52 protein-coding genes, 1 tRNA gene and 1 pseudogene (1 of these 54 cut by a window edge) are annotated in these 56,428 nt (G+C 63.8%); 19 read left to right on the top strand and 35 right to left on the bottom strand.

Annotated elements, in window-relative coordinates; translation table 11 throughout:
- From pqqC to IAE34_RS16220, 7 genes are all read right to left on the bottom strand, one after another.
- A protein-coding gene (gene pqqC, locus IAE34_RS16250) for a pyrroloquinoline-quinone synthase PqqC (protein WP_200139980.1) crosses the window boundary here: on the bottom strand, positions 1–459 show its 5' portion. It extends 297 nt beyond the left edge of the window; only the first 459 of its 756 coding nucleotides appear in the window; its start codon is at positions 457–459; its stop codon lies beyond the left edge, outside the window.
- Between the two features lie 9 nt (positions 460–468).
- Positions 469–1,380, bottom strand: a complete 912-nt coding sequence (gene pqqB / locus IAE34_RS16245) for a pyrroloquinoline quinone biosynthesis protein PqqB (RefSeq protein WP_200139979.1) — start codon at positions 1,378–1,380, stop codon at positions 469–471.
- A 78-nt stretch (positions 1,381–1,458) separates the two neighbouring features.
- Positions 1,459–1,536 carry a pyrroloquinoline quinone precursor peptide PqqA gene (gene pqqA / locus IAE34_RS16240; protein ID WP_080754815.1) on the bottom strand — a complete coding sequence of 26 codons (78 nt, stop codon included), beginning with the start codon at positions 1,534–1,536 and terminating at the stop codon, positions 1,459–1,461.
- Positions 1,537–1,694: 158 nt separating this feature from the next.
- Positions 1,695–4,031 (bottom strand): pyrroloquinoline quinone biosynthesis protein PqqF, encoded by a 2,337-nt coding sequence (pqqF, locus tag IAE34_RS16235; protein ID WP_200139978.1) that lies wholly within the window; start codon positions 4,029–4,031, stop codon positions 1,695–1,697.
- Between the two features lie 42 nt (positions 4,032–4,073).
- A complete protein-coding gene (locus IAE34_RS16230; RefSeq protein WP_200139977.1) occupies positions 4,074–4,868 on the bottom strand; it encodes a carbon-nitrogen hydrolase family protein in 795 nt (264 codons plus the stop codon).
- Between the two features lie 18 nt (positions 4,869–4,886).
- Positions 4,887–6,569 carry a flavin monoamine oxidase family protein gene (locus IAE34_RS16225; protein ID WP_200139976.1) on the bottom strand — a complete coding sequence of 561 codons (1,683 nt, stop codon included), beginning with the start codon at positions 6,567–6,569 and terminating at the stop codon, positions 4,887–4,889.
- Positions 6,570–6,733: 164 nt separating this feature from the next.
- A complete protein-coding gene (locus IAE34_RS16220; RefSeq protein WP_200140066.1) occupies positions 6,734–7,189 on the bottom strand; it encodes an Lrp/AsnC family transcriptional regulator in 456 nt (151 codons plus the stop codon).
- 154 nt (positions 7,190–7,343) lie between these two features.
- On the opposite strand from IAE34_RS16220, the gene vapB reads away from it, so the two are divergent.
- Positions 7,344–7,574: a type II toxin-antitoxin system VapB family antitoxin gene (gene vapB / locus IAE34_RS16215; RefSeq protein WP_200139975.1), complete on the top strand. Its 231-nt coding sequence runs from the start codon at positions 7,344–7,346 to the stop codon at positions 7,572–7,574.
- Positions 7,561–7,974, top strand: a complete 414-nt coding sequence (vapC, locus tag IAE34_RS16210) for a tRNA(fMet)-specific endonuclease VapC (RefSeq protein ID WP_442793203.1) — start codon at positions 7,561–7,563, stop codon at positions 7,972–7,974. The genes vapB and vapC overlap by 14 nt, the downstream gene beginning before the upstream one ends.
- Positions 7,975–8,229: 255 nt before the next feature.
- Here vapC and IAE34_RS16205 read toward each other — a convergent pair.
- From IAE34_RS16205 to rpsU, 5 genes and pseudogenes are all read right to left on the bottom strand, one after another.
- Positions 8,230–8,306, bottom strand: a tRNA-Ile gene (locus IAE34_RS16205).
- A gap of 16 nt (positions 8,307–8,322) precedes the next feature.
- Positions 8,323–10,887: pseudogene (locus IAE34_RS16200) on the bottom strand (sensor domain-containing protein); the annotation flags it as partial.
- 363 nt (positions 10,888–11,250) lie between these two features.
- A complete protein-coding gene (gene rpoD / locus IAE34_RS16195; RefSeq protein WP_200139974.1) occupies positions 11,251–13,101 on the bottom strand; it encodes an RNA polymerase sigma factor RpoD in 1,851 nt (616 codons plus the stop codon).
- 67 nt (positions 13,102–13,168) lie between these two features.
- Positions 13,169–15,151 (bottom strand): DNA primase, encoded by a 1,983-nt coding sequence (dnaG, locus tag IAE34_RS16190; protein WP_200139973.1) that lies wholly within the window; start codon positions 15,149–15,151, stop codon positions 13,169–13,171.
- Between the two features lie 220 nt (positions 15,152–15,371).
- Positions 15,372–15,587, bottom strand: coding sequence for a 30S ribosomal protein S21 (rpsU, locus tag IAE34_RS16185; RefSeq protein WP_003255575.1), 216 nt, complete (start codon positions 15,585–15,587; stop codon positions 15,372–15,374).
- Between the two features lie 204 nt (positions 15,588–15,791).
- On the opposite strand from rpsU, the gene tsaD reads away from it, so the two are divergent.
- Positions 15,792–16,817, top strand: a complete 1,026-nt coding sequence (gene tsaD, locus IAE34_RS16180) for a tRNA (adenosine(37)-N6)-threonylcarbamoyltransferase complex transferase subunit TsaD (RefSeq protein ID WP_200139972.1) — start codon at positions 15,792–15,794, stop codon at positions 16,815–16,817.
- 22 nt (positions 16,818–16,839) lie between these two features.
- Here tsaD and plsY read toward each other — a convergent pair whose 3' ends face one another.
- Positions 16,840–17,409 (bottom strand): glycerol-3-phosphate 1-O-acyltransferase PlsY, encoded by a 570-nt coding sequence (plsY, locus tag IAE34_RS16175; RefSeq protein WP_200139971.1) that lies wholly within the window; start codon positions 17,407–17,409, stop codon positions 16,840–16,842.
- 74 nt (positions 17,410–17,483) lie between these two features.
- Here plsY and folB point away from each other — a divergent pair, with 74 nt between their 5' ends.
- A complete protein-coding gene (gene folB, locus IAE34_RS16170) occupies positions 17,484–17,840 on the top strand; it encodes a dihydroneopterin aldolase (RefSeq protein ID WP_200139970.1) in 357 nt (118 codons plus the stop codon).
- A complete protein-coding gene (gene folK, locus IAE34_RS16165; RefSeq protein WP_200139969.1) occupies positions 17,831–18,343 on the top strand; it encodes a 2-amino-4-hydroxy-6-hydroxymethyldihydropteridine diphosphokinase in 513 nt (170 codons plus the stop codon). Before folB ends, folK begins: the two co-directional genes overlap by 10 nt.
- A 40-nt stretch (positions 18,344–18,383) precedes the next feature.
- Here folK and IAE34_RS16160 read toward each other — a convergent pair whose 3' ends face one another.
- The 11 genes from IAE34_RS16160 to IAE34_RS16110 form a co-directional block, all read right to left on the bottom strand.
- Entirely contained in the window at positions 18,384–19,490 is a 1,107-nt protein-coding gene (locus IAE34_RS16160; protein ID WP_200139968.1) for a multifunctional CCA tRNA nucleotidyl transferase/2'3'-cyclic phosphodiesterase/2'nucleotidase/phosphatase, read from the bottom strand.
- A 51-nt stretch (positions 19,491–19,541) separates the two neighbouring features.
- Positions 19,542–21,110, bottom strand: coding sequence for a SpoVR family protein (locus IAE34_RS16155; RefSeq protein WP_200139967.1), 1,569 nt, complete (start codon positions 21,108–21,110; stop codon positions 19,542–19,544).
- Entirely contained in the window at positions 21,107–22,381 is a 1,275-nt protein-coding gene (locus IAE34_RS16150; RefSeq protein WP_200139966.1) for a YeaH/YhbH family protein, read from the bottom strand. Before IAE34_RS16150 ends, IAE34_RS16155 begins: the two co-directional genes overlap by 4 nt.
- A gap of 139 nt (positions 22,382–22,520) precedes the next feature.
- Entirely contained in the window at positions 22,521–24,443 is a 1,923-nt protein-coding gene (locus IAE34_RS16145; protein ID WP_200139965.1) for a PrkA family serine protein kinase, read from the bottom strand.
- Between the two features lie 283 nt (positions 24,444–24,726).
- A complete protein-coding gene (gene glpE, locus IAE34_RS16140; protein ID WP_200139964.1) occupies positions 24,727–25,056 on the bottom strand; it encodes a thiosulfate sulfurtransferase GlpE in 330 nt (109 codons plus the stop codon).
- Positions 25,057–25,070: 14 nt separating this feature from the next.
- Positions 25,071–25,937, bottom strand: coding sequence for a symmetrical bis(5'-nucleosyl)-tetraphosphatase (locus tag IAE34_RS16135; protein ID WP_200139963.1), 867 nt, complete (start codon positions 25,935–25,937; stop codon positions 25,071–25,073).
- On the bottom strand, positions 25,937–26,317 hold the full coding sequence (gene apaG, locus IAE34_RS16130) for a Co2+/Mg2+ efflux protein ApaG (protein WP_200139962.1): 381 nt from the start codon (positions 26,315–26,317) through the stop codon (positions 25,937–25,939). The genes IAE34_RS16135 and apaG overlap by 1 nt, the downstream gene beginning before the upstream one ends.
- Before the next feature lie 147 nt (positions 26,318–26,464).
- Entirely contained in the window at positions 26,465–27,265 is an 801-nt protein-coding gene (gene rsmA / locus IAE34_RS16125) for a 16S rRNA (adenine(1518)-N(6)/adenine(1519)-N(6))-dimethyltransferase RsmA (protein WP_200139961.1), read from the bottom strand.
- The gene (gene pdxA / locus IAE34_RS16120) at positions 27,262–28,251 is read right to left on the bottom strand and encodes a 4-hydroxythreonine-4-phosphate dehydrogenase PdxA (protein ID WP_200139960.1); all 990 of its coding nucleotides are present in this window, start codon (positions 28,249–28,251) and stop codon (positions 27,262–27,264) included. Before pdxA ends, rsmA begins: the two co-directional genes overlap by 4 nt.
- Positions 28,248–29,567 (bottom strand): peptidylprolyl isomerase SurA, encoded by a 1,320-nt coding sequence (gene surA, locus IAE34_RS16115; protein ID WP_200139959.1) that lies wholly within the window; start codon positions 29,565–29,567, stop codon positions 28,248–28,250. Before surA ends, pdxA begins: the two co-directional genes overlap by 4 nt.
- Positions 29,548–32,382, bottom strand: coding sequence for an LPS-assembly protein LptD (locus tag IAE34_RS16110; RefSeq protein ID WP_200139958.1), 2,835 nt, complete (start codon positions 32,380–32,382; stop codon positions 29,548–29,550). Before IAE34_RS16110 ends, surA begins: the two co-directional genes overlap by 20 nt.
- Before the next feature lie 132 nt (positions 32,383–32,514).
- Here IAE34_RS16110 and IAE34_RS16105 point away from each other — a divergent pair, with 132 nt between their 5' ends.
- Genes IAE34_RS16105 through IAE34_RS16095 form a run of 3 tightly spaced genes read left to right on the top strand, consistent with a single transcriptional unit; the run spans position 32,515 to position 34,968 of the window.
- Entirely contained in the window at positions 32,515–33,534 is a 1,020-nt protein-coding gene (locus IAE34_RS16105; protein WP_200139957.1) for an aminoglycoside phosphotransferase family protein, read from the top strand.
- Entirely contained in the window at positions 33,531–34,202 is a 672-nt protein-coding gene (gene murU / locus IAE34_RS16100; protein ID WP_200139956.1) for an N-acetylmuramate alpha-1-phosphate uridylyltransferase MurU, read from the top strand. Before IAE34_RS16105 ends, murU begins: the two co-directional genes overlap by 4 nt.
- A gap of 1 nt (position 34,203) precedes the next feature.
- Positions 34,204–34,968 carry a TerB family tellurite resistance protein gene (locus tag IAE34_RS16095; RefSeq protein ID WP_200139955.1) on the top strand — a complete coding sequence of 255 codons (765 nt, stop codon included), beginning with the start codon at positions 34,204–34,206 and terminating at the stop codon, positions 34,966–34,968.
- 16 nt (positions 34,969–34,984) lie between these two features.
- Here the strand turns inward: IAE34_RS16095 and IAE34_RS16090 are convergent, their stop codons facing one another.
- Complete coding sequence (locus IAE34_RS16090; RefSeq protein ID WP_200139954.1) at positions 34,985–35,980, bottom strand: alpha/beta hydrolase family protein; 996 nt, start codon at positions 35,978–35,980, stop codon at positions 34,985–34,987.
- A gap of 249 nt (positions 35,981–36,229) precedes the next feature.
- Between IAE34_RS16090 and rpe the strand changes: the two genes are divergently transcribed.
- The 3 genes from rpe (at position 36,230) to trpE (ending at position 39,270) form a co-directional block, all read left to right on the top strand.
- Positions 36,230–36,904: a ribulose-phosphate 3-epimerase gene (gene rpe, locus IAE34_RS16085; protein ID WP_200139953.1), complete on the top strand. Its 675-nt coding sequence runs from the start codon at positions 36,230–36,232 to the stop codon at positions 36,902–36,904.
- Positions 36,901–37,719, top strand: a complete 819-nt coding sequence (locus IAE34_RS16080) for a phosphoglycolate phosphatase (RefSeq protein ID WP_200139952.1) — start codon at positions 36,901–36,903, stop codon at positions 37,717–37,719. The genes rpe and IAE34_RS16080 overlap by 4 nt, the downstream gene beginning before the upstream one ends.
- A 69-nt stretch (positions 37,720–37,788) precedes the next feature.
- Positions 37,789–39,270 carry an anthranilate synthase component I gene (trpE, locus tag IAE34_RS16075; protein WP_200139951.1) on the top strand — a complete coding sequence of 494 codons (1,482 nt, stop codon included), beginning with the start codon at positions 37,789–37,791 and terminating at the stop codon, positions 39,268–39,270.
- 111 nt (positions 39,271–39,381) lie between these two features.
- Here the strand turns inward: trpE and estP are convergent, their stop codons facing one another.
- A complete protein-coding gene (estP, locus tag IAE34_RS16070; protein WP_200139950.1) occupies positions 39,382–41,283 on the bottom strand; it encodes an esterase EstP in 1,902 nt (633 codons plus the stop codon).
- Between the two features lie 381 nt (positions 41,284–41,664).
- Between estP and IAE34_RS16065 the strand changes: the two genes are divergently transcribed.
- From IAE34_RS16065 to IAE34_RS16050, 4 genes are all read left to right on the top strand, one after another.
- A complete protein-coding gene (locus IAE34_RS16065) occupies positions 41,665–42,258 on the top strand; it encodes an aminodeoxychorismate/anthranilate synthase component II (RefSeq protein ID WP_200139949.1) in 594 nt (197 codons plus the stop codon).
- A gap of 8 nt (positions 42,259–42,266) precedes the next feature.
- Positions 42,267–43,316, top strand: a complete 1,050-nt coding sequence (trpD, locus tag IAE34_RS16060) for an anthranilate phosphoribosyltransferase (RefSeq protein WP_200139948.1) — start codon at positions 42,267–42,269, stop codon at positions 43,314–43,316.
- The gene (gene trpC / locus IAE34_RS16055; RefSeq protein ID WP_200139947.1) at positions 43,313–44,146 is read left to right on the top strand and encodes an indole-3-glycerol phosphate synthase TrpC; all 834 of its coding nucleotides are present in this window, start codon (positions 43,313–43,315) and stop codon (positions 44,144–44,146) included. Before trpD ends, trpC begins: the two co-directional genes overlap by 4 nt.
- A 79-nt stretch (positions 44,147–44,225) precedes the next feature.
- Positions 44,226–44,930, top strand: a complete 705-nt coding sequence (locus IAE34_RS16050; RefSeq protein ID WP_200139946.1) for a lipoate--protein ligase family protein — start codon at positions 44,226–44,228, stop codon at positions 44,928–44,930.
- Here IAE34_RS16050 and crp read toward each other — a convergent pair.
- On the bottom strand, positions 44,927–45,571 hold the full coding sequence (crp, locus tag IAE34_RS16045; RefSeq protein ID WP_200139945.1) for a cAMP-activated global transcriptional regulator CRP: 645 nt from the start codon (positions 45,569–45,571) through the stop codon (positions 44,927–44,929). The two genes, IAE34_RS16050 and crp, sit on opposite strands and share 4 nt — an antisense overlap.
- Positions 45,572–45,757: 186 nt before the next feature.
- Between crp and IAE34_RS16040 the strand changes: the two genes are divergently transcribed.
- On the top strand, positions 45,758–46,180 hold the full coding sequence (locus tag IAE34_RS16040; RefSeq protein WP_119137772.1) for an OsmC family protein: 423 nt from the start codon (positions 45,758–45,760) through the stop codon (positions 46,178–46,180).
- A 32-nt stretch (positions 46,181–46,212) separates the two neighbouring features.
- Here the strand turns inward: IAE34_RS16040 and IAE34_RS16035 are convergent, their stop codons facing one another.
- From IAE34_RS16035 to hemJ, 6 genes are all read right to left on the bottom strand, one after another.
- Complete coding sequence (locus IAE34_RS16035; protein ID WP_200139944.1) at positions 46,213–47,253, bottom strand: DUF2157 domain-containing protein; 1,041 nt, start codon at positions 47,251–47,253, stop codon at positions 46,213–46,215.
- Positions 47,254–47,261: 8 nt separating this feature from the next.
- A complete protein-coding gene (coq7, locus tag IAE34_RS16030; protein WP_200139943.1) occupies positions 47,262–47,909 on the bottom strand; it encodes a 2-polyprenyl-3-methyl-6-methoxy-1,4-benzoquinone monooxygenase in 648 nt (215 codons plus the stop codon).
- A 66-nt stretch (positions 47,910–47,975) separates the two neighbouring features.
- Positions 47,976–48,314 (bottom strand): histidine triad nucleotide-binding protein, encoded by a 339-nt coding sequence (locus IAE34_RS16025; protein ID WP_200139942.1) that lies wholly within the window; start codon positions 48,312–48,314, stop codon positions 47,976–47,978.
- A gap of 63 nt (positions 48,315–48,377) precedes the next feature.
- A complete protein-coding gene (locus IAE34_RS16020) occupies positions 48,378–49,160 on the bottom strand; it encodes an SDR family NAD(P)-dependent oxidoreductase (protein ID WP_200139941.1) in 783 nt (260 codons plus the stop codon).
- 75 nt (positions 49,161–49,235) lie between these two features.
- Positions 49,236–50,183: an NAD(P)H-dependent flavin oxidoreductase gene (locus IAE34_RS16015; protein WP_200139940.1), complete on the bottom strand. Its 948-nt coding sequence runs from the start codon at positions 50,181–50,183 to the stop codon at positions 49,236–49,238.
- Between the two features lie 24 nt (positions 50,184–50,207).
- Entirely contained in the window at positions 50,208–50,633 is a 426-nt protein-coding gene (gene hemJ, locus IAE34_RS16010) for a protoporphyrinogen oxidase HemJ (protein WP_200139939.1), read from the bottom strand.
- Between the two features lie 142 nt (positions 50,634–50,775).
- On the opposite strand from hemJ, the gene argC reads away from it, so the two are divergent.
- Positions 50,776–51,810: an N-acetyl-gamma-glutamyl-phosphate reductase gene (argC, locus tag IAE34_RS16005; protein WP_200139938.1), complete on the top strand. Its 1,035-nt coding sequence runs from the start codon at positions 50,776–50,778 to the stop codon at positions 51,808–51,810.
- Between the two features lie 145 nt (positions 51,811–51,955).
- Positions 51,956–52,306 (top strand): iron-sulfur cluster insertion protein ErpA, encoded by a 351-nt coding sequence (gene erpA / locus IAE34_RS16000; RefSeq protein ID WP_029615063.1) that lies wholly within the window; start codon positions 51,956–51,958, stop codon positions 52,304–52,306.
- 55 nt (positions 52,307–52,361) lie between these two features.
- Here erpA and IAE34_RS15995 read toward each other — a convergent pair whose 3' ends face one another.
- Both IAE34_RS15995 and IAE34_RS15990 read right to left on the bottom strand, forming a co-directional pair.
- Entirely contained in the window at positions 52,362–53,453 is a 1,092-nt protein-coding gene (locus IAE34_RS15995; protein WP_200139937.1) for an anhydro-N-acetylmuramic acid kinase, read from the bottom strand.
- A gap of 1 nt (position 53,454) precedes the next feature.
- On the bottom strand, positions 53,455–54,876 hold the full coding sequence (locus IAE34_RS15990; protein ID WP_200139936.1) for a peptidoglycan DD-metalloendopeptidase family protein: 1,422 nt from the start codon (positions 54,874–54,876) through the stop codon (positions 53,455–53,457).
- 249 nt (positions 54,877–55,125) lie between these two features.
- Here IAE34_RS15990 and tyrS point away from each other — a divergent pair, with 249 nt between their 5' ends.
- Complete coding sequence (gene tyrS, locus IAE34_RS15985; protein ID WP_200139935.1) at positions 55,126–56,325, top strand: tyrosine--tRNA ligase; 1,200 nt, start codon at positions 55,126–55,128, stop codon at positions 56,323–56,325.
- Positions 56,326–56,428: the final 103 nt, after the last annotated feature.

The raw sequence follows: 56,428 nt of genomic DNA, 5'->3' as shown, positions 1-56,428 counted from the left end.
GATCTGCGGCGCGAACAGCTCGGTCAGGGAACTGCTGGCCGCCTCCTGCCAGCTGGCGCGGCGCGCGAAGTTGACGTAGGCGTCGACGGCGAAGCGCACGCCGGGCAGCACCAGTTCCTGCGAGCGCAGTTGCTCCGGGTCCAGCCCCACCGCCTGCCCCAGCCGCAGCCAGGCCTCGATGCCGCCATCCTCGCCCGGTGCTCCGTCGTGGTCGAGCAGACGCTGAACCCATTCCCGGCGAATTTCGCGGTCCGGGCAGTTGGCCAGGATGGCCGCGTCCTTCATCGGAATGTTGACCTGGTAGTAGAAGCGGTTGGCTACCCAGCCCTGGATCTGCTCACGGGTAGCGCGGCCTTCGTACATCGCCACGTGGTAAGGGTGATGGATGTGGTAATAGGCGCCCTTGGCGCGCAGGGCCTGCTCGAACTCGGCAGGTGACATCGGCAGTGCGTCGCTCATGGGGCCTCCTTACAGTTCGATGCTCATGCCATCGTAGGCGACTTCCACACCCCGACGCACCACCTCGGCACGTTCCGGCGAATCTTCATCGAGGATGGGGTTGGTGTTGTTGATGTGGATGAGCACCTTGCGCTGGCGCGCGAAGCCGTCGAGCACTTCGAGCATGCCACCGGCCCCGTTCTGCGCCAGGTGGCCCATCTCGCGGCCGGTGCGGGTGCCAACGCCACGGCGCTGCATCTCGTCGTCTTCCCACAATGTCCCGTCGACCAGCAGGCAGTCGGCGCCGTGCATCATCTCCAGCAGCGCGGCGTCCACCTGGCCAAGGCCGGGCGCATAGAACAGCTTGCCGCCGGTGCAGGTGTCCTCGACCAGCAGGCCGAGATTGTCGCCGGGGTGCGGATCGAAGCGATGCGGCGAGTAGGGTGGTGCGGCGCTGCGCAAGGGGAAGGGCGTGAAGCGCAGGTTCGGGCAGGCCGGGATCACGAAGCTGCCTTGCAACTCGATGCGATTCCATTGCAAGCCGCCGTTCCAGTGGCTGAGCATGGTGAACAGCGGGAAGCCGGTGCTCAGGTCCTGATGGACCATGTCGGTGCACCAGACCTGGTGCGGGCAGCCTTCGCGCAGGCTCAGCAAGCCCGTGGTGTGGTCGATCTGGCTGTCGAGCAGTACGATCGCGTCGATACCGGTATCGCGCAGCGCGCGGGCCGGCTGCATCGGCGCGAAGGCCTGCAACTGGGCGCGGATGTCAGGCGAGGCGTTGCACAGGATCCAGTGCTCGCCGTCGTCCGACAAGGCGATGGACGATTGCGTGCGGGCCGTCGCGCGCAGGCTGCCCTCGCGAAAACCCTTGCAGTTGACGCAGTTGCAGTTCCACTGGGGGAAACCGCCACCGGCGGCGGAACCGAGAATCTGGATATACATGGCTACTCTCTTGCCGGACGACCCTGTCCATGAAACGAAAACGCCCCGGCGGGCCGAGGCGTTGCACTGCAGCGCTGCTTAGCGGTTGGCGAAGTACATGGTGACTTCGAAGCCGATGCGCAGGTCGGTGTAGGCCGGTTTGGTCCAGGTGGTCATGGTCGCACTCCTTCGGAATGAAGTTGGGGTATCTACTTGGGCGCCGGCTGACACGAGAGGTTCAATCGGCTGGGGTGGCGCTATCTTACAAGAAATAAAATGTACGCAATGGTTAATTCTGGGAAAAGCGCCATTGCACCATAGGTAACAATTCGCGCTCAGGCGTGCCGGTCATCGACCTGCCAGCCGTCGCTCGGTGCCTCGCTGGTGGCCAGGCATAGCCAGCCGTGCTCCGCATTGAGCAGGCTTTTCAGCAATCGTTCGAGCATGAACTGATCCGTTTCGAGAATAGACTGACGCAGGTAGGAAAGGTCGGATGGCTCTGTAGCCAGATATGTCTGCCAAGCCCACTCAGCCACTTCGGCGTTGGGCATCGCCGGCTCGGTGAATCGTGCCGCCAGTCGGTCCCGTTCCTGCGCATCGAGCACTACCCCCTCTTCCAGCAAAGCCATCAGGTGCTCGAGAATCCTTGCCGGTGAGGTGTCGGGAGACTGCACGCCGACCAGCAGCCCGCCCAGTCCTTCGACCTGGTGAAAGGCGCTGAACACCGCATACCCCAGTTGCAACTCTACCCGCAGACGCTGATAGACACGCCCCTGCAACGCCTGGGCAAGCAGGCGCCCGGCGCCCTGTGCGCAGGCGGGCACCGGGCAGAACAGCAGCAGGGCATGTTCGCTGCCTGATGTCGGACAATGCAGCCAGCGCCGACCGAAACCGTGGGCATGAGGCGACGCAATCGCTGAAGGTCGGCCAGGTGCCTGCATCAACATGGCGCTCAGCGCCGCGTGTCCCTGGGTATCGAAACCCAGCGCCAGGCCAGTGCGGGTCGTACCGCTCCAGAGCAGGTCGAGCCTGGCCTGATCCCAGCCATTTTTCATCGCGGGTGACTCTGCTCGCGCGAGCAGTGCATCCGGCAGCGCCTTGAGCAGTGCACGAATTGGCATCTGTGGCGGATCGTCCTGTAACGGCGAGTCGAACAGCGCTGCTGGCGGCCGTCGAAGGATGTCCAGTGCCAGCGCCGTGCCGCGAATCACCGCTGCCGGCATGCCGGCGCAACGCAGTTGCCAGTGCCCGGCGCTGCGGCTGAAATCCAGTTGCAGCGACGCACGCTGCGCCCGCTCGACCACCGGCAACAAGGCCTGTGAGAGCACTTGGTAGAACGGCTCGCCCAGCGGCGTGTCTGCCTGCCACCGCAGGTAGAGCGTGGCGAAGTCGCGTGTGCTGGGCAAGGCATCGCTGCGACACACCTCGGTCCCACCCACGTCCCGAGCCTCCGGCAATCGGGGGTCGAGCAGGGGCTCGTCGAGCGGGGCGCATCGGGCGCCGGGGGCGCCCGCCGGTAGCGATTCGAGCAGCGCCTGCAGCGCGATCAGCCCATGATCATCGAGCGCCGCGAACGGCATGCCGGCACTGTCTCGCCGCGCCAGCTCCAAGGCGCTCGCCGCGCGTTCTCGGCTGCGTTGCAATTGGCCGAACTGTCGATTGAGGGCCTGAAGGTCAGCCTGGCGCAAGCCGGCCAGCCAATCGTGCAGCGAGGCCTTGAGTTCATCCAGCGGGACCTGGTCATGCACGCGCAAGCGCAGGTGCCACAGCAGCTGTCCGGCGTAGGCGTACAGCTTCTCAGTGTGAAAGCCGCGGACCCAGCCGCGCCCGCGCACGTGGTCCAGCCAACCGCCGGGACGGCTGTCGCTCAGGCATGACCACAGCAACTCCAGCGCAGGTTCCGCGCCGGGCGGCAGCCGCTCATGGGCGAACAGCAGGTCCAGGCGCCCCCCCGCAGCCGTAGGCTCGAGCAAGGCACGCTGCAGCAGTGCAGGCGGCGCGACGCGTACCTGTGTTTCGCCGCCAGGCAGGCACTGCGCAAATCGCCGAGCCACTGTCTCCAGTGCGTCGAGCGATTGCGGCCCGCAGAGGCTGAGGCTGATCTGTCCACCGTGGTAGAAGCGCGTGTGAAAATCCTCCAATGCGCGCTGAAAGGCGGGGTCGGCCAGGGTCAGGCTGTAGCGATTGCCGGCATGAAAGCCGCTCAGGGGGTGTCGCGGCGACACGCTTTGCAGCAAGCGATACTGGTGCTGCGCATCGGCATCGCGCGACCAGGCGATGAATTCGGCGTGGATCACCTCGCGCTCGCGCCGTTGGCGTTCCAGCCCCAGGTCCGGCTCGGCGAGCATCTGGCACAGGCGCTCGAGCGCCGAGTCGAGCGCGGTCGTCGGCACTTCGAAGAAGAAGTCGGTGGTGCGTTCGCGGGTGCTGGCGTTGACGTGTCCGCCGACGCTCTGCACATACCGCATCAACCCGTCTTCGAGCGGGAAGCGCGCCGTGCCGAGAAAGAACAGGTGTTCGAGAAAGTGCGCGAGCCCCGGCCATTTGGGCGGCGCGTCGTGGCTGCCGGCATGGACGCGCAGCGCCGCAGCACTGCGCTTGAGACGTGGCGCGTGACGCAGGGTCAAGTGCACGCCGTTGTCCAGGGTGAGGGTGCGCAGAAGGTCGGTCATGACGCCATGCTAGCGCATTTGCCTGGCCGCAGCCTGCGCCTGTCAGTCACGAACGCCGTGAAGGTCCTGGCGAAGGTCGTCCAGATAGGGAAATGCCTCGCGCCCCGTCTGCACCTGCGCGTGCTCGATGTCGGCCAGCAACAGGCAGGGCGCGTCACCGCCCAGGGCGAGCAGGCTGCCATCCGGCGCCACGATGCTGCTCTGCCCGCAGTAGCGGAGTTCGCCTTCGCTCCCGCAATAGTTGGCATACACCAGGTAGCACTGGTTTTCCTGGGCGCGTGAACGCACCGTGACCTGGCAGACGAAATCATACGGCGCCATGTTGGCCGTCGGCACCAGGATCAATTGCGCGCCCGCCAGTGCGAGACGCCGGGCGTTCTCGGGGAATTCGATGTCGTAGCAGATCAGCAGGCCGACCTGCCAGCCATCGAGCTCCACCACCGGGCAAAGCTGCTCGCCAGCGCTGAACTGGGAGCGGTCCAGCTCGCCGAACAGATGCGTCTTGCGGTAGTTGCACAGGCTGCGGCCCTGGGCATCGATCAACTGCACACTGTTGAAGATCGCACCGTCTTCGCTGCGCTCCGGGTAGCCGTAGACGATCGCAAGGCCCTGCTCGCGGGCGATGGCCTTCACCGCATCGGCCGAAGGCCCCGCCACCGGCTCGGCCAGGCGCTGCACGGCCTGCGCGCCCAGGTTGTAGCCGGTCAGGAACATCTCCGGGCACACCAGCAGCCGCGCGCCCTGGACGGCGGCATGCCGCGCCCGAGCGTGCAGGCGCTGAAGATTGCCGAGTACATCCAATGGGCCTGGGAGGTCCTGGCACAGGGCGATGCGCATGGGCAATTCCTCCAGCGGTCAGTCGGGCAGGGCAATGGGGCCGATCTCGGCGAATACGTCGCCAGGGCCTGGGTTATCCGCGTGGGTCTTGCCCCCGAAGTGGTTCATGATACCCCACACCGCATTCAGCGAAGTCTGCACCGCGCCTTCCACCCAGGCCGGTGTCCAGGACACGTCGTCGCCCGCGATGAAGATGCCCCGTTGCTCGGTCGGCAGGTCCTGCTGCATGAAATGCGCGTACATGCGCTGGTTGTAGCGATAGTGACCCGGCAGCGCACCCTTGAAGGCACCGAGGAAATAGGGGTCGGCTTCCCAGGAAATGGTGATCGGGTCACCGATGATATGCCCGGCGATGTCGGTTTTCGGGTAGATCTTCTTCAGTGCTTCGAGTGCCAGTTGCACGCGTTTTTCGGTAGGGTGCGGCAGCATCTTCAGCGCATCGCTCATCCAGGCGTACGACAGGCAGATCACTCCCGGCTTGTCGTCGCCGTTGTCGAACAGGTAGGTGCCGCGGGTCAGGCGATCGGTGAGGGTCATGCTCAGCAGGTCGCGCCCGGTTTCCGGGTCCTTGTCCTTCCAGAACGGACGGTCGACCATGACGAAGGTCTTCGACGACTGCATGTAGCGCGTACGGTCCAGGGCCATCCACATCTTCTGCGAGAACAGCGATTCCTCGCAGTCGATCTGCGTCGTCAGCAGCCAGCTCTGGCAGGTGGTTAGCACTGCCGCGTAATGCCGGCAATCGCCATAGGTGTCGGTCACCGCCAGGCGCCCGTCGCTGGCGCGGGCGATACGCTTGACCCCGGCACGCGGCGCGCCACCGTGCAGTGATTTCAGGCTGGTGCCCGCCGGCCAGTGCGCCGCGCGTGCCGGCGCGTGCCGCCAGATGCCCTGGGGCACCTGCTCCACGCCGCCGACGACCAGGTGCTGGTGATCGTCGCAGTTGGTCATCACCACCCGGAAGATCTCCAGCATCGAGTTGGGAAAATCCGAATCCCAGCCACCGGTGCCGAAGCCGACCTGGCCGAATACCTCACGATGCTGGAAGCTCAGCTTGGCGAAGGCCTTGGAGGTGGCGACGAAGTCGTAGAAGGTGCGGTCGTCCCACAGGGGCACCAGCTTGTCCCACAAGGCTTTCAGGCGCGGCACGTCACGCTCGCGAATCGCCTGCTGGATTTCACCGAAGCGCGCGCCATCCTCCAGCGCGTCGGCCCAGGCATCGGCCACCTCATGGAACATCGCTGGCAGATCGGCAGGCGTCTCGGCGTAGTAGGTCTGGCCTTCCAGATCGATCACCGTACTCGGTGAAGCCGGCGTCAACGGGTTGGGGAACGGCCGTGTTTCCAGGCCGAGCTTGTCGACATAGTGATAGAAGGCCGTGGACGACACCGGAAAGCGCATGCCACCCAGTTCGGCGACGATGGCATCGGTGCCGTTGAACGCCTGCGAGCGCAGCCGCCCGCCGAGCTTGGACGCCTCGTAGACCACCGGCTTGAGTCCCAGCTTCATCAGCTCGTAGGCCGCCACCAGGCCAGCGATGCCTGCGCCGACGATGGCCACCTCTTCACCGTGTCGCTCGCTCGGAATGCTGCCCAATCCGGCCGGGTGTTCCAGCCAGTCATCGAAGGCGAACGGAAAATCTGGCCCGAAGATGGTGATCGGCGGCTTGCCGTCGGCGGGGTGGCGGTTCTTCTTGTTCATCGGATGACCTTGCCAGAGCGGCTGCGCAGAGATGCGGAGCCTGAGTTAGGAAGTGACTGGCGGTCATTTTAAACGCAAGCGACGCTCGCTATTAAGATCAATACCGTCGTCGTAATAGCTTGATTCTCGTCTTAATGACGGGTTCCCTGCGCAAAATGACCGATTCACACCGCGCCGCGGCGATCGACCTTGCTGCTGAGAATGATCGAGGTTGTGGTCTTCTCGACGCCTTCCAGGCTGCCGATCTGGTCCAGCAACTGGTCGAGCTGCTCCGACGAGTCGCTGAGCAGCCAGGCGACGTAATCGAATTCCCCGCTCACCGCACACAACTGCTGTACCTGCCCCATGCCCGACAGCCGCCGTACCACCTCGCGCCCGGCGCGCGGCTGCACCTTGATCCCCACATAGGCCTGCAACCCTCCGCCGGTCAGGCGCTGGCCCAGACGCACCCCGTAGCCGGTGATCACCTTGTGCTTCTCCAGCCGCGCCAGGCGGGAGGTGACCGTGGTCCGCGCGATGCCCAACTGACGAGCGAGCGTCGCCACGCTCTCGCGGGCGTTGATTTGCAGGAGCGCGATGAGCTGACGGTCGATGTTGTCCAGGGGGAGGCTGTTGGGCATGGGGTAGGCGTCGGAGATGGATGGCATTGATTATCCCGAGGGTTTCTGGGGTGATCAATCGCTGTGGAGCGGCTTGGCAGCGACTTCTCCGCTGTAACCCCTTAGCCTATCCTTTGGCGGGTATCACCGTGCTCCATAATCTGGGGAGAAAGTCATGGACCAAGGTTCGATTTTTCAGAGTAAGCGTAGTAACGCCGCCAGACTTCCCAAGGCCGTCGCGCTACGTAACGACGTCAAACGAGTAGACACCTTCGTATTGGGGCAGGCCAGAATCATCACGCCTGCTGGTGAATCGTGGGATAGCGGTTTCGATAGCGAAGGTGTGACCGAAGATTTCATGACCAAGCGAGGTCAGCCTTCGAAGCAGGAGCGTGAGTCTTTCTGAGGCTCAGGTTCATGTCTGCTACCCATGCACCTTCACGATCAGGAACTGCCTTCGACATGCTGGGAGGGCTTCATTCGAGATCACGGTGCTGATGTGCATCAGCCTGCTGGCTTTGATGGGGCTTATTTCCCAGGCGGAAAAGTCATCCAACCCGGAGCGCAACCTGACCAATGTCGAGGCGTTCGCCGCGCGCCTGGACGTACTCGATTATGACTCCGCTGCCGCCGCGCACACCGGCCAGCTTCGCGCCGAGCTTGCCAAAGCGGGCAGGCAAATTGGCCCATACGATCAGATGATCGCAGGGCACGCTCGGTCCAGAGGTCTGATCATCGTTACCAACAACCGCCGGGAGTTCGAACGCGTAACCGGCTTGAGGGTCGTGGATTGGGTAGGTGAGTGAAATGCAGGCGATTGAGGGATCTGACGGCGCGCCGGACATGAGAAGGTAGGAAGCAGACTACGCTTTTCGCTAGGCGAGGAGAGCCATTGAGCCGAATAGCACCCATTATTCGGCTCATTTGGTGAGCCGAATAATGGGTGCTATTCGGCTCACGACCCGTGACGGCGCGAGCTTCCGGGAAACGAGCGACTTTGACGGTGGACTCGGACGTGCATCTCCAAAACGCAAAAGCCGCGCAATGCGCGGCTTTCGAATTGGTGGGCCCACACGGACTCGAACCGTGGACCAAAGGATTATGAGTCCTCTGCTCTAACCAACTGAGCTATAGGCCCCAGAGGTCGGCCAGGATTATAACGAGGGTTGGCCATCGGTGCCATCCGAAAGATCCGTTGGTGCTATACACAGGAAGCGCTCGGCGAACCGGTCTGGCGGCAACGGCAAGCTGACGATGTAGCCTTGGATCTGTTCGCAGCCTTCCCCCGCCAGGAATCGCTCCTGAGCCTCTGTCTCCACCCCTTCGGCGATCACCGTCAGCTGCATGCTGCGTCCCAGCGCGATGATGGCCCGGGCGATGGCGGCGTCGTGCGGGTCGTCGGGCAGGCCGCGGATGAAGGACTGATCGATCTTGAGGATGTCCAGCGGCAGCCGCTTGAGGTAGCTCAGCGACGAATAGCCGGTGCCGAAGTCGTCGATCGCCAGCTGCACGCCCAGCGCCTTGAGCTGATGCAGGACGGTCAGCGCTTCCTCGGCCTGGCTCATGATGAAGTTCTCGGTGATCTCCAGTTGCAGGTCGCCTGCGTGAAGTCGATAGGTCTGCAGCAACTGCCGGATGCGCTGCGCCAGGTTCGGTTGGCGCAACTGAGCACCGGCCAGATTGATCGACAGGGGCCCGAAGGGAGCATAGGCCTGTTTCCAGTGATGCATTTGCCGGCAGGCTTGCTCCAGCACCCAGTCGCCCAGTTGCAGAATGCTGCCGTTTTCCTCCGCCAGCTGGATGAACTGCTCCGGCGGCACTTCGCCAAAGGTCGGGTGATTCCAGCGCACCAGCGCTTCGGCGCCCACCAGTGCCTGGGTCCTGAGGCTGAACTTGGGCTGGTAATACAGCGACAGCTCGTCACGCTCCAGCGCACGGCGCAGTTCGTGTTCCAGCAGGATCCGTTCGCTGGCCTGGGCGGTCAGGTCCAGGGTGTAGCTCTCGACCCGGTTGCGACCCTTGGCCTTGGAGCGGTACATGGCCGCATCGGCGTTACGGATCAAGGTGGCGACGTCGCTGCCATCCTGCGGGTAAAGACTGATGCCGATGCTGGCGCTGGTGAAGAATTCGTGTTCGCCGGCCTGCACCGGCGCGTGGAAACAGGCCAGCAGCTTGCAGGCGATCGCACTGGCATCGCACGGCCGATGCAGGCCGGGCAGCAGGATGATGAACTCATCGCCGCCCAGGCGCGCCACGGTGTCGACGTCGCGTACCTGCTCCTTGAGCCGCTGGGCGATGCCCTTGAGCAGCAGGTCGCCCACTGGATGGCCCAGGCTGTCGTTGATGTGCTTGAAACGGTCGAGGTCGAGAAACAGCACGGCGCCCTGCCGATTGGGCGACTGACCACTGGTCAGCGCCGCCTGTAGACGACTTTCGAACAGCGACCGGTTGGGCAGGCCTGTCAGCGGGTCATGATGGGCCTGGTAGTCGAGCTCGGCCTGGGCATGCTTGAGGCTGGAGATGTCGGCGAACACCGCGACGAAGTGGCTGATCGCCCGGTCGCGATTGCGTACCGCACTGATGGTGAGCCAGCTGGGATACAGCTCGCCATTCTTGCGTCGATTGCAGATCTCTCCCTGCCAGTGGCCCTCGGCGGTGAGCTGATGCCACAGCGCGGCGTAGAACGCGCTGTCGTGCTGGCCGGACGCGAGCAGCCGGGGCGTCTGGCCCAGGGCCTCCAGTTCGCTGTAGCCGGTAATTTCACTGAAGGCCCGGTTGACCGCGCTGATACGCTGCTCGGGGTCGGTGATCAGCACGCCCTCGGCGGTGTTTTCGAACACCGTGGCCGCCAGTTGCAGTTTCTCCTGCATCAGGTGGCGCTCGGTGATGTCCCGGGTGATCGTCAGCATGCAGTCGGTATCGCCGATGGGCAGCGGACGGGCGGACACCTCGCACAGACGGATCTGACCATCCTGGCGGCGTATGTGGCAGCTGAAGTCGCGCACGAAGCCGTCGCGGCCGAGCCGCTCGACCAGCCGCGCACGTTCGTCCAGGTCGGCCCAGATGCCCAGGTCCAGGCTGGTCTGATCGAGGCTGGGATCGATGTCGTAGCCGGTGAGGCGCCGGAAGCCCTCGTTCACCTCCAGCAACAGGCCGTCGCGCTGACGCGAAAGCAGCAAGCCATCGGGCGAGGCATGGAAGGCCTTGGCGAACTTCTGCTCGGACAGGCGCAACGCTTCCTCGGTGCGCTTGGTTTCGCTGATGTCGATCATCAGGCCGCGCACCAGGGGCCTGGGGCCGTGGCCGATGATGCTGACGATGTTGCGTACCCACAACGGCTGTCCGTCGGCTCGTATCACCCGATAATCCAGGCTGTGGTCGCGCCCGGCCGCTGTTTCTTCGTCACAGTGGCGCTGCACCCAGGGCGCATCGTCAGGGTGCAGAATGCTGCGCCAGAAGCCCGGCCTCAACCAATCACGCTGCGCATAGCCCAGCAGGTCTTCGGCGTGGGGCGAGACATAGCTGTAGGTGAAATCGCTGGCGTCAGCCTCCCAGGCCACCGCCGACAGGCTTTCGATCAGGCCGCGGTAATGGTACTCGCTGCTGCGCAGTTCCTGCTCGAGGCCGATACGTCGGGAAATTTCCGAGCTGAGCCGGCGGTTGATTCGCAGCATGGCGAAGAGAATGGCCAGGACGATGGTCAGCGCTGGCAAACCATACGTCAACGAACTACGCCAGGCGGGCGGGTCCCCATGGCCCGCATCTCCCTCCCTCGATGAAGGCTCGACTAGCAGTGCGGATTGGCCCTGGCCTGCATCCGCAGTGGGCGCTTGCGCGCCATTGACGGTAGTGGGGTCGGGAGCGGCGGCGGTCTCGGGGGCGGGTAGGGCGCTGGCAGACGTATTGCAGATCAGCAGAAGCGGCAGCACAAGTGCCGGCAGCAAGGGCATGGCGAACTCTCGATCCAGGGGACTGATTCGAGTGTAGACCTGCCGGGCTAGAGGGCGCCGACGAATGTGACAGTTCGCCTGTCGCTTTCTTCTGCGCCAAGAAAAACCCCGGCCTGGGCCGGGGGTTGGTCATCACTCGTCGAGGAAGGAGCGCAGATGCTCGCTGCGCGTCGGGTGACGCAATTTGCGCAGGGCCTTGGCTTCAATCTGACGAATCCGCTCGCGGGTCACGTCGAACTGCTTACCGACCTCCTCGAGGGTGTGGTCGGTGTTCATGTCGATGCCGAAACGCATGCGCAACACTTTCGCTTCGCGGGCGGTAAGACCCGACAGCACGTCACGCGTGGCTTCCTTGAGGCTTTCGACCGTGGCCACGTCGATCGGGGACTGCATGGTCGAGTCCTCGATGAAGTCGCCCAGGTGCGAATCTTCGTCGTCGCCGATCGGCGTCTCCATGGAGATCGGCTCTTTGGCGATCTTCAGCACCTTGCGGATCTTGTCCTCAGGCATTTCCATGCGCTCACCCAGCTCTTCCGGAGTAGGTTCGCGACCCATTTCCTGCAACATCTGGCGGGAGATACGGTTGAGCTTGTTAATCGTCTCGATCATGTGCACCGGAATACGGATGGTGCGCGCCTGGTCGGCGATCGAGCGGGTGATCGCCTGGCGAATCCACCAGGTGGCGTAGGTCGAGAACTTGTAGCCACGACGGTATTCGAACTTGTCCACCGCCTTCATCAGGCCAATGTTGCCTTCCTGGATCAGGTCGAGGAATTGCAGGCCCCGGTTGGTGTACTTCTTGGCGATGGAGATCACCAGGCGCAGGTTCGCCTCGACCATTTCCTTCTTGGCGCGACGGGCTTTCGCCTCGCCAATGGACATGCGGCGGTTGATTTCCTTGATCTCGGCGACGGTCAGGCCCGTCTCGGTCTCGAGGTCGATCAGCTTCTGCTGGCAAGCGACGATCGCGGCGTCCTTCTCACCCAGGGCAGCAGCCCACTTGGTGCTGCGCTTGGCGAGGTCACCGCTCCAGGTCTGGTCGGTCTCGTTGCTCGGGAACAGACGAAGGAAGTCGGCACGCGGCATGCGTGCGTCACGCACGCACAGTTGCATGATGGCGCGTTCCTGCTGGCGCAGACGATCCAGGGCACCGCGCACACGCTCGACGAGCCCGTCGAACTGCTTGGGCACCAGCTTGATCGGCATGAACAGATCAGCCAGGGCTTGCAGTGCCTGAACGCTCTCCTTGCCGCCACGACCATGCTTCTTCACGACCTTGTTGGTGGCCTGCAACTGGTCGGAGACCGCACCGAAACGCTGGGCGGCGACGACGGGGTCCGGACCGCTCTCGGTCTCTTCCTCTTCGTCGCCCTCGGCGTTTTCTTCTTCCTCTTCGTCGGACTCTTCCTTCGCGGCAGCGGCCTTGGCGCCAGGAACTGGCACTTCCTCGGTCGGTGCGGCGATATTGTCGTCAGGATCGATGTAGCCGCTGAGTACGTCCGACAGACGGCCACCCTCGGTGGTCACGCGGTCGTATTCGCCGAGGATGTGATCGACGGTGCCCGGGAAGTGGGCGATGGCGCCCATGACTTCACGGATGCCTTCCTCGATACGCTTGGCGATTTCGATCTCGCCTTCACGGGTCAGCAGCTCGACCGTACCCATTTCACGCATGTACATGCGCACAGGGTCGGTCGTGCGGCCGATATCGGTCTCGACTGCGGCCAACGCGGCTGCGGCTTCTTCGGCCGCCGCTTCGTCGGTGTCGGCTTCCGCCAACAGCAGGGCATCCGCATCCGGAGCACTCTCGAATACGTTGATCCCCATGTCGTTGATCATGCGGATGATGTCTTCCACCTGCTCCGGATCTGAAATATCCTCGGGCAGGTGGTCGTTGACCTCCGCGTAAGTCAGGTAGCCCTGCTCACGACCGCGGGTGATCAACTCTTTGATACGAGATTGCTGTTGCGCTTTTCCGGACATAACACCCTATCCACTGAAGGTCTTGGCGGGCAAAAAACAAGCCGAGGATTATACCAAAGCATGGACCTCACGCGCCAGATGAGGTCGGGGTTTGTGCGGGAACATTCCTGCTCAACAAGACGAGCAGCTGGGATTTTTCCTCGGTGCTCAGCTCGCTTTGACGGGCTTTTCGCAGCAGATGTTCCAAGCTTCGCTCGCGCTGACGAGCGGACAAGCTAGTAATGGTGTCGAAAAACTGTTGTTCAAGGTTGTCGGCATCGATGAGCCATTCCTTCTCCGCCAGGGCTCGCAGCAGCCGGCCCTGTTCCGTACCGTGCCAACGCGCGATCAGCTGCATGGAGCTTAGACCAGGATTTTTCTGTACGGCTTCGATCAAGGCCACCAGCAACTGGCTGTAGAGGTGTTCCTCGGCGGCGAAATGGCTGGCATCCTCGACCTTGCCGGCCAGCAGCGGATGGTGCAGCAGGGTGCGCAACGCCGCGAGCGCCGGGGGCTCCACGGGCGCCGGGGTACGTGGCGGGGCCTCGTCGCGCTGCCAGCCGCGACCGCCCTTGCGCTGCTTGTCCCACGGCTTGCCCTTGCCATCCCAGGGCTTCTTGGTGCCGCCCTTGGTGGGCGTCCAGGGCCGCTGTTCGTGATGCGTCTGGCCGTAGTCGTGATGCTGTTCGCTGTAGTCGGGGGTGTAGCTGGCCATGGCATCGTAGTCATAGCCTGGGTCGTAGTCGGGCACGCTGGGGGGCGGTGTCTGCTGCGCCAGCTGTTCCATCTGCTGCACGTCGAGCCCGGTAATTTCCTTCAGCCTGTTACGCATCAGCTGACGCAGATTGACGCCCGGAATTTTTTCGATCAACGGTGCGGCCAAGGTCGCCATATGCGCCTTGCCTTCCAGTGAGCGCGGATCGGCCTCGTTGCTCAACTGCTCGAAGAAGTAGTCCGCCAGCGGTTGCGCGTGCTGGTGGATGCGGGCCTGGAACGCATCGGTGCCCTCGGCGCGCACCAGGGTGTCCGGATCCTCGCCCTCGGGCAGGAACAGGAAACGCGCACGACGGCCATCCTGCAGTGTCGGCAGGGCGGCCTCCAATGCCCGCCAGGCGGCCTTGCGGCCGGCCTGGTCGCCATCGAAGCAGAACAGTACGTTGGGCACCACCCGGAACAGACGCTTGAGGTGCTCCTCGCTGGTCGCCGTGCCGAGGGTGGCCACGGCATTGCGCAGGCCTTGCTGGGCCAGGGCGATGACGTCCATGTAGCCCTCGACGACGATGATCTCGTCCAGGTTGCGGTTGTGCTTGCGCGCTTCGAACAGCCCGTACAGCTCCTGGCCCTTGTGGAACACCGGGGTCTCCGGCGAGTTCAGGTACTTGGGCTTGTCATCGCCCAGCACCCGACCGCCGAAGGCGATCACCCGGCCGCGGCTGTCGCGGATGGGGAACATCACCCGGTCGCGGAAGCGGTCGTAACGCTTGCCGCTGTCGGCATTCTCGATCAGCAGGCCGGCGTCGATCATCACCTTCTGTTGCAGGGTATCGGCGCCCAGGTGCTTGAACAGGTTGTCCCAGCCCGGTGGGGCGAACCCCAGGCCGAAGTCGCGGGCGATCTCGCCGGACAGGCCGCGGCCCTTCAGATAGTCGACCGCGGCCTTGCGCGTCGGATGATTGCGCAGCGCCTGGCGGTAGAACTCGGCCGCCGCTTCGAGCAGCGGGTACAGCGGGGAATCGGTGGGCTGGCGGGGTTTCTGGCCACGCCGGCCTTCTTCGCGCGGCACTTCCATGCCGGCGGCGCGGGCCAGTTCCTCGACCGCCTGGGGAAACTCCAGGTTGTCGTGGTCCATGATGAAGCCCAGGGCGTTGCCCCCGGCGCCGCAACCGAAGCAGTAGTAGAACTGCTTGTCAGGGCTGACGGTGAAGGACGGGGTTTTTTCCTTGTGGAACGGGCAACAGGCCGAATGGTTCTTGCCGGTCTTTTTCAGCTGGATGCGCGAACTCACCACATCGACGATGTCGGTACGGTTGAGCAGGTCATCGATGAAGCTTTGAGGAATCAGCCCGGCCATGGCAGTCTCGTTATCTGGCTACTGGCAAGTCTAATCGCGTAATGGCGGATGCGTGTGTGGTTCACCTGCCGCATCGGGCGTGTAGTGGTGAAGCCTGGAGTGCGTGCCCGTTGGCGCTAGCCGGGGCTTCCGAGGCGCTTGGCCTGGGATTGGGATCTACAACTGCCATTAGCCCGGCACGAGGCCGGGCTGGGCAGAAGCTTTGCGTAGAACGTCTGTATCAGTACAGGCGAACGGCGCGGCGCTGTTCGCGCTGGACTTTCTTGGCGTGACGCTTGACGGCAGCAGCCGCTTTACGCTTGCGCTCGGCAGTCGGCTTCTCGTAAAACTCGCGGCTACGAACTTCAGCCAGTACACCGGCTTTTTCGCAGGAGCGCTTGAAACGACGCAGAGCTACGTCGAAGGGTTCGTTCTCTTTAACTTTGACGGCTGGCATCCAGGGCTACCTTAATTCATTACCGGGGTGGACGTGCTCCTGGCAAAACAAAGGTGTGCTGGAGAACGTCAGTTTTCAAGGGTTGCGGATGTTAACCCTTAGTAGAGCGGAATGCAAAGCCTCTGATCGAAAACCGCTGGTCGGCACCCGGCACGGCGACTAGAATGCGCGGCTTCGCATTCAGCCTCCACAAGGCACGGACCCATGCTAGTACTGGGATTGGAAACATCCTGCGACGAAACTGGAGTCGCATTATACGACAGCGAGCGCGGCCTGTTGGCCGACGCGCTGTTCAGCCAGATCGATCTGCACCGGGTGTACGGCGGGGTCGTGCCCGAGCTCGCCTCGCGCGATCACGTCAAGCGCATGCTGCCGCTGATCCGCGAAGTGCTCGCCGAATCCGGCCATGTCGCCGCCGATATCGGTGCCATCGCCTACACCGCCGGCCCCGGATTGGTCGGCGCGCTGCTGGTCGGCGCTTCCTGTGCCCAGGCACTGGCCTTCGCCTGGGGTGTTCCGGCGATTGGCGTGCACCATATGGAGGGCCATCTGCTGGCGCCCATGCTCGAAGCGCAGCCGCCGCAGTTCCCTTTCGTCGCCCTGCTGGTCTCCGGCGGTCACACTCAGCTGGTGCGGGTCGATGCCATCGGCCAGTACGAACTGCTCGGTGAAAGCCTCGACGACGCGGCGGGCGAGGCGTTCGACAAGACCGCCAAGCTGATCGGCCTGAATTATCCTGGCGGTCCCGAGATCGCCCGTCTGGCCGAGCAGGGTACGCCTGGGCGTTTCGTGTTCCCGCGCCCGATGACCGATCGTCCCGGCTTGGAATTCAGCTTCAGTGGCCTGAAGACCTTCGCGCTCAACACCTGGCAGCAATGCCGCGCGGCCGGAGACGACAGCGAGCAGACCCGTTGCGACCTGTCGCTGGCGTTCCAGCAGGCAGTGGTGGAGACGCTCACCATCAAGTGCAAGCGCGCGCTCAAGCAGACCGGCCTCAAGCGTCTGGTCATCGCCGGCGGCGTGAGCGCCAACAAGGCGCTGCGCGCTTCGCTCGAAAGCATGCTCGAGGGGCTGGGTGGCAACGTCTATTACGCGCGCCCGCAGTTCTGCACCGACAACGGCGCAATGATCGCCTACGCGGGTTGCCAGCGCCTGCTGGCAGGTCAGCGCCAGGACCTGGCCATCAGCGTGCAGGCACGGTGGCCGATGGAGCAACTGCCGCCCTTGTGAACGTCAGTACCGCGGGTCATGTTCAGAAGTGACGTTCGCGTCCGGCGAACAGGTCGCGCAGATTGCTGCGATGGCGCCAGACGATCAGTGCGGTGAGGACGCTCATCGGCAGCAATGCCGCAGGCTCGCGCCAGGCCAGCAGAGGCAGGGTCAAGGGCGTGGCGATGAGCGCGGCCAGGGAGCTGGTACGGGTCAGGTAGAACGTCAGTGCCCAGGTGGCCATGGCCAGCAGCGCGGCAGGAAAGTACAGTCCCATGAGCATCCCGGCGGCAGTGGCGACGCCTTTGCCGCCCTTGAAGCGAAAGTACACCGGGAACAGGTGCCCAAGCACTGCACACAGGCCGATCCAGGCCTGGTCCTGCAGGTCCAGGCCCGCCAGGCTGGCGAGCAGCACGGGCAGCAAACCCTTGCACAGGTCGCCGAGCAGGGTGAGGATGGCCAGCTTGCGCCCTGCCAGACGCAACATGTTGGTCGCGCCGGCATTGCCAGATCCACTGAAGCGCGGATCGGGCAGGCCGCCGAGGCGGCTCAGGACGATGGCGAAGGATAGCGAGCCGAGCAGGTAGGCGAGCAGTGCCAATAACCAAAACATGCTAACTATTCCGGGCGGGGACGCCTTGATTCTAACGGCGCTGGTCGCCCTTGTCGTGTTGTGGAGAAAAGTGCTTGGACAGAGTGTTCATCGAAGGGCTGGAGGTCGATACCGTGATCGGCGCCTACGACTGGGAGCGCGACATCCGCCAGTGCCTGCGCCTCGACCTGAGTTTCGCCTGGGACAATCGCCCGGCGGCCGCCGGTGACGACTTGAGCCTGGCCCTGGACTACGCCAGTGTTTCGGCCCGCGTCCAGGCCTTTGCCGAGCAGTCGCGGTTCGAGCTGGTGGAAACCTTCGCGGAGCGTCTGGCCGAAACTTTGATGAGCGAGTTCGGCATCGTCTGGATGCGGCTGAAACTGACCAAGCCGGGTGCCGTACCGGCTGCCCGGGGTGGGGTCGGGGTGGAGATCGAGCGCGGATGCCTCTGAACACGGTTTACCTGGGCCTGGGTAGCAACATCGACCGCGAGCGCCACCTGTGCGCCGGCCTCGATGCCTTGGCCGATCTGCTGCGCGACATGCAGTGCTCGGCCGTCTTCGAGAGCCAGGCCGTGGGCATCAAGAGCGGGCCGTTCTTCAATCTGGTGGTGTGCGGTCTGACCGACATGCCGCTGCTGGAACTGGACCGCCGGCTGAAGTTCATCGAGGCGGACAACGGTCGTTATGCCCCCGATCGCCAGGGCCTGCCGCTGGACATCGATGTCTTGATGTTCGATGACCTGCATGGCACGTTCGACGGTCTGGTGCTGCCGCGTGCCGAGATACTCAAGAATGCCTTCGTGCTCTGGCCGTTGTCCCTGCTGGCGCCTGAACTGGTGCACCCGGCCCAGGGCAAGTGCATGGCGCAGTTGTGGGCCGAGGCGGATATCCAGCAGGTGCTCACACCCGTGCCCTTCCACTGGCGGGGGCGGCAACTGACCACGCTTGCCTGAGCGACCCGCAGGCCAAGGCTCGCCCACCTCTGGCCGAGCGTCAGCCTTCGAGTCCGCAGAGTGCCTGTAGACGCTCGGCCTTGAGCGCTTCCCCGAGTGCCAGGCCTGTCAGCCCCTTGGCCACCAGTGGCCTGGCCTCGACGGCCCGCGCCGTGGCCGCAGCGCGGCGTAGACGATCGGCCTGCGGATAGGTCGCCGAGCCGCTGGCCAAGGCGGCCATCGTGCAGGCCACGATGAAATCCTCGAAGCGCTGTGGCCGGCGGTACACGTCGAACTTTTGCAGAAGCTCCAGCAGTTCGGCGGGCGCCAGTTGCAGGGCGCGATGCGCCGAGGGCAGGTGTTCAGCGACCAGCATGGCCAGCTCCTGGCACTCACGCGGGGCCTTGAAGCGCTGGTTCAGGGCCGTGATCTGTGTGGCATCTTGGATGGCGAGCAACAGGCAAGCCCAACGTATGGGCAACGGTTGCTGATACTCGGCGGCTCGACGTAGCGGGGCAAGGCTCTGCGCGTTCGCCTCCAGCTCCGGCATCAGCTGCGCCAAGGCGCCACAGTCGCGCAGCACCTCGATGAACACCTGAGGCTGGTCTTCCATCAGCGCTCGCTCTATTTCCTTCCAGGCGCGTTCGGCCGTCAGGGCCTGCAATTCTCCACTGTCGCTGATCTGGCGCATCAGGGCCAGGGTGTCCTCGGCCACGGCAAACCCCAGCGGCGCATAGCGCGCTGCAAAGCGGGCCACGCGCAGCACGCGCAGGGGATCCTCGGCGAACGCCGGGGACACATGGCGAAGGATGCGCCTGTCCAGGTCATGCTTGCCGCCATAGGGATCGAGCAGCTTTCCTTCGCCGTCCTCGGCCATGGCATTGATGGTCAGGTCGCGACGGATGAGATCTTCCTCGAGCGTCACCTCGGGACTGGCGTGAAAGGTGAATCCCCCATAGCCACGACCGCTTTTGCGTTCGGTACGCGCCAAGGCGTACTCCTCGCCGGTGGTGGGATGGATGAATACCGGAAAATCCGCGCCCACCGGGCGAAAGCCCTGGGCCTGCATTTGCTCGACCGTGGCGCCGACCACCAGCCAGTCGATGTCGCTTACCGGACGCCCGAGCAGGCGATCGCGCACGGCGCCGCCAACTTTGTAGATGTGCATGTGCAGCCTCCATTACTGCCGACAGGATACCCTGTCGGCGGCAATGCGGGGCTAGAGGTGATGGATCACGGACATGTCCGAGCGGGTGTAGTCGCTCGCTTCGCCATGCTCGCCCCGAGGCGGCATGTGGTGGCTCTTGACCACCTTGTCACCTTGCACGGTATCGAGGTGGATATCGAAGCCCCACAGCCGATGCAGGTGCCTGAGCACCTCGTCGGTAGAGTCCCCCAACGGCTTGCGGTTGTGTTGCTGGTGGCGAAGCGTGAGCGAGCGGTCGCCGCGGCGGTCGATGCTCCAGATCTGCACGTTGGGCTCACGGTTGCCCAGGTTGTACTGCGCAGCCAGCTGTTCGCGGATCAGCCGGTAGCCCGCTTCGTCATGGATGGCGGGGACCGTCAGGTCGTCACGCTGGTCGTCGTCGAGGATGCTGAACAGCTTCAGGTCGCGAATGACCTTGGGCGAGAGATACTGAAGGATGAAGCTTTCGTCCTTGAAGCTGCTCATGGCGAACTTCACGGTCGACAGCCAGTCGCTGCCGGCGATGTCCGGGAACCAGCGGCGATCCTCCTCGGTGGGGTGTTCGCACATCCGGCGAATGTCGGTGTACATGGCGAAGCCGAGGGCGTAGGGGTTGATACCACTGTAGTACGGGCTGTCGAAACCGGGTTGGAAGACCACGCTGGTGTGCGACTGCAGGAACTCCATCATGAAGCCATCGGTGACCAGGCCCTCATCGTACAGGTCGTTCATCAAGGTGTAGTGCCAGAAGGTCGCCCAGCCTTCGTTCATCACCTGGGTCTGGCGCTGGGGATAGAAATACTGGGCGATCTTGCGCACGATGCGCACGACTTCACGCTGCCAGGGCTCGAGCAGGGGCGCATGTTTTTCGATGAAGTACAGGATATTTTCCTGAGGCTCGGCCGGGAAACGCGCATCGTCCTTGCCACCACTCTTTTCAGCACTCTTGGGTATTGTGCGCCACAGGTCGTTGATCTGGCGTTGCAGATGCTCCTCGCGTTCCTTCTGGCGACGGCGTTCTTCCTCGGCGGAAATGGGGTAGGGCCGCTTGTAGCGGTCCACGCCGTAGTTCATCAGGGCGTGGCAGGAGTCGATCAAGTCCTCCACCGCATCGATGCCATGACGTTCCTCGCACTGGGCGATGTACTGCTTGGCGAACACCAGATAGTCGATGATCGAACTGGCGTCGGTCCAGGTGCGGAACAGGTAGTTGCCCTTGAAGAAACTGTTGTGGCCATAGCAGGCATGGGCAATCACCAGGGCCTGCATGCAGATGGTGTTTTCCTCCATCAGGTAGGCGATGCATGGATCGGAGTTGATCACGATCTCGTAGGCCAGACCCATCTGCCCGCGGCTATAGGATTTCTCAGTGCTCAGGAACTGCTTGCCGTAGGACCAGTGATGGTAGCCCAGGGGCATCCCGACCGACGCATAGGCGTCCATCATCTGCTCGGCGGTGATCACTTCGATCTGGTTCGGGTAGGTGTCCAGCGCATAGCGCTCGGCCAGCCGACCGATTTCCCGGTCGTAGGTCTGGATCAGCTCGAAGGTCCATTCCGAGCCGGTGGAAATGGGTTGGCGTTTCTGAGCTCTGGCGGTCATGTGGCTAACCTGCGCTGGAAGAGTTCACGGAAGACCGGGTAGATGTCGCCGGCCGAGACCAACTGTTGCTGGGCGAAGGTATCCGGGAAGGTTTCGCCGATGCGCTCGTATTCATACCAGAGCGCCTGGTGCTCCCGAGGTGTGATCTCGACATAGGTGTAGTACTGCACGTGAGGCATGATCTGCCGAGTGAGGATGTCCCGGCAGATGGGCGAGTCGTCGTTCCAGTTGTCGCCGTCGGAGGCCTGGGCGGCATAGATGTTCCAATCGCTGGCCGGATAGCGTGCGGCCATGATTTCCTGCATGAGCTTGAGCGCACTGGACACGATGGTGCCGCCGGTCTCGCGGGAATAGAAGAACTCCTCTTCGTCCACTTCACGCGCGCTGGTGTGGTGACGAATGAACACCACTTCGATCCGCTCATAGTTGCGCTTGAGAAACAGGTACAGAAGGATGAAGAAGCGCTTGGCGATGTCCTTGGTCGCCTGGGTCATGGAGCCGGAGACATCCATCAGGCAGAACATCACCGCCTTGGAACTGGGGTTTGGCTGTTTCACCAGCAGGTTGTACTTGAGGTCGAAGGTGTCGAGAAACGGCAGGCGATTGATGCGCGCCTTGAGCCGGACGATCTCGGCTTCGACTTCCTGAATGTCGGTGAAGTTGGCAGGTTCCTCCACCCTGAGCCGCTCCAGTTCCTTCTGGGCCGCGCGCAGCAGTGCACGACTGCTGCCGGTCAGCGCGATGCGCCGGGCATGGGCCGAGCGCAAGGTGCGCACGATATTGATGCGCGAGGGGTTTCCCTCGCTGGCGACACCCGCCCTCACGGTCTTGAAGGTATCGGCACCGGTCAGGTGGCGCTTGACCAGGTTGGGCAGCTCGAGGTCCTCGAACATGAATTCGAGAAACTCCTCCTGGGTGATCTGGAAGACGAACTCGTCCATGCCTTCGCCGGAGTTGCCGGCCTTGCCCTTGCCGCCACCCCCGCCACCGCCGCCCTGGGGGCGAGCGATGTGCTCACCGGCGGTGAATTCCTTGTTGCCCGGATGCACGGTGGTCTGCTTGCCACCGCGGCCATGATGCAAGACCGGCTCGTCGATGTCGCGCCCGGGAATGCTGATCTGCTCGCCATGCTCCATGTCGGTGATAGAGCGGCGGCTCACGGCCTCTTCGACCGCTTTCTTGATGTGCTCACGGTAGCGCCGCAGGAATCGCTGGCGGTTCACCGTGCTCTTGTTCTTGCCGTTCAGGCGGCGGTCGATCACGTAGCTCATGATTCCTCCAGAAGCCGGGGAGGCAGCTGCCAGCAGAGCGGCTGCGAGCGATGAGCCTCGAGCTGCAAGCCAGGGCGCTGCGCATGCCGCAGGGCGCCAGCGCACCGTGACGGGCGCTGGCGACATGCAGCTCGCTGCTTTATTGCGATTTCCTGACCCGCAGGTACCATTCCGACAACAGGCGCACCTGCTTGTCGGTGTAGCCACGTTCCACCATTCGCGTGACGAAGTCGTTGTGTTTCTTCTGGTCTTCCTTGCTCGCCTTGGCATTGAAGCTGATGACTGGAAGCAGATCCTCGGTGTTGGAGAACATCTTCTTCTCGATGACCACCCGCAGTTTTTCGTAGCTCAGCCAGCTCGGGTTCTTGCCATTGTTGTTGGCGCGAGCGCGTAGCACGAAGTTGACGATTTCGTTGCGGAAGTCTTTCGGATTGCTGATCCCGGCCGGCTTCTCGATCTTCTCCAGTTCTTCGTTGAGGGCGATACGGTTGAGAATCTCGCCAGTTTCCGGGTCGCGGTACTCCTGATCCTGAATCCAGAAGTCGGCGTACAGCACGTAGCGGTCGAAAATGTTCTGACCGTATTCGCTGTAGGACTCCAGGTAGGCCGTCTGAATCTCCTTGCCGATGAACTCGATGTAGCGAGGCGCCAGGTATTCCTTGAGGTAACGCAGATAGCGCTCGCGCACCTCGGCGGGGAACTGCTCCTGCTCGATCTGCTGTTCCAGTACGTAGAGCAGGTGGACCGGGTTGGCGGCAACCTCATGGGGGTCGAAGTTGAAGACCTTCGATAGGATCTTGAACGCAAAACGGGTAGAGAGGCCGTTCATGCCCTCGTCGACACCCGCAGAGTCGCGGTACTCCTGGATCGACTTGGCCTTGGGGTCGGTGTCCTTGAGGTTTTCCCCGTCGTATACACGCATCTTCGAGTAGATGTTCGAGTTTTCCGGCTCCTTGAGCCGCGAGAGTACGGTGAACTGCGCGAGCATCTTGAGCGTGTCTGGCGCGCAGTGGGCCTTGGATAGAGAACTGTTGACCAGCAACTTGTCGTAGATGCGGATCTCGTCGCTCACTCGCAGGCAGTAAGGCACCTTGACGATGTAGATCCGGTCGATGAACGCTTCGTTGTTCTTGTTGTTGCGGAAGGTGTGCCACTCCGATTCGTTGGAGTGGGCCAGCAGGATGCCGGAGTAGGGAATCGCCCCCAGTCCTTCGGTACTGTTGTAGTTGCCTTCCTGGGTAGCAGTGAGCAAGGGGTGCAGTACCTTGATCGGCGCCTTGAACATCTCGACGAATTCCATCAGGCCCTGGTTGGCGCGGCACAGTGCACCGGAATAGCTGTAGGCATCGGCGTCGTTCTGCGGGAATTCCTCGAGTTTACGGATATCGACCTTGCCCACCAGCGCCGAAATGTCCTGGTTGTTCTCGTCTCCCGGCTCGGTCTTGGCGACGGCGATCTGGTTGAGGATCGAGGGATAGAGCTTGACCACCTTGAACTTGCTGATATCGCCACCGAACTCCTGCAGGCGCTTGGTCGCCCAAGGCGACATGATGGTGTTCAGGTAGCGCCGAGGGATGCCGAACTCCTCCTGGAGAATGTCACCGTCCTCGTTGGCGTTGAACAGACCCAGGGGCGACTCGAACACCGGTGAGCCCTTGATGGCATAGAAAGGCACCTTCTCCATCAACTGCTTGAGCTTTTCGGCCAGCGACGATTTACCGCCCCCGACCGGGCCCAGCAGGTAGAGGATCTGCTTCTTCTCCTCCAGGCCCTGGGCGGCGTGGCGGAAGTAGGACACGATCTGGTCGATGCACTCTTCCATGCCATGGAAGTCGGCGAACGCCGGATAGCGGCGGATCACCTTGTTGGAGAAAATACGCGACAGCCTGGAATTGGTGGAGGTGTCGATCAGCTCCGGTTCGCCGATGGCCAGCAACAGCCGTTCAGCCGCCGAGGCATAGGTACTGCGGTCCTCTTTGCACAGCTCGAGGTATTCCTGCAGCGACAGTTCTTCCTGGCGTGTGGACTCGAAGCGTTGTTGGAAGTGGCTAAAAATGCTCATGACGTCACCTCGCTCGATACGTGGAGACGACGCCGGATCAGTCAGCTGATGCTGGCATGCAAGCGGCTCGCGCCGATTGCCATGTACCCCCCAGAACACCCTGAAACGCTACCGATGACCCGCACGCCGGTGTACCGGCTCTCCCCTGATTTGGATGGCCTGGGCTTAAGGATAGTTGGTAATCGGCAAGGTCAAGGGCGGGGAGGCGAGAAGTTGCCTGCGACCGTTCGTCAGGCAGGGCGCTAGCCCGCAAGTCGCGCGGGCTGCAGGGCAGATGAAAATATTATTCCGGCTGGCTTTGCGTGGTCTCGGCCGGGAAGGTGACGCGCCACGATTCGAAGCCGCCATCCACGCTGTAGACGTCCGAGAATCCCTGGCCGACCAGGTAGGCCGCCGCGCTCTGGCTGGAATTTCCGTGGTAGCAGACCACCAGGGTAGGGGCATCGAGATCCGCTGCACGGATGAAGTCCGCCACCGAGTGATTGTCCAGGTGCCGGGCGCCGGTGATGTGGCAGGCGGCGTAGGCGGCGGCATCGCGGATGTCGACCACCACCGCGCCCTGGTCGCGCAGGGCCTTGGCCTGCTCTGCTGGGATGCGCTTGAATTCGCTCATGGGTACGCTTTCCTTCAGGTTCGATCGTCGATTCTAGTGGGTTGCGGCGAAGGGCGGACCGTCCCCTCGTCGGTGCAGTCGCAGCGGTGGTACTCGCCGCTGTCGAGGTCGTACAGGGTCATGGCACCACCCCAGACGCAGCCGGTGTCCAGGGCGATCACGTCCGGCGAAGCCACGCGCCCTTCCAGCGCGGCCCAGTGACCGAAGATGATCTTCACATGGCGCGAGCGCCGATCCGGGTGCGCATACCAGGCCTTGTAGCCCTTGGGCGCGGTATCCAGGCCTTCCTTGCTCTTGAGGTCGAGCTTGCCCTGAGCCGTGCAGAAGCGCATGCGCGTGAAGTAATTGGTGATGACGCGCAGCCGCTCGACCCCCGCGAGGTTCTTGCTCCACGTGTTCGGCTCGTTGCCGTACATGCCATCCAGAAAAAGCGGTAGTCGATTGTCGTCCTTGAGCACTGCCTCCACTTCCGCTGCCAGTTCCAGCGCCTTGCCCAGGGTCCATTGCGGCGGGATCCCGGCATGAACCAGGGCGACCCCGCGCGCTTCGTCGTAGTGCAGCAGCTTCTGCCGGCGCAGCCAGTCCAGCAGTCGGTCGGCATCGGGTGCCTCGACGATCTCACGCAGCGTGTCGCTTTTTTTCAGGCGCTCGACGTTGTGCCAGGCCGCCAGCAGGTGCAGGTCGTGGTTGCCCAGCACGCAGACCAGCGACTCGCGCATCGAGTACAGAAAGCGCAGGGTTTCCAGCGACTCAGGACCGCGGTTGACCAGATCTCCCACCAGCCACAGGCGGTCGACCGCCGGATCGAACTTCACCCGTTCCAGCAGGCACTTGAGCGGTTGCAGGCAGCCTTGCAGGTCACCGACGGCATAGGTAGCCATCAGTGCAGGGCTCCGGGGACGGCCAGGCGGAATGGGGCGATGTGGGCGTCGAAGCGCGTGCCGTCTTCGGCGAACATCTGGTAGCTGCCCTGCATGGTACCGACGCGGGTGCTGATCACCGCTCCGCTGCTGTAGGTGTGGCTCTTGCCGGGCGAGATGACCGGTTGCTGGCCGACCACGCCTTCGCCACGGACCTCTTCCACGGCACCATCGCCGTTGGTGATCAGCCAGTGACGTGCGGTCAGCTTGGCCTTGAGCGTGCCATTGTTCGCCACCGTGATGGTGTAGGCGAACGCGAAGCGGTCGTTTTCCGGGTCTGATTGTTCTTTGAGAAAGCGGGTCACGACGCTGACGTCGATCTGGTAGCGGGGGTCGGACATGCAAGGGCCTTGAGCGAGCGAGGGCGTTAACGCGATGCTTGCAGTCTAGGTCATTGCAAGGGCGGAGGGCCAGCGCTGGCAGGGGACGGATGGTGAACAGCGGCTGCCTCGCGCCGGGCAGCGCGAGAAGCAGCCGTTCAGGGCCGTTCAGTCTTGGCGGGCTGCCAATTGATCGGCCAGACGCACGAAGGCTGCCAGGTCGAGCTGTTCGGGGCGCAGGCTGCCGTCCACGCCTGCCGCCTCGATGGCCTGGCTGTCCAGCAAGCCCTTGAGGGTGTTGCGCAGGGTCTTGCGACGCTGGTTGAACGCTTCGCGTACCACGCGCTCCAGCAGCGCAGGGTCCTTGGCCGGATGCGGCAGCACTTCATGGGGCACCAGGCGGACGATGGCCGAGTCCACCTTGGGCGGTGGGTTGAAGGCTCCAGGGCCGACGTTGAACAGGTGCTCCACCCGGCAGTGGTACTGCACCATGATCGACAGGCGACCCCAGTCGCCCCCGCCTGGACCGGCCGCCATGCGCTCGACCACTTCCTTCTGCAGCATGAAGTGCATGTCACGGATCAGGCCGGCATGGGCCAGCAGGTGGAAAATCAGCGGAGTCGAGATGTTGTAGGGCAGGTTGCCGACCACCTTGAGGCTGCGCGGCGGCACGCCCAGGGTGTTGAAATCGAACTTCAGCGCATCGCCCTGGTGCAGGCGGAAATTGTCCCGGCCCGCGAACTTGTGTTGCAGGATCGGCACCAGGTCCTTGTCCAGTTCGACGACGTCGAGTTGCGCGCCGCTGCCCAGCAGGCCTTCGGTCAGCGCACCCTGACCGGGGCCGATTTCCAACAGGTGCTCGCCCGCCTTGGCGTGGATGGCGCGCAGGATGCGGTCGATGATGCCTGCATCGTGCAGGAAATTCTGACCGAAGCGCTTGCGCGCCCGGTGTTGGTAGTGCTCGTTCATGGTCGGTTCTCGGCCATCTGGTAGGCGGTGTGCAAGGCTACGCGCAGGCTGCCGGTGTCGACCCTGCCGCTGCCGGCCAGGTCCAGGGCAGTGCCGTGATCCACCGAAGTACGGATGATCGGCAAGCCCAGCGTGACGTTCACGGCAGCACCAAAGCCCTTGTACTTCAGTACGGGCAAGCCTTGGTCGTGGTACATCGCCAGCACCGCATCGCAGTGCTCCAGATATTTGGGGGTGAAAAGGGTGTCGGCCGGCAACGGACCCCGCAGGTCCATGCCTTCGGCGCGCAGGCGCACGAGCGCGGGCTCGATGATGTCGATTTCTTCGCGGCCCAGATGGCCGCCTTCACCGGCATGCGGGTTGAGGCCGCAGACCAGGATGCGGGGTTGGGCGATGCCGAACTTGTCGCGCAGGTCGGCGTGCAGGATGCGCGTCACCCGCTCCAGTCGCTCGGCCGTGATGGCCTGGGCGACATCACGCAGCGGCAGGTGGGTGGTTACCAGTGCTACCCGCAGGCCCTGGGTCGCCAGCATCATCACCACCTGGGGAGTGCCGGTCAGGTCGGCGAGAAACTCGGTGTGCCCGGAGAATGCGATACCGCTCTCGTTGATCACGCCCTTATGCACGGGCGCGGTGATCATGCCGGCGAAGTGGCCATCCAGGCAGCCTTGTCCGGCGCGAGTGAGCGTTTCCAGCACGAAGGCGGCATTGCGCGAATCGAGCCGGCCTGCCTCGACCTTCGCCGCCAGGGGTGTATCCCATACATACAGGCTGCCCGCAGGCGCCGGACTGACGGGCCACGCCTGCGGCGACACGTCCAGCAACTCGATCGCCAACCCCAGCTGGGTGGCCCGCTCCAGGAGCAGGTCACGGCTGGTGATGGCGATCAAGGGGTGGGGCTGAGACTCTGCGGCGAGCAGCAGGCACAGGTCTGGACCTATGCCGGCCGGCTCGCCGGGGGTGACGGCGAAGCGCAGGGGGGTCACTGCGCGGCCTGGTCGGCGCCAGGCAGCTTGATCTCGACGTAGGCTTCGTCACGGATCTGGCGCAGCCAGGTCTGCAGCTCTTCGTCGTACTTGCGGTTGCGCAATACGCTCAACGCCTGCTGCTCGCGGGTCTTCTCGGTGCTGTCGGTGGCGCGGCGCCCCAGCACTTCCAGCACGTGCCAGCCGAATTGGGTCTTGAACGGCTTGGTGACCACCCCTTGTTGGGCGTTGGCCATCTGCTCGCGGAATTCGGGCACCAGGCTGCTCGGGTCGACCCAGTTGAGGTCGCCGCCGTTGAGCGCCGAGCCTGGGTCTTCCGAGAAGCTCTTGGCCAGCTCGGCGAAGTCCTCGCCATTCTGGATACGCTCGTAGATGCGCTCGGCCAGCTGCTCGGTGGCCGCCTCGCTGCGGATCTCGCTCGGCTTGATCAGGATGTGGCGCACGTGGACTTCGTCGCGCAGTACGCTCTCGCTGCCGCCGCGCTTCTCCTCGAGCTTGAGGATGATGAAGCCGTTGGGGATGCGGATCGGCTGGGTGATGTCACCGATGGCCATGCTGCTGAGCATCTTGGCGAAGTCAGGTGGCAACTGGCCGGCTTTGCGCCAGCCCATTTCGCCGCCTTCCAGAGCGTTATCGCTGGCCGAGCGGGCGATCGCCAACCGACCGAAGTCGGCACCATTGCGCAGCTGCTGGTAGACCTCGCCAGCCTGACGTGCTGCGGCCTGAATGGTCTCGGAGTTGGCGCTTTCAGGCGTCGGGATGAGGATGTTGGCCAGGCGGAATTCTTCCGACAGCTGCATCTTGCCCAGGTCGGAATTCAGGAAGTTCTTCACTTCCTGCTCGGACACCTGGATGCGCTCGGCCACGCGGCGCTGACGCACGCGGCTGATGATCATCTCGCGCTTGACCTGCTCGCGGGCGTCATCGAACGACAGACCATCGTGGGCCAGGGCGGCGCGGAACTGGTCGGGCGTCATGCCATTGCGTTGGGCGATGGTGGCGATGGCCTGGTTGAGTTCCTCGTCGGTGATGCGAATGCCGGAGCGCTCGCCGATCTGCAGTTGCAGGTTCTCGAGGATCAGCCGTTCCAGTACCTGCTGCTGCAAGGCGCTGGCCGGTGGCACACCTTCGCCACGCTTGGCGATGGTCTGCTGCACTTCGTGTACGCGCTGATCCAGCTGGCTCTGCATGACCACGTCGTTGTCGACGATGGCCACCACGCGATCCAGGGGCTGCGGCGCGGCATGCACCGCGCCGCTCAGCATTACGGCGCCCAGCATCAGCGGGCGCAGACGATCAATAAGCTTGCTCTTCACGGGTACGGTAACCTTGAATGCCTTGGTCCAGGAACGATTCGACCTTGTTGCCGACGACACCGCCGAGGCCTTTGAGGACGATTTGCAGGAAGATGCCATGGTCGCCCTTTTCGTTTTGCGGCGTGGCCTGGCTGAAGTCGTCCATGTCCAGCCAGTAACGGTTGATCAGGCGCAGCTTCCAGCAGCAGTTGTCGTACTCGAAACCGCCCATCGCTTCGAGAGTGCGGTTGCGGTTGTAGTCATGCTGCCAGCGCGCGATGACGCTCCATTGCGGGACGATCGGCCAGATGACCGAGAAGTCGTGCTGCTCGATCTTGTAGTAGTCCTTGATGTAGTTGGCATCGCCCGGCGAGCCGTAGTCGCCGCCACCCACTTTCCAGGTGCCGGTGAGCGAATCGTAGGCAATGGTGTCGTTGCGGTAGCGATAGCCGAGGTTGACCACCTTGTTCGGGTTGTCTTCAGGCTGGTAGTGGAACATCGCACTGCCCGAACGGGTGCTGTGGCTGTCCGGGTCCCAGTTGAAGTCCGAATTGAAGCGCCAGTCGCGGTTGAAGGCGTACTGATACACCAGCGCGTATGGCGATACGTTCGACTTGGCGTCGTCACGGGTGCGGTAGTCGATACCGGGAAGTTGGACCTTGCGATCTTCGAAGTAATAAGCCTGGCCGACGCTCACGCGCTGGCGCTCGAAGCCGTTGTCTTCGATCCAGCGGCTGGTCACGCCCAGCGACAGCTTGTTCTCGTCGCCGATGCGGTCGGTACCGCTGAAGCGGTTGTCGCGGAACAGCGAGTCGTAGTTGAACAGCATCTCGCCGGTGTCGAACAGCGGGATGTCCTTCTGGTCCTTGTTCGGGACGTAGAGGTAGAACAGGCGCGGTTCGAGGGTCTGGCGGAAGTCGGTGCCGAACATCGAAGTGTTGCGGTCGAAGTACAGGCCGCTGTCGACGCTGAAGATCGGGATGTCGCGGTTGATCGAGCTCTTGTAGCTGCCATAGGCAGGGTTGGCCGATTGCGCGATGGCCTGGGACTTGCCCTCACTGTCCAGGTCCAGATCGTAACTGGTATAGGCATACTTGAGCTTCGGCGTGACATAACCGTAGCTGGCTTCCATCGGCAGGCTCATCGCCGGCGCAAGATTCAGGCGGGTGCCATTGGCGCGAGCGATGCCGGTGACGCTTTCGTCGATGCGGCGGCCACCCAGAATCGCCTGAGTGACAGGGTCTCGGACATAGCCGATAGATCCATCAGGATTACCGTCTTTGTCAAACACAAGGCCGTTCCTCAAATCACGATCAAACCGAACAGCCTCGGTGTCGTAAGTGAAGTCCAGCCCGCCTGGATGGTAAGGCAGCATCCCGTTCAGGGTGAGCTGCGGCAAGCGATCGTACGGCGTGATCTGCGAGATCGTCGCCATCTGGAACGCCTGCACGTTCAGCCGCGCCGTGTAGCTGTCACCGCGGTAGTTGATCGCGCCCTGCTGGTTGACGAAGTCGCGCCGCTCTACGCCGACCTGGTCGGATTCCAGGTCCTGGAAATAGAACGGGTCGCTGATCTTGGTGTAGTCGACCTCGGTCATGATGCGATCGTCGAGACCGCCCTTGTGCTGCCAGTTGACCATCCAGCGGTCTTTCTTGTAGTCCGTCTGCTTCTCGCGGTCGTCGCTCTCATCGTTGAGGTAGCCGCCGCCGAACTGACCTTCGCTGGACTGGGTGAGGTAGCGGAATTCGCCTTCCATCAACAGCCCGCGCTTGGTCATGTAGCGCGGGTACAACGTGGCGTCGTAGTTGGGCGCCAGGTTGAAATAGTACGGTGTGACCAGCATGAAGCCGGTTTTGCTGCTGCTGCTGAAGGACGGCGGCAGGAAGCCGGACTGGCGACGATCGTCGATCGGGAAATAGATGTACGGTGTGTAGAACACCGGGAAATCCTTGACCCGCAGGGTGACGTTGGTCGCGGTACCGAAGCCGGTGGCCGGGTTCAGGGTGATGTTGTTGCCCTTGAGCTGCCAAGCGTTGCTGCCCGGCTCACAGGTGGTGTAGGTACCGTCCTTGAGGCGGATGATGGCGTTCTCGGCGCGCTTGGCGTAGAGGGCGCTGCCGCGAATGTGCGACTTGTGCATCACGTATTCGGCGTTGTCGACCTTGGCCTCGCCGGTGTCCAGCTGGATCTGGGCCTGGTCGCCCACCACCAGCGTGCCGTTGTCACGGATGCGCACGTTGCCCTTGAGCTCGCCGCGGTTCTCGGCCTGGTACAGGTTGGCCTCGTCGGCCTGGGCCTGCATGCTGCCCTGGCGCATGACCACGTCACCGGCGAGGGTGGCGACCTGCTGCTCCTGCTGGTATTTGGAGACCTTGGCATTGAGGTAGGTCGGCGACTCGTCCTTGGGCGTGGAGTCGTTCATGCCCGGACGCACCGGCTCGATGTAGGCACCGCCGCAATACGGGCCGGTCTCGGCGAGCTGAGCAGCCGTGAGCTTGTCGCGCGGGACCCAGTCCAGGTGGCTGTAGTCTTCGCTGCGCGACTTCAGGCCACGGCCCTTGCTCTCGGTGACCAGTACCGGCTTGTCCTCGCCAGCGCCGCCCGAGGCCTGCGCCTCGGTGCCGCCGCTGAGCGCCGCACCCTCGTGCACTGGGCGCGGTGGCAGCGTACCGGCGGCAGTCTTGGGCTTGCAGTCCCAACCACCTGAGGCGGAGACTTGGCAGTCGAACTGCTCGGCAGCCACCACGTAAGAGGTGGCCAGAGGTTGCAGGGCCAGCAGACCGCCAGTGACCAGCAACGGAAACTTTCTACGAAACGCGGGGGATTTCAATGCCATCTTATTAGTCCGGGCTTCCTGCGTGCCATCTGCCCGCGTGTGGGGGCCGCACGCCTCTCGATGGTCTGAAAAAGATGCTGGATAATAAAGCATGACCCGCTTGACGGCTAGGGGCCGTCGGAGACCCTTGCAATGCCCGATCATGATGTACGCCTGCAGCAGCTGACTGCATGGCTTGAACCTGCGTTACAGAATCTTTTCCGCGAGCAGGCCTGGGGCGACGTGCCGCCTGGCGATCTGACGCCTGCCAGCAGCGATGCGAGCTTTCGCCGCTACTTCCGCTGGCAGGGCGCAGGGCGCAGTTTCGTGGTCATGGACGCGCCGCCGCCGCAGGAAAACTGTGCACCGTTCGTCGCCATCGATCAGTTGCTGGCTGGTGCCGGCGTCAACGTGCCTGTGATCCACGCCCAGGACCTGGCGCGCGGTTTCCTGTTGCTCAGCGACCTGGGACGTCAGACTTATCTGGATGTGATCGACGGCGCCAACGCCGACGCCCTGTTCGCCGACGCCATCGATGCCCTGCTGGCCTTGCAGCGCCTGCCGATGCAGGCGCCGCTGCCCAGCTACGACACCGCACTGCTGCGCCGCGAACTGGAGCTGTTTCCCGAATGGTACGTCGGGCACGCCCTGAAGCATCGCTTCGACGACGCCCAGCAGGCTTGCTGGCAGCGCGTCAGTCAGGTGCTGATCGACAGCGCGCTGGCCCAGCCGAAGGTGCTGGTGCACCGCGACTACATGCCGCGCAACCTGATGCTCAGCGAGCCGAACCCCGGCGTACTGGACTTCCAGGACGCGGTCTACGGACCGGTGACCTACGACATCACCTGCCTGTTCAAGGACGCCTTCCTCAGCTGGCCGCAGGCGCGTGTCGATGCCTGGCTGCGCAGCTACTGGGACAAGGCGCGCGCTGCCGGCATTCCGGTACAGGCGCAGTTCGAGGCGTTTCAGCGGGCCAGCGACCTGATGGGCGTGCAGCGCCACCTGAAAGTGATCGGCATCTTCGCGCGCATCTGTCATCGTGATGGCAAGCCGCGCTACCTGGCCGACGTGCCGCGGTTCTTCGCCTACCTGCACGAGGTGATCGAGCGCCGTCCGGAACTCGCCGAGCTCGGTCAGTTGCTGGCCGCACTGGATGCCGGGGGGCGCCCATGAAGGCCATGATCCTGGCCGCCGGCAAGGGCGAGCGCATGCGGCCGCTGACCCTGCACACGCCCAAGCCTCTGGTGCAGGCCGCAGGCAAGGCGCTGATCGAGTACCATCTGCAAGCGCTGGCCCTGGCCGGTTTCAGCGAGGTGGTGATCAACCATGCCTGGCTCGGTGAGCAGATCGAAGCGCACCTGGGAGACGGTGCTCGCTTCGGCCTGACCCTTCGCTATTCGCCCGAAGGCGAGCCGCTGGAAACCGGCGGCGGCATTTTCAAGGCGCTACCGCTGCTGGGTGAGGCGCCGTTCGTGCTGGTCAATGGCGATGTCTGGACCGACTACGACTTCACCCGCCTGCGCCAGCCGCTGGCGGGCCTGGCGCATCTGGTGCTGGTGGACAATCCCGGCCACCACGGAGGCGGCGACTTCCGCCTCGACGGCCAGCAGGTCACCGACCGTGACCAGATGCCCGGCACCCTGACCTTCAGCGGTGTATCGGTGCTGCACCCGAAACTGTTCGACGGCTGTCGACCGGGCGCCTTCAAGCTGGCCCCGCTGCTGCGTCAGGCCATGGCCGCCGGCCAGGTCAGTGGCGAGCACTTCCGTGGGCGGTGGGTCGACGTGGGCACGCTTGAGCGCCTGGCCGAGGTCGAGCGCCTGATCGGCGAGCGCGCCTGAGATGTGGTGGCCGAGCACAGTGATCGGGGCCGGGGCCGGCTTCGCCGTGGCCAGCATCCCCGGCGCGCTGCTGGGGGCGTTGCTGGGGCAGGCCATGGATCGACGTCTGCGCCTGCAGGACTGGGACGACGTGCGCGAGCGCCTGGGCGGTCGGCCGACGCTGCGCGACGAAGAATTGCTGTTCGTGTTGCTGGGCCGCCTGGCCAAGAGCGACGGGCGGGTGGCCGAGGCACATATTCACCAGGCGCGTCAGGAGATGAGCCAGCTAGACCTGGGCGAACCGGCCAGGTTGCGGGCGATCGCCGCCTTCAATCGCGGCAAGGCAGGCAAGGACCGACTGGGTCACTACCTGCGGCGCATCGCTGAGCAGCCCCATGGCGCCGAGGGCACCTTGCGTGCGTGCTGGCGCATGGCCTGGGCCGACGGCAAGGCCGGGCACCACGAGCGTGAATTGCTGTTGAACTGGGGGCGGCAGTTGGGCATGAGCCGGGTCCAGGTGCAGGCCTTGTCCCAGGAGTACGAACCCAGGCGTTCAACCGTGTCGAGCGATGCCATGACCTATGTCGCCGCCCTCCGCCTGCTGGGCGTGGAGGCCGACAGCGACGCCGAGCGGATCAAGCAGGCGTATCGACGTCTGGTCAGCCGTCACCATCCCGATAAACTGGTGGGCAGCGGCGCCAGCGAAGCGCGCGTGCGCGAGGCCACCGAACGCACCCGTGAACTGCACCAGGCCTATGCCCTGGTGCGCAAGCGGCGAGGATTCTGAGCCGCGTTCGTGCAGATCATTCGGCAGGTTGCGGCATCATCCAGCCGCGTACGCGGCGGAACAGTTGCTCCTGCTCCGCCGTGCGGTCGCCGGGCATGGCGATCAGCGACAGTTGGCGGTACTGGCTGTCCTTCTCCCGCTTGCTGGCCTGCAAGCGCCGCTTGGCTGCGTCCTGGTCACGGGTGCGCGTGACGAAATAGATGTCGGCGGTGGGGATCTTGAGTGTCGGCACCAGGCTTTCCAGATCGTGCTCGACCCGCGCCGGCGTTTGCGCCGCGATCAGCGCCAGCTTCTGCACCTGTGGTGGTTGCTTCTCGCTGACGTACCGCGCGGCCCAATAGGCGCCGCTGCCATGGCCGATCAGTACGATGCTGTGGGCGTTCTGCTGCTGGGCGAAGGCCACGGCGGCATCCAGGCGGGCGAAGATGCGGGCGGCATCGGCCTGGTCGTTGTGGTCGCTGGTGCGCGCGGTGTCGCCAGTCTGCGCGGTGTCCGGATCGGCCGCCGTGGCCTGGGCGACATTGGCATTGGCGTCGTCCGGCGTAGCCTTGGCTGGCGCGCTGGTGCCCTTGTCGTCGCCCTTGGACGCCGGCGCTGGCGTGTCGTCGCTTCTGGGCTGCGGGGTGTCGGCCAGAAGGTCCGGCAGGCTCAGGCTCAGGCTGTGCCAGCCGACATCGGGAAAGCGGCTGCGCAATGGCCCCACGGTGTCCGGCCAGTCGGCGGACTCGCCGGCACCTGGAACGATGATCACCGCGCCTTTGGGATCGGTGTCGTTGGCCGGTTTCCACAGCGCGAGGAAATCGCCACCCTCGGCCTGCAAGGTCTGCTGCTCGACTTTCGGCACCCGGCGCTCCAGGGCCAGGGCATCCTCCTGGCTGCGCTCGAGCAACGGCGCGCGCACCTCGGTGGCCGGTGCGGCGGGAGCAGGGTCGGGATCGGCGGCGCGTGTTGCCAGAGGGAACGAGGCGGCCAGGCAGAGCATGGCCAGCGACGTGCGGTGAGGTAGGAGCATGGAGCCACCCAGGATCAGAAAAGTACTGGCAGACTAATGCTAAATGCCCGCGACGGCCACGCCGATCTCCGTCGATGCACGGGCCTGCGCTCGCCAACCCGTGACCGCGTTGCGTCGAGGCCGGCATCGGCCACTGGCGAATGTGTGGCAGGTGCCGTGCAGACGATGCCGATTGATACCAATCAGCCTTGCTTCCCCCGCCTGGGTTACAATGCGCGCCACCGTGATTTCCACCACCATAGGTGCGCCATGCAGCCCTACGCTATTGCTCCCTCCATTCTTTCCGCCGATTTCGCCCGCCTGGGCGAAGACGTCGACAAGGTCCTGGCCGCTGGGGCCGACTTCGTCCATTTCGATGTCATGGACAACCATTACGTACCCAACCTCACCATCGGCCCGATGGTCTGCAGCGCCTTGCGCAAGTACGGCGTCAGCGCGCCGATCGACGTGCACCTCATGGTCAGTCCGGTCGACCGCATCATCGGCGACTTCATCGAGGCCGGCGCCACCTTCATCACCTTCCACCCTGAAGCCACCCAGCACATCGACCGCTCGCTGCAACTGATTCGCGACGGCGGCTGCAAAGCGGGCCTGGTGTTCAACCCGGCTACCGGGCTGGACGTCCTCAAGTATGTGATGGACAAGGTTGACATGGTTCTGCTGATGAGCGTCAACCCAGGCTTCGGTGGCCAGAAGTTCATCCCCGGCACCCTCGACAAGCTGCGCGAGGCGCGCGCGCTGATCGACGCCAGCGGCCGTGACATCCGCCTGGAGATCGACGGCGGCGTCAACGTCGGCAACATCCGTGAAATCGCCGCGGCTGGCGCTGACACCTTCGTTGCCGGCTCGGCGATCTTCAATGCCCCGGATTACGCCGACGTCATCGCCAGGATGCACGCCGAACTGGCCCTGGCTCGCCCATGAGCGGCTTCGAGCAGCTGTTCCCGGGAACGCTGCCCAAGCTGGTGATGTTCGACCTGGACGGCACGCTGATCGACTCGGTACCCGACCTGGCCGCCGCTGTCGATCGCATGCTGGTCGCCCTCGGGCGCCCGCCGGCAGGCCTGGATGCGGTACGCCAGTGGGTCGGCAATGGCGCCGAGGTGCTGGTTCGCCGCGCCCTGGCCGGTGCGCTCGAGCACGACCAGGTCGACGCCCACCTGGCTGCCCAGGGCCTGGAGCTGTTCATGCAGGCCTATGGCCAGAGCCACGAGCTGACCGTGGTGTATCCAGGGGTTCGCGACACCCTGCGCTGGTTGCACAAGCAAGGCGTGGAGATGGCATTGATCACCAACAAGCCTGAGCGCTTCGTCGCGCCATTGCTGGACCAGATGAAGATCGGTCGGTATTTCCGCTGGATCATTGGCGGCGACACCTTGCCGCAGAAGAAACCCGATCCGGCGGCGCTGCTGTTCGTCATGCAAATGGCCGGTATCGCGCCAGCGCAGTCCCTGTTCGTCGGCGACTCGCGCAACGATGTGCTGGCGGCTCGCGCGGCCGGTGTGCAAAGCGTCGGCCTGACCTACGGTTACAATCATGGACGGCCGATCGAAGAAGAATCGCCCAACCTGGTGCTCGACGATCTGCGCCTGCTGCTGCCCGGTTGCGTCGTCACCGACACTGGGATAACGTGGGCGAACCTCAACGCCTCCCAGGACAGAGACCGCACCGTGGGTATCACTGGCAAACTCTGGATGAAAGTCATCAAGGCCCTGGCCCGCTGGCGCTGGCGCGCCTGATCCTGCCTGCCGGCCCCTGCCGGCCCATCCGCTTGCCCGTTTCCCTTGCTGCTTGCCTTGAGGCTACCCATGACCCGCGAAGAATTCCTGCGCCTGGCCGCTGCCGGCTACAACCGCATTCCCCTGGCCTGCGAAACCCTGGCCGACTTCGACACGCCGCTGTCGATCTACCTGAAACTGGCTGACCAGCCCAACTCCTACCTGCTCGAGTCGGTGCAGGGCGGTGAAAAGTGGGGGCGCTACTCGATGATCGGCCTGCCATCACGCACGGTCCTGAGGGTTCACGGCTACCGGGTCAGCATCCTCCACGACGGGGTCGAGGTGGAAAGCCACGAGGTGGAAGATCCGCTGGCCTTCGTCGAGACCTTCAAGGACCGTTACCAGGTCGCCGACATCGCCGGCCTGCCGCGCTTCAATGGTGGGCTGGTCGGCTATTTTGGCTACGACTGCGTGCGGTATGTCGAAAAGCGCCTGGGTGCCAGCCCCAATCCCGACCCGCTGGGCGTGCCGGACATCCTGCTGATGGTCTCCGACGCGGTCGTGGTGTTCGACAATCTCGCCGGCAAGATGCATGCGATCGTGCTGGTCGATCCCGCTGCCGCCGACGCCTTCGAGCAAGGGCAGGCGCGTCTGGCCGGTCTGCTCGACACCCTGCGCCAGCCGATCACCCCACGTCGCGGCCTGGACCTCGGTGGTCCGCTGCCGGCAGAGCCCGAATTCCGTTCCAGCTATACCCGCGCCGACTACGAGCAGGCCGTGGCACGGATCAAGGACTACATCCTGGCCGGCGACTGCATGCAGGTGGTCCCCTCGCAGCGCATGTCCATCGACTTCAAGGCCGCGCCCATCGACCTCTATCGGGCACTGCGCGCCTTCAACCCCACGCCCTACATGTACTTCTTCAACTTCGGCGACTTCCATGTGGTCGGCAGCTCGCCGGAGGTACTGGTGCGTGTGGAGGATAACCTGGTCACGGTGCGGCCGATCGCCGGTACCCGTCCACGGGGCGCCAACGAGCAGGCCGATCGCGCATTGGAAGAAGACCTGCTGTCGGACGACAAGGAGATCGCCGAGCACCTGATGCTCATCGACCTGGGGCGCAACGATGTCGGCCGGGTCTCCTCCACGGGCAGTGTTCGCCTGACCGAGAAGATGGTCATCGAGCGCTATTCCAACGTGATGCACATCGTGTCCAACGTGACCGGCGAGCTCGCCGAGGGCCTTACGGCGATGGACGCGCTGCGGGCGATCCTGCCGGCCGGTACCTTGTCGGGCGCGCCGAAGATCCGCGCCATGGAGATCATCGACGAACTGGAGCCGGTGAAGCGTGGCGTCTATGGCGGCGCGGTAGGTTACTTCGCCTGGAATGGCAACATGGACACCGCCATCGCCATCCGCACGGCCGTGATCAAGGATGGCGAACTCCACGTGCAGGCCGGTGGTGGCATCGTCGCCGACTCCGTGCCTGCGCTGGAGTGGGAGGAAACCATCAACAAGCGCCGCGCCATGTTCCGCGCGGTGGCACTGGCCGAGCAGACGCCCGTCGACTGAGGCAGTCCACTCAGCACGCCCGCGCCCGCTTGGCACCTCCCCTACGAGCTCTCGAGCCTGGTAGGGGAGGTGGCGGCGATGCCTTCAAGCCCCAAGCCCTTCAGGCAGCGCCTAGAAGTCGAGACTCACGCCCAGGCTCACCCCTTGCTGGGTCAGCTCATCGCTCTTGCGCCAGTTGTAGTTGCCCCGCAGGTTCACACCGGGTAACAACTGATGGCTCACGCCCAGGCTGGCGCGCGTCAGGTTGCTGGCTGGGGTATAGCCGGCCAGGGTGAAGTCATTGTCCTGCAATGTCGCCATGTGCAGTGTCAGGTCCTGGCGGTCATCTTCGAACTCATGTTCGCGCGCCACTTCGGCGGACAGTCGCGTGCCCGGCAGCAGCTGGACGCTGCCCAGCAGGCCGGCGCCCAGGCGACGGGAAGTGCGGTCCTGGTCATCGAAGCCCATGGCCGTGGAACGACCACTCTTTTCGTCATAGCCATCGACCTTCACGCGGGCATAGTCGGCGCTCAGGAAGGGGGCCAATTGCCAGGTGCTGTCGTCGACCGCCAGGTTGTAGCCCAACCGGGCGCTGAACGCACAGGCCTCGCCATCGGTATCACCTTTCTCGGTGCGCTCGGCCGGACCGAGGGCGAAGTTGCGCTTGAGGTCGTCATAGTTCAGATGCCCGGCGGTCAGTGCCCCGTCGGCCCACCAGCGGTCGCGCTTGTACTGAGCGAAGGCGCTGGCGAGGTAACTGTCGAGCTTGTAGTCGGAGTCGCGCTGGCCTGCTTCTAGTTTCTGGCGATAGGCCCCTGCCGCGATGCCTACCCGCCAGGCCTCATCGAGCCGATAGCTGCCGCCCAGGGTCAGGTTGTAGCCGCGCCCGTCGCCACTGGCCGCGCTGCGCTGGCTGCCGAAGTCCAGGTCCTGTGCGCCGGTGGCGACGAACGCCTGCCACTGGCCAATCCCTTGCCATGGGGTCTGCCACTGGTTGCGTAGCTCGTCCTGGTGGGCGCGAACACTGGCCTGCGCCATTTCCGGGAGCAGTGTCAGTTCCCAAGGTGCCGCCAGGATGGAATAGGCATAGTCGGCGATCAGCTGCTGCCCGGCGATGGTCGGATGCACCGAGTCGTTGAACAGCAGCCGCGAGGGGTCGGGGTTCGTGCCATTCACGCCATACACGGGGTTGGCCGTGCAGCCTTCGCCGCTGTAGCAGGTGCCGACCAGGTTCTGTCCGGTCGCCAGCCCGAACTGTCCAGGATCGTTCAGCGCTTCGCCGAGCAGGCCCGGGACATTCAGTGGGATGACCTGCGCGTCCACCTGGCGCAGTTGAGTCAGCAACGCCTGGTTGAACACGCTGGAAAGCTGCGACAACGGTGCCTGCTGCGGCGTACCGCTGAAGTTGGGTGTCTGCCCGAGGTCGGGCAGCAACCACACCATGATGTAGCGTGCGCCACCCTGTTGCAGAGCCTGCGCACTGGCGGCCAGCCGGGCCCCGGCAGCCGCGGCGCTGGCGGGGCTGTTGACCAGGCCCTGGAGGAAGTCATTGCCGCCTCCGGTGAGGTAGTACAGCGCATTGGGGTCGGCTCGCCCACCGTTCGCCAGGTAGCCCGGCCGCTCGCGCAGCACCAGCCCGGCGCCCAGGCGGCCTGGCGGGATGACCGCTTGGGAAGTATCGGTGATGGCCTCCAGCACCTGTTGCGTGGTGTAGCCGCCCACCGCCCAGTTATTGCCGTCGGGCCGGCCTTGCAGCAGATTGCTCAACGATGTCGAGGGGCCTGTCACGGAACCGGAGAAGCCCAGCTTGCCGGCAAGGATCATGGGCGAGACCGGCGCGTACTCACCGTTGGCCTGGCGATTGGTGAAACGCAGGCCCTGGGCGCTGCCGCTCAGGTCGGGAAACTGTCCGGCATCGGCAAGGCTGTCGCCGAACACGTACAGCGAAGAATAAGGCGAGGGCGCGGCCATGGCCTGATGGCATGCGAGGGTCAGCAGGCAAAGGGTGGCACGCAGGAAGGCGGGTCTTCGCATGGAGGAAATTCCGTTTCGTTGTTGTTGTGGGCCCAGCGTTGCATGCCGGCCTGAAGACCTTAGCAAAAAAACCGGTGGTCGGTTCTGCGCCCTCGTGTTTCCGGGTGTTTAGCGCATGTTGCACACACTGGCGCCGTAGGCTACTGTGCGGTCACGTACAAGCGAGAAATCCCCCGTGTCGATCGTCAGCAAACTCCTGATGCGCGTTATCAAGGCTCACGCCCGTTGGCGTTGGCGCGCCTGACTCTTTCTCCCGCCGGTCGCGTCCGGCCCGTCCCGTTTGCCTCCTGCCGTTTTCTCGTCGCCTGTGCGATAGCGCACGCCCATGAGCCACGCAGGCAGGTTCGAAAGCTCAGTCAGTAGATTCAAGAGGTTGCCCAGATGTTACTGATGATCGATAACTACGACTCCTTTACCTACAACGTTGTGCAGTACCTCGGCGAGTTGGGTGCCGAGGTCAAGGTGATTCGCAACGACGAACTGACCCTCGCCCAGATCGAAGCCCTGCAGCCGGAGCGCATCGTCGTCTCGCCCGGCCCCTGTACGCCAAGCGAGGCGGGCGTTTCCATCGAGGCCATCCTGCATTTCGCCGGCAAGTTGCCGATCCTGGGCGTGTGCCTGGGCCACCAGTCCATCGGCCAGGCCTACGGGGGCGATGTGGTCCGTGCTCGCCAGGTGATGCACGGCAAGACCAGTCCGGTATTCCATCGAGACCTCGGCGTATTCGCCGGTCTCAACAACCCCCTCACGGTGACCCGCTACCACTCCTTGGTGGTCAAGCGTGACACACTGCCGGAGTGCCTCGAAGTCACGGCCTGGACGGCCCACGAAGACGGCACGGTCGACGAGATCATGGGCCTGCGTCACAAGACCCTGAACGTCGAAGGTGTACAGTTCCATCCCGAGTCCATCCTCACCGAGCAGGGCCATGAACTGTTCGCCAATTTCCTCAAGCAGACCGGCGGCCGCCGTTAAGGATCGATATGGATATCAAGCAGGCGCTGAATCGCATCGTCGGCCATCTGGACCTCACCACCGAGGAAATGCGCGACGTCATGCGCCAGATCATGACCGGGCAATGCAGCGAGGCGCAGATCGGCGCCTTCCTCATGGGCATGCGCATGAAGAGCGAAAGCATCGACGAAATCGTCGGCGCCGTGTCGGTCATGCGTGAACTGGCCGACAAGGTCGAGCTGCAGAGCCTGGACGGTGTCGTCGACATCGTCGGCACCGGTGGCGATGGCGCCAACATCTTCAACGTTTCCACCGCTTCGGCGTTCGTGCTCGCCGCAGCCGGCTGCCCGGTGGCCAAGCACGGCAACCGCGCCGTTTCCGGCAAGAGCGGCAGTGCTGACCTGCTGGAAGCGGCGGGTATCTACCTGACCCTCACCCCCGTCCAGGTCGCCCGCTGCATCGACAGCCTGGGTATCGGCTTCATGTTCGCGCAGAGTCATCACAGCGCCATGAAATATGCGGCCAGTCCGCGCCGTGACCTGAGCCTGCGCACCCTGTTCAACATGCTCGGCCCGCTTACGAATCCGGCCGGCGTAAAGCACCAGGTGGTCGGCGTGTTCACCCAGGCGCTGTGCCGTCCGCTGGCCGAGGTGCTCCAGCGCCTGGGCAGCAAGCACGTGCTGGTGGTGCATTCCAAGGACGGCCTCGACGAATTCAGCCTGGCCGCGCCGACCTTCGTGGCCGAACTCAACAACGGCCAGATCCGTGAATACTGGGTCGAGCCCGAAGACCTCGGCATGAAGAGCCAGAGCCTGCACGGCCTGGCGGTCGAAGATCCACAGGCCTCGCTGGCGCTGATCCGTGACGCGCTGGGGCGGCGCAAGACCGAGAACGGCCAGAAGGCTGCCGAAATGATCGTGCTCAATGCGGGCGCGGCGCTGTATGCCGCCGATCACGCCATGAGCCTGAAGTCGGGCGTCGAACTGGCCCACGATGTGCTGCATACGGGCCTGGCCTGGGAAAAGCTCCAGGAGCTGGGCGCCTTCACCGCGGTATTCAAGCAGGAGAACGGAGCATGAGCGTACCGACGGTGCTGGAGCGGATCATCGCCCGCAAGTTTCAGGAAGTGGCAGAACGCAGCGCCCGCGTCAGCCTGGCCGAGCTTGAGGGCATGGCCAGGACGGCCGATGCGCCGCGTGGCTTCGCCAATGCGCTTATCGCGCAGGCCCGGGCCAAGCAGCCGGCGGTCATTGCCGAGATCAAGAAGGCTTCGCCGAGCAAGGGTGTCATCCGCGAGCACTTCGAACCGGCGGAGATCGCCGTCAGCTACGAGAAAGGTGGTGCCACTTGCCTGTCCGTGCTCACCGACGTGGATTATTTCCAAGGGGCCGATGCGTACCTGCAGCAGGCGCGTGCAGCGGTCTCGCTGCCGGTGATCCGCAAGGACTTCATGATCGATCCCTACCAGATCGTCGAAGCCCGTGCACTGGGTGCAGACTGCGTGTTGCTGATCGTTTCCGCGCTGGATGACGTGAAGATGGCCGAATTGGCCGCCACGGCCAAAGAGGTCGGCCTGGACGTGCTCGTCGAAGTGCACGATGGCGACGAACTGGAGCGGGCGCTGAACATCCTCGACACACCGTTGGTGGGCGTCAACAACCGCAACCTGCACACCTTCGAGGTCAGCCTCGACACCACCCTCGACCTGCTGCCGCGCATCCCGCGTGACCGTCTGGCCATCACCGAGAGCGGCATTTTCAACCGTGCCGACGTCGAGCTGATGGAAATCAACGAGGTTTACTCCTTCCTGGTAGGCGAGGCGTTCATGCGCGCAGAGCAGCCAGGACTGGAGCTGCAGCGGCTGTTCTTCCCCGATCAGGTGAAAAAGAGCGTTCAGCCTCTGGACTGAACCGACCGAGCCGGCGTGATGCCGGCTTTTTTGTCCGCGTCGCGCAGGCCTGAAAAGAGGGCTTGAGCAAGGTGAATCCATGACCGATCGCGTCCTTCGCCTTCCCGTCGAGCACGGCCTGCGCGCCGAGCAGGAGCTGCTCGGCGCCGTCTGCCGTGGCGAGCGTGAGGCGGCAGTGCTGTTCTGGCGGCCAACCGACCATGCGCTGGTGATGCCCCGTCGCATGAGCCGTCTCGAACACTTCGAAGCCGCCTGTACCGAACTGGCGATCGCCGGCTGGCCGGTGCTGTTGCGCGAGACCGGTGGCGAGCCGGTACCGCAGTCTCCTGCCACCGTGAACCTCGCACTCGTCTACGTGGCACCTCGCAGCGAAGGCGACCATGGACGCATCGAGCAGGCTTATCAGCGGCTGTGCCAGCCCTTGTGCGAGGTGCTGCGCGAGTGGGGCGGCGTGGCGTCGGTCGGCGAGATCGACGGCGCGTTCTGCGACGGGCGCTACAACGTCAATCTCGAAGGCCGCAAGCTGGTGGGCACCGCCCAGCGCTGGCGCCAGGGCCTGGGCGGCAAGCGTCCGGTGGTACTGGTCCACGGCGCGTTGCTGCTGGATAACGAGCGAGAATCCATGGTGGCGGCGGTCAATCGCTTCAATCACTGCTGTGGGCTCGAACAGCGCTGTCGCGCCGACAGCCACATCGCCCTGCATGAAGTGGTCCCGGCCGCCCCCTGGTTCGAGCGGCTGGACCGCGCCTATGCCGAGGTGATCGCAGCGCTGCCGCAGGATTAACGGGTACCGTAGACCACCATCGTCTTGCCCTTGACGTGCACCAGGCTGCGCTCCTCGAGATCCTTGAGCACTCGGCCGACCATCTCTCGGGAACAGCCGACGATCCTGCCGATCTCCTGGCGGGTGATCTTGATCTGCATGCCATCAGGGTGCGTCATGGCATCCGGCTGCTTGCACAGGTCCAGCAGGCAGCGAGCCACCCGGCCCGTGACGTCGAAGAATGCCAGGTCGCCGACCTTGCGCGTGGTGTTGCGCAGGCGCTGCGCCATCTGGCTGCCCAGGGCATAGAGAATTTCCGGGTCCTGGCGGGCCAGTTCGCGAAACTTGTCGTACTCGATCTCGGCGACTTCGCATTCGGTCTTGGCGCGTACCCAGGCGCTGCGCTGCTGTTGCGGCCCGGCCGGCTCGAACAGGCCCAGTTCGCCGAAGAAGTCGCCACTGTTCAAGTAGGCGATAATCATCTCGTGCCCCTCGTCGTCCTCGATCACGACAGTGACCGACCCCTTCACGATGTAGGACAGCGTCTGCGCCCTGTCACCCGCGCAGATGATGTTGCACTTGGCGGCATAGCGGCGGCGCTGACAATGCACCAGCAGCTTGTCGATATTCTTGATCTTGCCCGGCAGGGGGGAGGCTACCATCACGACATCCTGTTCAAGGTACGCAGAGAATTCTGTGGGGAAATGCTGACAAGTGCGTCGTTAATTTGGCGCCAGTTTATCAGATGCTTCCGATTTATCGGCACGAGACGTCAACCTCTTGAGCTTTTCCGAATACCTCACAAGGTCTAAGCTGACGGCCTTTTATCAGAGCAGGAGACCGTATCGATGAAGGCGCGCATTCAGTGGGCCGGGGAGGCCATGTTTCTCGGTGAGTCGGGGAGTGGGCACGTCGTGGTCATGGACGGTCCACCCGAGGCGGGCGGTCGCAACCTCGGCGTACGGCCGATGGAAATGTTGCTGCTCGGTCTGGGCGGTTGCAGCAACTTCGATGTGGTCAGCATCCTGAAGAAATCCCGCCAGGCGGTGGAAAGCTGCGAAGCCTTCCTGGAGGCCGAGCGTGCCGACGAGGATCCCAAGGTGTTCACCAAAATCCATCTGAACTTCGTGGTCAAAGGGCGGGGCCTGAAGGAAGCTCAGGTCAAGCGTGCCGTGGAGCTGTCGGCTGAAAAGTACTGCTCGGCATCGATCATGCTCGGCCGCGCCGGGGTGGAAATCACCCATGGCTACGAGATTGTCGAGCTGGGTTGAGCCGACCGGCGAGCGCTGCCTGGCTCAGGCTCTCAATCGCGCAGGGCAGGCAGGGCAGTCACCAGCCAGCCCGGCAGGCGCGCCCGCAAGGCCGCGCTCAACTGCTCGCGACGCTTCTGGTAGGCCAGGCCGAGACCGATCGCCGCCAGCCCGATGACCGTCAGCACTACCGGGAACAGCAGTGACTCGGCAAACACTTCGTACGACAGATAGCCCAGGTACGAGGCGACGCCGAGTGCACCGAAGGCCATGAAGACCGGTCGGCGCAGCAGCACTGCGCAACCCATCAACAGCAGATTGATCAGGCAGTAGAGCGCCTTGCTGAGCTCACTGTCGCTGTTCATCGAAGTCAAGCCGCACCAGAACGCCAGCAAGCCTGCCAGATAGCCCCAGCCCGCATAGTCGTGTCGGGTGCGGCCGTCGACCACCACGAAGACCACCAGCAACGCCAGCCCGAACCCGATCGAGACCTGCTCGCGTTGCGACCAGGTCAACGTCTGGCCATACCACCAGGCCGCTGTGTCCATGGACATGAACCACAACGCCAAGGCGATCGGCATGACGACGAAAGGGAAGGGAATCAAGCGCAGCATCGCTATCCCCGCCACGACCGTGGCAGCTTCCATCAACAGCCAGCTGGCGTTCACGTGGGTGTAGTAGGGGTGGTAATCGTCCTGCCAGATATCCTGCGGCCACCAACCCAGCAGTCGTTCGAACGCGAACACGGCCAAGGGCACGATGCTGACGGACGCTGCAGCCAGTACTCCGGCAGGAGCCGTCTGCTGGCGCCGCTGCATCGCCAGGGCGAGCCAGGTCAGCACAGCGATGTATGAGCAGGCCACTGCCAGCAGTGCCCAGTCGCCGATGCGCATCCACGCCTCGGTCAGCAACCAGCCCATGGCGGCCATGATCAACAGGCCCCCGAAGTAGAAGGCGACGTTGGCCAGCTGGAACCCCTCCTGCGGTCTGGCGCCGCGCCGCAGGAATGCCAGGAGCTCATGGTCCTGCCCGGGTCGCAGGATACCGGCGTCTACGGCGTTGGCCAGATCCCGGGCATCGAAGCGCTCGGTCATCGGCAGACCTAGATCCGATAGGTGCTCTTGGTCATGACCTTGGCCAGCAGGCTCATGCCCAGGCGCACCGGCGCCGGAAAACGGTAGCCTCCGGCTTGCAGTGCGGAATCGGCGTGCTGCTCTTCGTCGACGCGCATCTGTTGCAGAATGGCCCGAGACTTTTCATCCTGCGCGGGCAGTTGCTCAAGGTGCTCGTCGAGGTGCTTGCAGACCTGCTGCTCGGTCGCGGCGACGAAACCGAGGCTGACCCTGTCACTGACCAGGCCGGCCACCGCGCCGATGCCGAACGACATGCCGTAGAACAGGGGATTGAGCACGCTGGGGTGGCTGCCCAACTGGCGAATGCGCTGCTCGCACCAGGCCAGATGGTCGATCTCTTCCTCGGCCGAGTGTTCCATGGCCTTGCGCACCTGGGGCAGGCGGGCGGTCAGGGCCTGGCCCTGATACAGCGCCTGGGCACAGACCTCGCCGGTATGATTGATGCGCATCAGCCCGGCGATGTGGCGCGTTTGCGCGTCGTCCAGCTCGGCGTCTGGCTGGATGATCGCAGGCGAAGGACGGGACGGTTGGCCGCTGAACGGCAGCAAGGTACGCAGGGCGGTGTCGGCCTGCAGCAACAAGCGGTCGAGCGGCGAGTAGTGACGTTCGGTAGCCATCGGGCACCTCCGCTGAAGTGATGCCCGACAGTCTACCCCAATCCCCGGGGACGGGCTTGCGTTGAGTCAGCCCGGCGGCCAGTTCATCTGGCGCTGACCGAGCACGTGCATGTGAATGTGATAGACCGTCTGCCCGCCCTGAGGGTTGCAATTCATGACCACGCGAAAGCCCTCCTCGCAACCCTGTTCCACCGCCAGGCGCTGGGCGGTGAACAGAATGTGGCCGGCCAGGGCCTTGTCCTCTTCGGTGAGGTGATTGAGGGTCGGGATGTGCTTTTTCGGGATGACCAGGAAGTGCACCGGGGCCGCCGGCGCGATGTCCTTGAATGCCAGGACCTGGTCGTCTTCGTAGATGATGTCCGCCGGGATTTCCCGGTTGATGATCTTGAGGAATAGATCGTCCACTTCACGTGCTCCTTGGTGAGGGTCCCGCGCAGTGTACTGAGCGGCGCGCCGCTCGCACAGGACCTATTCGATGCCGATCGGACAGTAGCGCCGATGTATCAGCCCGGCCAGCTTGCGCGTCGCCCAGCGAGGCAGCAGACGAGGAGCGAAGGCGAGCCAGCGGTTCAGGCGCCCCGGCACGATCAGCGCACGGTTGCGCTCCAGCGCCCGTACGGTATACAGCGCCACTTCCTCCGGGCTCATACAACGACGGCTGCCCTCCAGGCGGGGAATGGGCCGACGGGACGAATGCACGGGCCCGGGGCAGAGCACCGAAACCTTGATGCCGGTGCGTCGCAGCTCTTCGCGCAGGGCCTGGGAAAAGCTCAGCACGTACGCTTTGCTGGCGCTGTAGCAGGCCATCCAGGGGCCAGGCGCCGCACTGGCCAGCGAGGACACATTGAGGATCTGCCCGCCGCCCTGCACCGCCATGAGATTGCCTATGGCATGACACAGACGGGTCAGCGCCAGGATGTTCACCTCGAGCTGGTCCTGCTCGTCGGCCCATTCATGAGCCAGGAACGGGCCGTAGGTACGTAGTCCGGCGCAGTTCACCAACAGATCGATACGCCGCTCGCCTTCTTCGAGTTCGAGCACGAAGCCGGAAAGCCGCAGCGGCTGGCTGAGGTCGCAGGCACGCAACAGCACTTCGACACCAAAGCGCTGGTTCAACTCGATGGCGATGGGTTCGAGGGTCTCGCGATGCCGTGCCACCAGGATCAGGTTGCGCCCACGCCGCGCCAGCGCCTCCGCCAGGGCCAGGCCAAGGCCGCTGGAGGCTCCGGTGATCATGGCATAACGGGTCATGCAAGGCTCCTGGCGGCTGAAGAGGGCCGCTAGTGTACAGCGTGCCCGCACCCCTTGTTGGCTTTTGCGAGCGGCTCAGAGGGCCAGGCTGCCGCTGCGCTCCAGAGCCGCCAGGTACTCCTGGCGCAGGCGCTCGATCAAGCTGGCTGCCGGTGGCAGGTCATCGATCCCGCCGACGCCCTGGCCGGCGGACCACACGGTTTTCCAGGCCTTGGCCTCCTCGTCCAGCGGCTTGAGCCGACTGGGCTCGGCGCTGGCCTTCAGCGCGGCCAGGTCATAGCCCGCCTGCTCCAGGCTCTGGCGCAGGAAGCTCGCCGGCACCCCGGACACCGCCGGGGTATGCACGATGTCAGCGGCGCTGGCCTCGAGCAGCATCTGCTTGTAGGCGTCCTGGGCCTGGCTTTCTGCGGTGGCGATGAAGCGTGTGCCCATGTAGGCGAGGTCCGCACCGAGCAAGCGTGCCGCCAGGATCTCGTGGCCGTGATCGATGCAACCGGCCAGCAGCACGGTCTTGTCGAAGAATCGACGAATCTCGGCCAGCAGCGCGAACGGGCTCCAGGTTCCGGCATGGCCACCGGCACCGGCTGCCACCGCGATCAACCCATCGACCCCAGCCTCGGCGGCTTTTTCCGCGTGGCGACGCGTGGTGACATCATGGAATACCACACCGCCATAGGCGTGCACGGCGTCCACCACTTCCTTGGCAGCCCCGAGGCTGGTGATGACGATCGGCACCCGGTGCTCCACGCACAGGGCCAGGTCGGCCTGAAGGCGAGGGTTGCTCGGGTGCACGATCAGGTTCACCGCGTAGGGTGCGGGGGCGTCCAGCATCGCCAGGCCCGCCTCGATTTCCTCCAGCCACTGCTTGAATCCGGCGCTATCTCGGCGGTTCAGTGCCGGGAAGCTGCCCACCACGCCCTCGGCACAGCACGCCAGCACCAGCTGCGGGTTGGAAATGAGGAACATGGGGGCGGCGACCACCGGCAGCCGCAATCGGTGTTCGAGAATCGAGGGCAGTGCCATCGCGAGGCTCCTTGGCTCAACAGGTCAGAAAGGTTTGACCACCACCAGGATGACGATGGCCAGCAGGATCAATACAGGCACTTCATTGAACCAGCGGTAGTAGACATGGCTGCGGGTGTTCTGCCCGGCCGCGAAGCGTTTGCGCTGCGCACCGCAGATGTGATGGTAGCCGGTCAGCAGGATCACCAGGGTCAACTTGGCATGCATCCAGCCCTGACTCAGCCAACCGGGTGTCAGGTAGAGCATCCAGATACCGAACACGAAAGTGGCGATCATCGCCGGGTTCATGATGCCGCGGTACAGCTTGCGCTCCATGACCACGAACCGCTCCTGGCTGATGCTGTCCTGGCTTTGAGCGTGGTACACGAACAGGCGCGGCAGATAGAACAGGCCAGCGAACCAGCAGACCACGCTGACGATATGCAGGGCCTTGATCCAGAGATAAAGCATGTGGGGTGTTCCTTCAGGTTTTCACGGTAGTCACAGAGTAGTGTTGCGCTGGCGACCAGGGCTAGCCAAGAGTTGTTACAGACGCCACGTCACCCTATCATCGTGCGTTTTCCAGTGGTCTCGTTGATGAGGGGCAAGCGTTATGATCAAGGTCGGTATCGTCGGCGGCACCGGGTACACCGGTGTCGAACTGTTGCGCCTGCTGGCGCAGCATCCTGAAACCGAAGTGGCGGTCATCACCTCGCGCTCCGAAGCGGGTGTGGCGGTGGCCGATATGTACCCGAACCTGCGCGGTCATTACGACGGTCTGCGCTTCAGCGTGCCGGACAGCCAGACCCTCGGCGCCTGCGACGTGGTGTTCTTCGCCACGCCTCATGGCGTCGCTCATGCCCTGGCCGGCGAGCTGCTGGCCGCCGGCACCCGCGTCATCGATCTGTCCGCCGACTTCCGTCTGCAAGACGCCGACGAGTGGGGCAAATGGTACGGCCAGCCCCATGGCGCGCCCGAGCTGCTCGGCGAGGCGGTCTACGGGTTGCCCGAGGTCAATCGCGAGCGCATTCGCCAAGCGCGTTTGATCGCGGTGCCGGGGTGCTACCCGACCGCTACCCAGCTCGGCTTCCTGCCCCTGCTCGAGGCCGGTCTGGCCGACGCTTCGCGGCTGATCGCCGACTGCAAGTCGGGCGTCAGCGGCGCTGGCCGGGGCGCTGCTGTGGGATCGCTGTTCTGCGAGGCCGGCGAAAGCATGAAGGCCTACGCGGTCAAAGGTCATCGCCATTTGCCGGAAATCAGCCAGGGCCTGCGTCTGGCGGCGGGCAAGGACATCGGTCTGACCTTCGTCCCGCACCTGACGCCTATGATCCGCGGCATCCATGCCACCCTCTATGCGAACGTGGTCGACACCTCGGTCGACCTGCAGGCGCTGTTCGAGAAACGCTATGCCGAAGAGCCGTTCGTCGACGTCATGCCGGCCGGCAGTCATCCGGAAACCCGTAGCGTGCGTGGGGCCAACGTCTGCCGGATCGCCGTCCACCGCCCCCAGGGCGGCGACCTGGTAGTGGTGCTGTCGGTGATCGACAACCTGGTCAAAGGCGCCTCTGGGCAGGCGGTGCAGAACCTGAACATCCTGTTCGGCCTGGATGAGCGCCTGGGCCTGAGTCACGCCGGTCTCCTGCCGTAATCTCAGGCGCCGGGCTTGCAAGGGGCGGGCGAGGCGATCCTCGAACCAGGCGCTTGCCCGTCGCCTATTGTTGACCAATTTTCTCGGAGAAGCGGATAATGCGCGTCATCGAGTGTTATTGGCGGCCAACGCCGGGAGAACCCACATGAGCGTCGAAACCTTCACCCCCACGGCCCTGGAATTCACCCAGGGTGCAGCACACAAGGTGAAGACCCTGGTGTCCGAGGAGGGCAATGATCGCCTCAAGCTGCGTGTATTCGTCACCGGCGGCGGTTGCTCGGGCTTCCAGTACGGCTTCACCTTCGATGAAGACGTGGCCGAGGACGACACCATCGTCGAGCGCGAAGGCGTTTCGCTGGTAGTCGACCCCATGAGCTTCCAGTACCTGGCCGGTGCTGAGGTGGATTATCAGGAAGGTCTGGAAGGCTCGCGCTTCGTGATCAAGAACCCCAATGCCGCCACGACCTGTGGCTGCGGGTCTTCCTTCTCGATCTGAGCCCTGTCTTCATGCGCGACGCCGTGCCTGTGCACGGCGTTTTCATTTGGGCGGCTCAAGCGGGGTAGATCGCCCCAAGTACCCGCAGGCCTCTGGCGGCCGTGACGCTCGGTCGATTGGCCGGGATCCGCTCCAGGCAGCAGTGGGCGAGCCAGGCGAAGGCCATCGCTTCGACCCAGTCCGGATCCACCCCGTGCGCCTGAGTGCTGCTTACGCTCATGTCGCCGAGCAGCGCCGCCAGGCGCGTCATCAGGGCGCCATTGCGCGCACCGCCACCGCAGACCATCAGCCTTTCAGTGTGCGGCTGGGCGCTACGCAGCGCATCGACGATGCTGCGCGCGGTCAGTTCCAGCAGGGTGGCCTGAACGTCCTGCGCCCGATACCGGGGCAATCCTGCCAGGTGGTTCTGCAGCCAGGTCAGGTTGAACACTTCGCGCCCTGTGCTTTTCGGGCCATTGCCGGCGAAGAATGCATCGCGCAGCAAGCTGGTCAGCAGATCGTCCTGTACCTGGCCGCTGGCCGCCCAGGCACCGTCGGCATCGAACGTGTCGCCCCGTTCGTGCTCGATCCAGGCATCGAGCAGCACATTGCCTGGGCCACAATCGAACCCTCGCACGGGCGAGCCCCCGGCGATCAGGCTGAGATTACTGAAGCCTCCGACATTGAGCACTGCCAAGGTCTGGCCGAGGTGGCCGAAAAGGGCCTCATGGAACGCTGGCACCAGCGGCGCGCCCTGACCGCCCGCGGCGACATCGCGGCGACGGAAATCGCCCACCACGCAGATGCCGGTCAACTCGGCCAGCAGGGCCGGGTTGCCGATCTGCACCGTGAAGCCGCGGGAAGGTTCATGGCGAATGGTCTGACCATGACTGCCGATAGCGCGGACCGACGCTGGTGCGACACCTTGTTCGTCCAGCAATCGCTGGATGCCCTTGGCGGCCAGGGCCACCCAGCGATTCTCCGCCAGCGCGGCGCGGGCGATCTCGTCGGGACCGCTGGCACACAGGCTCAGCAGTTCCTGGCGAAGATCCGAAGGCATGGGCAGGTAATGGGTGGCGAGCAGCCGAGGCTGCTCGCGCTGCTCGATCAGGGCGATATCCAGCCCATCCAGGCTGGTGCCTGACATCACTCCCAGGTAAAGCGCCATCTCAGCGCTTGTTCGCAGCGAGCAACGTGGCCTTTTCCTGGTCCATGCGCGCTACCAGAGGTTGGCTTTGCTGCAGGAAGCGTTGACGCTCGGATTTGGCGATGGGGTCGGCCATGGGCACTTTCTGGCTCAAGGGATCCACGTGCACCCCATTGACCTGGAACTCGTAGTGCAAGTGGGGTCCGGTGGACAGGCCGGTCGTGCCGATGTAGCCGATGATCTGGCCCTGCTTGACGCTGCTGCCGGTCTTGATGCCTTTGGCGAAGCCCTGCATGTGACCGTACAGCGTCTTGTAGCTGTTGCCATGGGCGATGATCACGGTGTTGCCGTAGCCGCCGCGACGGCCGGCGAGCTCGATGCGCCCGTCTCCGGCAGCCTTGATCGGCGTGCCGCGCGGTGCCGCGTAGTCCACGCCCTTGTGCGCCCGGATTTTGTTGAGGATCGGGTGCTTGCGTCCGGCGGAGAAGCGCGAGCTGATGCGCGCGAAGTCGACCGGGGTACGGATGAACGCCTTGCGCAGGCTGTTGCCGTCTGCGGTGTAGTAGCTGGTATTGCCCTGCTTGTTGGTATAGCGAACGGCCGTGTAAGTCTTGCCACGGTTGGTGAAGCGCGCGGAGAGGATGTTGCCGGTGCCGACCACCTTGCCATCCATGATCTTCTGCTCGTACACCACGTCGAATTCATCACCCGGGCGGATGTCCTGGGCGAAATCGATGTCGTATCCCAGCACCCGTGCCATGTCCATGGTCATGCTGTGGGACAGCCCGGCGCGCTGTGCCGAGGCCGACAGCGAACTCTTGATCACGCCATGGGCATAGGCCGTGCGTACCACAGGCTTGGTGATCTCCCGGGAGAACGCGTAGCCCTTGCTGGACTTGTCCAGGCGGATGCTTTCGAGCTTGCTGACCTGGCTGTGCAGGCTGGTCAGTTCGCCAGCCTTGTCGAGTTCGAACTGCAGCACCTGACCGTGCTTGAGCTGGCTGAACTGTTTGGCCTGCTTGTCGCTGGCCAGCACGTCATGGACCGCGTTGGCGGGCAGACCCACCTTGGCGAACAGGGTCGAGAGAGTGTCACCACGTGCCACGACCACTTCGCGATGGCCAGGAGCCTTTTCTTCGGGCTTCCGTTCCACCACCGGCGGTTGCTGTTCAGTGGCTTGCTGCGTTTCGGGGGTATCGCCCTCGATCTGTGCGAAGGGCGAGCCGCTGCTTTCGCCGGCCTGCACCAGCGGCGCGGCCCGGGATTCGTCGTTGAGTTGCTCGGCCGGCGTTTCGAGTTCCAGGCTGAGGGTGGTCTTCTTCGCTTCTACGTCGCTGGAGGGAAATACCAGCAAGGCCAGGCTGAGCAGGGCGGCGATACCGCTTGCGGCCAGCAGGTGGCTTTTCGGATAAAGCGGGGGCGCTTTAGGCGTGTCGTTGGTCATAGGTGAGGTGACTTTGAGAAAAAAAGTGAATGAAAAAAGTGACTTAAATCGCTGCAAGACACGTTGGAATAGATGAATGACATGATGAAGATGAAGTAACTGTATAAAATATAACCAAATTCGCCATCGCGCAAGGCCGCGTAGACGCCTGCATCCCTCGGTCGGGTCACATTCGGTGCCCAAACTTGTATTTGACGCCCGATCTTGTATCGTTGTTCCCCTTTGAATTTGAGCCTTGCGGGTCTGTCTATGAAGTCGGTTGAAGAGCAGCTGGCGCTGATCAAGCGCGGCGCGGAAGAGGTACTGGTCGAGTCGGAGCTGGTCGAGAAGCTGAAGCGAGGCCAGCCACTGCGTATCAAGGCAGGCTTCGATCCCACGGCTCCAGACCTGCACCTGGGGCACACCGTGCTCATCAACAAACTGCGCCAGTTTCAGGATCTAGGCCATCAGGTCATCTTTCTGATCGGCGATTTCACCGGCATGATCGGCGACCCCAGCGGCAAGAGCGCCACCCGCCCGCCGCTGACCCGCGAGCAGGTCCTGGACAACGCCGAGACCTATAAGCAGCAGGTGTTCAAGATTCTTGACCCGGCCAAGACCGAAGTCGCCTTCAACTCCACGTGGGTGGACAAGCTCACCCCTGCCGACTTCATTCGCCTGGCTTCGCAATACACGGTCGCGCGCATGCTGGAGCGTGATGACTTCGACAAGCGCTACACCACCCAGCAGCCGATCGCGATCCATGAGTTCCTCTACCCGCTCGTGCAGGGCTACGACTCGGTCGCCCTGCATGCCGATGTCGAGCTCGGGGGTACCGATCAGCGCTTCAATCTGCTCATGGGTCGTGAGTTGCAGCGCGCCTATGGCCAGGAGGCGCAGAACATCGTGACCATGCCTTTGCTCGAAGGGCTCGATGGCGTCAAGAAGATGTCCAAATCTCTCGGCAATTATGTCGGCATCCAGGAAGCGCCGGGGGTGATGTACAGCAAGCTCGTGTCGATCCCCGACACCTTGATGTGGCGCTATTTCGAGCTGTTGAGCTTCCGTTCGATGGAGGAAATCGACCAGTTCCGCACCGACGTCGAGCAGGGTGCGAACCCACGCGACATCAAGATCAAGCTGGCCGAGGAGATCGTTGCGCGTTTCCATGGCGAAGAAGCGGCTGCCAATGCCCATCGTGCAGCGGGCAACCGTATGAAGGATGGCGAATTGCCCGAAGATCTGCCCGAGGTCGAAGTGGTCTCGGCAGAAGCTCTGCCGATCGCTGCGATCATCAATCGTGCTGGCTTGGTCAAGAATTCCGCGGCGGCTCGTGATCTGCTCGGTGCCAACGGCGTGAAGGTCGATGGCGTCGTAGTGAATCGCGATTTCACGTTCGCGCTTGGCGCTACCCATGTCGTGCAGGCTGGCAAGAAGGCCTTTGCGCGAGTGAGTCTGAAACCTGAGTGATTGGCGTATCCGTCTTCTTTATAGGAAGGGATGGAAACAGCGGGGAGGCCGGCAGGCCTCCCCGCTGCGTTTTCCGCGATCTGAAAGATTCCTGAAATAAAAG

Origin of the sequence: Pseudomonas sp. S30, from assembly GCF_016518545.1 — a bacterium.
Taxonomy (GTDB): Bacteria; Pseudomonadota; Gammaproteobacteria; order Pseudomonadales; family Pseudomonadaceae; genus Aquipseudomonas.
This window is presented reverse-complemented; position numbering and strand designations above follow the sequence as displayed.

Coding starts and splice junctions, on each gene's coding strand:
- pqqB (WP_200139979.1), bottom strand. CDS start 1,380: ATGTATATCCAGATTCTCGGTTCCGCCGCCGGTGGCGGTTTCCCCCAG.
- pqqA (WP_080754815.1), bottom strand. CDS start 1,536: ATGACCACCTGGACCAAACCGGCCTACACCGACCTGCGCATCGGCTTC.
- pqqF (WP_200139978.1), bottom strand. CDS start 4,031: ATGACCGACCTTCTGCGCACCCTCACCCTGGACAACGGCGTGCACTTG.
- IAE34_RS16230 (WP_200139977.1), bottom strand. CDS start 4,868: ATGCGCATCGCCCTGTGCCAGGACCTCCCAGGCCCATTGGATGTACTC.
- IAE34_RS16225 (WP_200139976.1), bottom strand. CDS start 6,569: ATGAACAAGAAGAACCGCCACCCCGCCGACGGCAAGCCGCCGATCACC.
- IAE34_RS16220 (WP_200140066.1), bottom strand. CDS start 7,189: ATGCCCAACAGCCTCCCCCTGGACAACATCGACCGTCAGCTCATCGCG.
- vapB (WP_200139975.1), top strand. CDS start 7,344: ATGGACCAAGGTTCGATTTTTCAGAGTAAGCGTAGTAACGCCGCCAGA.
- rpoD (WP_200139974.1), bottom strand. CDS start 13,101: ATGTCCGGAAAAGCGCAACAGCAATCTCGTATCAAAGAGTTGATCACC.
- dnaG (WP_200139973.1), bottom strand. CDS start 15,151: ATGGCCGGGCTGATTCCTCAAAGCTTCATCGATGACCTGCTCAACCGT.
- rpsU (WP_003255575.1), bottom strand. CDS start 15,587: ATGCCAGCCGTCAAAGTTAAAGAGAACGAACCCTTCGACGTAGCTCTG.
- tsaD (WP_200139972.1), top strand. CDS start 15,792: ATGCTAGTACTGGGATTGGAAACATCCTGCGACGAAACTGGAGTCGCA.
- plsY (WP_200139971.1), bottom strand. CDS start 17,409: ATGTTTTGGTTATTGGCACTGCTCGCCTACCTGCTCGGCTCGCTATCC.
- folK (WP_200139969.1), top strand. CDS start 17,831: ATGCCTCTGAACACGGTTTACCTGGGCCTGGGTAGCAACATCGACCGC.
- IAE34_RS16160 (WP_200139968.1), bottom strand. CDS start 19,490: ATGCACATCTACAAAGTTGGCGGCGCCGTGCGCGATCGCCTGCTCGGG.
- IAE34_RS16155 (WP_200139967.1), bottom strand. CDS start 21,110: ATGACCGCCAGAGCTCAGAAACGCCAACCCATTTCCACCGGCTCGGAA.
- IAE34_RS16150 (WP_200139966.1), bottom strand. CDS start 22,381: ATGAGCTACGTGATCGACCGCCGCCTGAACGGCAAGAACAAGAGCACG.
- IAE34_RS16145 (WP_200139965.1), bottom strand. CDS start 24,443: ATGAGCATTTTTAGCCACTTCCAACAACGCTTCGAGTCCACACGCCAG.
- glpE (WP_200139964.1), bottom strand. CDS start 25,056: ATGAGCGAATTCAAGCGCATCCCAGCAGAGCAGGCCAAGGCCCTGCGC.
- IAE34_RS16135 (WP_200139963.1), bottom strand. CDS start 25,937: ATGGCTACCTATGCCGTCGGTGACCTGCAAGGCTGCCTGCAACCGCTC.
- apaG (WP_200139962.1), bottom strand. CDS start 26,317: ATGTCCGACCCCCGCTACCAGATCGACGTCAGCGTCGTGACCCGCTTT.
- rsmA (WP_200139961.1), bottom strand. CDS start 27,265: ATGAACGAGCACTACCAACACCGGGCGCGCAAGCGCTTCGGTCAGAAT.
- IAE34_RS16110 (WP_200139958.1), bottom strand. CDS start 32,382: ATGGCATTGAAATCCCCCGCGTTTCGTAGAAAGTTTCCGTTGCTGGTC.
- IAE34_RS16105 (WP_200139957.1), top strand. CDS start 32,515: ATGCCCGATCATGATGTACGCCTGCAGCAGCTGACTGCATGGCTTGAA.
- murU (WP_200139956.1), top strand. CDS start 33,531: ATGAAGGCCATGATCCTGGCCGCCGGCAAGGGCGAGCGCATGCGGCCG.
- IAE34_RS16095 (WP_200139955.1), top strand. CDS start 34,204: ATGTGGTGGCCGAGCACAGTGATCGGGGCCGGGGCCGGCTTCGCCGTG.
- IAE34_RS16090 (WP_200139954.1), bottom strand. CDS start 35,980: ATGCTCCTACCTCACCGCACGTCGCTGGCCATGCTCTGCCTGGCCGCC.
- rpe (WP_200139953.1), top strand. CDS start 36,230: ATGCAGCCCTACGCTATTGCTCCCTCCATTCTTTCCGCCGATTTCGCC.
- IAE34_RS16080 (WP_200139952.1), top strand. CDS start 36,901: ATGAGCGGCTTCGAGCAGCTGTTCCCGGGAACGCTGCCCAAGCTGGTG.
- trpE (WP_200139951.1), top strand. CDS start 37,789: ATGACCCGCGAAGAATTCCTGCGCCTGGCCGCTGCCGGCTACAACCGC.
- estP (WP_200139950.1), bottom strand. CDS start 41,283: ATGCGAAGACCCGCCTTCCTGCGTGCCACCCTTTGCCTGCTGACCCTC.
- IAE34_RS16065 (WP_200139949.1), top strand. CDS start 41,665: ATGTTACTGATGATCGATAACTACGACTCCTTTACCTACAACGTTGTG.
- trpD (WP_200139948.1), top strand. CDS start 42,267: ATGGATATCAAGCAGGCGCTGAATCGCATCGTCGGCCATCTGGACCTC.
- trpC (WP_200139947.1), top strand. CDS start 43,313: ATGAGCGTACCGACGGTGCTGGAGCGGATCATCGCCCGCAAGTTTCAG.
- IAE34_RS16050 (WP_200139946.1), top strand. CDS start 44,226: ATGACCGATCGCGTCCTTCGCCTTCCCGTCGAGCACGGCCTGCGCGCC.
- crp (WP_200139945.1), bottom strand. CDS start 45,571: ATGGTAGCCTCCCCCCTGCCGGGCAAGATCAAGAATATCGACAAGCTG.
- IAE34_RS16040 (WP_119137772.1), top strand. CDS start 45,758: ATGAAGGCGCGCATTCAGTGGGCCGGGGAGGCCATGTTTCTCGGTGAG.
- IAE34_RS16035 (WP_200139944.1), bottom strand. CDS start 47,253: ATGACCGAGCGCTTCGATGCCCGGGATCTGGCCAACGCCGTAGACGCC.
- coq7 (WP_200139943.1), bottom strand. CDS start 47,909: ATGGCTACCGAACGTCACTACTCGCCGCTCGACCGCTTGTTGCTGCAG.
- IAE34_RS16020 (WP_200139941.1), bottom strand. CDS start 49,160: ATGACCCGTTATGCCATGATCACCGGAGCCTCCAGCGGCCTTGGCCTG.
- IAE34_RS16015 (WP_200139940.1), bottom strand. CDS start 50,183: ATGGCACTGCCCTCGATTCTCGAACACCGATTGCGGCTGCCGGTGGTC.
- hemJ (WP_200139939.1), bottom strand. CDS start 50,633: ATGCTTTATCTCTGGATCAAGGCCCTGCATATCGTCAGCGTGGTCTGC.
- argC (WP_200139938.1), top strand. CDS start 50,776: ATGATCAAGGTCGGTATCGTCGGCGGCACCGGGTACACCGGTGTCGAA.
- erpA (WP_029615063.1), top strand. CDS start 51,956: ATGAGCGTCGAAACCTTCACCCCCACGGCCCTGGAATTCACCCAGGGT.
- IAE34_RS15995 (WP_200139937.1), bottom strand. CDS start 53,453: ATGGCGCTTTACCTGGGAGTGATGTCAGGCACCAGCCTGGATGGGCTG.
- IAE34_RS15990 (WP_200139936.1), bottom strand. CDS start 54,876: ATGACCAACGACACGCCTAAAGCGCCCCCGCTTTATCCGAAAAGCCAC.
- tyrS (WP_200139935.1), top strand. CDS start 55,126: ATGAAGTCGGTTGAAGAGCAGCTGGCGCTGATCAAGCGCGGCGCGGAA.